We start from the raw sequence: 57,671 nt of genomic DNA, 5'->3' as shown, positions 1-57,671 counted from the left end.
GAACCCCCCTAGGGAATGTATCTTACACTATTTATTATTGCATTCGTCACAACTGAATGAAATGATCGATAATAAAGATTATGAACTTTGATTAGTCATTCCTACAATGAGAAAAGCTTTCCTTTAGCCGCTGGGCTTTGGAAAGCTTTATTACTCATAGAGACCTTGCTCTTCGTTATAGTTTACTCGTAAATTCAGCCCTACCAATTGCCGGAGAGTAATAGGTCAGGTCGTTCTTAAATACGATCTTTAAGTACTTGGTGCCTCCAGGTAATTGTTGATCATAGCTAACCTTATGATAATTCGTTCCTACACCTGGCACTACTGTTCTGTTCGGAGTCACTAAGGTATAGGTAACATTGTCAGGCGATGAATACATATCAAAATCATTTATCGGTTCATTGTAGGCAAACCAAGTGTCTAGCGCGAATGAATCCATATTCATGCTGCCAAATGCTTTATAAACCACATTTTCTTGTAAAGTGTTAAGTCTTGACAATCTAGAAGTATCTCCGCCATATTTCGCCGCATTGGAACCACTTAAAATCAATTTAGAGGTACGAGAGAAAATTTTCGTATAATCATTAAGATCATCAACGATAGTGACACTGCTGGTAGGTGGAATCGGGGCATTGGTATCATATTGAATGGACAATTTATGCGATCTGCCGTCCTTGGCCTCCGTATTCACTTCAAATTTAATTGTAGGGCTTAATTGCAAAATCGTAATACTTGCGTCTTTTTGAATTAATGTAGCTCCTGTTTTTGTGATTTCATACGTTATCTTGTTCTGAAGATGTGTAGGGTCTGATGCAGCAATATCCAATACTCCCGCCTGATCCCTTACCATAATGGAGGAAGGATTGTAGGCAATAATACCAGCAGCAATATCCGGTGACCAGAAATTAGCGCCTGTGAGGCCAAGGCCATTTTCTTTGACCATTTGAACACTCGGATTGTTAGCAATAATCGATATATCTGGGTTGTTGCTGTACGCAGCGGTTTGTTGTGCCGTCTTGCCTGGCAGCATCACATAAGCGTAGTCTTTATTAACAGGGTTAGTACCGTGATCATACCAGAGCGTAAGGTATTTTTTGTTGATCACATCTGTCGAGCCTCCTGAAAACATTTGTCCCCAGGTGCCTTGTCGAGATTCACGAATGCCTTTAATCGCTGCGGGTTGCGGGAAGTAATATCCTCCTGTGCCTTCCATATACACAGTGGATACATTACTCATGTTATCTGTCCATCCCATTCCTGAAGGCTTCGTTACGCCATTTACAACAAGCTGCTCATCACCTTTGTAAGTTGTAATTGAGTGAACAGGGGTTAATACTGTCCCTAGAGCATTTGGCGCATAGAATTGAATCTCTGAAAGCCGATTGCCTAGATCAACATTATTCCCATGGAAAATGATTTTCGCGTATCTGGCAGTCGAATCGATTAAATCATACGCTTTTACTTCAGATGTCAACGCACTTTGACCGCCATATACGGTTGTCCACACTGTATTATCCAATGAGGTCTGAATTTCAAATGAATATTGTCGGATACTGCCGATAAAGAAGGCAATTCCTGCGTATCCAACCGTAACATTACTACCAAAATCATATTTCATCGAATAGCCATCGCCTACAGATGACCAACGTGTAAAGATATCATTGTCATTGGTTTCAAGATTGTTCGTTGTTGACAATGCTTGCAAAGGGACGACCGAAGGTGAAATAATTAAATTTTGTGGATTTGGGGCATAGATTTGCACCTCTTGGATGTGGTTATATGCGTTAGTGGTATTACCATGACCAACAATCTTAACGTACCGTGCATATACATCTGGAAAATCAAACACTTGAATGGCCGATGCGTTAACCCCTACTGTTGAGCTGCCGCTGTATACTGTCGTCCACACCGTATTATTGCTGGACACTTGGATATCGAACATGCTGGCTCTGGCTGCCTGACTTAAGAAATTAATACCAACATACCCAACAGGCTGTACTTTGCTTAGATCATATTGAATCCACTGACCATCACCTACGGAAGTCCATCTACTACTTAAGTTATTGTCTAACGTATTCTCTGGTATGTTGCCATCATTGCCGCTATCGGTGACCTGGCTTACCATCAATCGCATGGGTTCGCCGCCCGTTGGCGTTGCTACCGGAGAACTTGTATCGATCCCATGGGGAATCGTCTCTTTATTAAGACTTCTATTCTCAATGGTTGTTTCGATAACTCTGCCATCTGTACTATTAATTCCACTCCCAAGGGCGACGATTTCATCATCGAAAGTGAACCAAGACTTCTTGGCTTTCAGCGTGCTTCCAGCAGCTTGCAAATCCATGCCAACCGCTGCGTATTGATTAAGCAGCTCTGTTCCTCCTGTCCATGTACTAGGACTTAGGTAGTTTGCATTGGATCCGTCCGCTCTTACCCTCGTATCAACCGTTGTACCTGGCAATCGGTACTTGTTGACCGTAGGCCAATAGTCGATATATTGGCGCAGATCATTATTGTATAAATACGTCATCCCTTCGCCTGTATACCAGCCCTTTACATTTTGATTAATGCCATTTTCATAATTGGCGATACGATTCGAAGACATACTGACACCAAATCCATATCCGGATTCTGGCTTCAAACTGATTGCTCTGTCCATACCAGCAAATACTTTCGTTAATGCAAGTTCTCCTCTTGGGACAATGTTGGTGTCATTCATCACAGCCTTTGCCAGCTGAAGAATGCTCAAATTTGCATCCTTAAAGATACTGGCTGTAGGATCTTGTTGAATCCAATATTTGACCATGGCCTTCATTCTCTGCGCATCCGTAGGGGGGGCGATCTGCGCCAATCGTAAAATGCCTCCCATTACCTTATTACCGATAACTCGGCCTTGCGTGGAACTACTTGCAATTTCTCTGCCCCTCACCATGTCCATCACAAAGCCTTTATAGACGACTGGCTCATAGCTGTCATAGATCCACTTAAATACATTAGAATAGTTCGCATAGGTATATTCCCATTGCGAACCGTTCAGCAAATAGAGAAGATTTGACAGATCCGGCAAGAGATTGGCCCCGTAACCGCCCGTGTAGGCGATAGTACCATGCTGCAAGAATGAACCATCTTCGTAAAATCCATCGCCTTTAACAACGTAGTCCATGACTTGATTTAATGCATCTCTTGAAGCCTCCAGCTTGGCACTTGATTTCATAATGATACCTTGCCCTGCAACAATCAGGGCTTTCCAAACACGATTAGCACCATAGGCTGGATTAGGTGCAGCATATTGAATTGCAGTTGGATCCGTGTTGTAATAAGAAATCACATTCATATAGTTGGTGAGTATTCCTGGATTTGTCGTAATCAAATCATCATACATTAAAATTAAGATATCTTTGATCTGAATCGGTGATTGAATCTCCAAATCAAACCATGTCCCCGTTATCTCTGGCCCAAAAAGCGTTTCGTTGTACCGATTGGTATATAACCAATCAAGCGCACCAATGATATCAGCTTTTAACGCCGTATTGCCGTAAAGACTGGATCCAATTGTTTTATAAGCAACTGCCATATCTTTGAGTAGAACAAACATAGCTGTCGTGTATGTTACAAAATTTTGCGAGTTTACTGGATCAGAAGTGTTGTAGGCGGACCACAAGTACGTTCTGTTAGCCGCTTTATTCATTGTGCTCCAACTGGTCTGGGCGATCATGCTGAGTTTTTTGGCTACATCTGGATCAGCCGTATTGTTTCCAGTGCCTCCAGTAAGTGTATCCGCCCATTTTACTCTCAAATCATCATACGTATCACTTGCATTTACATGGCTAATTCCAATTTGTGAGAAACAGGAACATAACAGACTCAAAATCATGAGCAAACCTAGTTTTTGCTTTAGCCTTTTCAACATCGCAAAACCACCTTCACTTTCGTATGAATTAATTACTAGATCTTCAATTTTCTACCTATTCACTCCCCTTTCGGGACTACTATAGCATCCATAACTAGGTGAATAATATGAACGTTTCTAAAGAACATGAACTTTAATTAACCATGTTCCTTTTAAAATGATTATCTCTCAAAATGAAAACAAATAACGACCTGCAATCGCTTCAATCGCAAGTCGTTATTTGTTTGTGTGGTACGAATACTTTACGGCCTTACAGACATCGAGTAAGGCAGATGCTTATGCTCTACCTGCGTCTCTTTCGGTGTGTCCGACATACCAAATTTGATTACAGCACCGTTCATAAGCTGATAATGAGCAAAAAATAAAGGCAGATGCGACTCATTGTTAACCTGTACACTTTGCACATAAGGATGATCGGCTGCGTTATGCTCGGCTTCAATTACAATCTGTTTGCCGCTCTCCAAATGGATTGTCATACGCCCGAACATTGGACTCCCTATCACATATTCAGGCACACCAGGACATAATGGATACATCCCCATGCAGGCAAAAATATACCAAGCACACAGGCTCCCATTGTCTTCATCACCTGGCAATCCATCGGGTGCAGAGCTAAACAGTTCCTCTGCCGTTTTCCTAACCCAGAATTGCGTCCCAGCTGGTGACCCAGCCGCCGCAAACAAATAAGGAATATGAAAACTAGGCTGATTGCTAATCGCAAATTGTCCGAAGTTAATCGAAGCCATTTCCGACATTTCATGGATTTCAAAACCGTAGCTGCCCACCTTAAATTTAGGTGAAGTTGTCATTAACTCGTTCATGCGAGCTAAGAAAACGTCTTTCCCTCCCATGACCTCGGCTAATCCAACGATATCGTGTTGAACAGCCCAGCTGCACTGCCAGGCCCCGCCTTCACAATAAGCTCCTCCCCACTCAATGGGATCAAATTCTTCAACCCAGCTGCCATCCGTCTTCCTCCCCCTCATAAAACCTACCGAAGGGTCTAGTAATTTGGCATAGTTGGTTGCCCTATCCATGAACAGCGTGTAATCCTCAGGTTTCCCGATACTCTTCGCAAGTTGAGCAATGCAAAAATCGCCATAGACATAATCCAACGTATTGCTGACACTTTCGTGAAATTGATCCGCTGGCAAATAACCATATTCTTGGTAAGCACGAAAGCCTTTCCTGCCAAGATGAGGATCCTCCGCTGCTCGACAGGCATGCTTTAGCAAGCCTTCATAAGCCGACTGTGCGTCAAAGCCTTCTATCCCTTTTACAAAAGCATCTGCAAAAACCGCATCAATTAAAGTCCCCGGCATGACACTGCGTTCGCCAGGTGAAGACCACTTCGGCATCCAACCGCCTTCCTTATAGGCGTTAACGTAAGATTCTAAGATTTCACCTAAACGGGTTGGAAACAGCATGCTAAACAACGGATATGAGGTACGATACGTATCCCAAAATCCATTATCACAATACATCGGTCCGCTCACAATTTGACCGTTATAGGGACTGTAATGAACCTTTTCCCCCTGTTCGTTAAATTCATGCCACACCCGGGGAAACAAGCAAACGCGGTACAAACAAGTATAAAAAGTGCTTAATTTGTCCTCATCTTGATCCTCCACCTGTATGCGATTTAGCGTCTCTTCCCACGCCTGCGCTGCTTCCACTCTAACCAAGTCAAAGGACTTAGAACCAATTTCCTGTGTAAGGTTGGTTATCGCTTGCTCGATACTTATAAATGAAGTGCCAATACGAAGATTAACTTCGCCTGATTGCGGTACGTTCAATCCAATAAAAGCGCCTATCCGATTCCCTGTTTCTTGTAAGCTTATGGACGGCCTACCATCCTGATCCCAGATTCCACACGCCTGCACATCCAAATCACAATCAAAATCCATCACGACATACATCGCATAATTCTCAGGAACGCCGCCCGAATTAGCACGGGTATAGCCTGTTAACCTTCTTCTTTCAGGGTCAATGGATACAGACGATTCGCCAGCAAACGGCGCTACAATCACTCGCGCGTCTTGCCGATCATCGAAAGTCATTCGCATACTTGCACAACGTTCTGTTGGGCTCAATTCCAATAACGTGTTGTAGCGTTGCAGCCTTATACGAAAATAATCGGGCTTGATAGACATATCCTCACTACGGAATGAGGATGATCGTTTAGCGACGGATAAGGCAAGCGGACCTGTTTGCGGCAGAATGGTCAGATGCCCGTAATCTTCAATCCATGGGCTTGGCTGGTGAGTCAGCCGTATCCCTTCAAAATGACGATGGGAAGGATGGAAGTACCAGCCTTTACCCGCTTCATCCGTCTGGGGGCTCCATGCTGCCATTCCGAAAGGTCGTGCAATGAAAGGAAGTGTATTCCCATTGGAAAAATGAAAGGTAGAAGCTGTCCCCTGTAAGGGATTCACATATTGCAAAACATTCATAATCGTAACAACCTTCCTTTCGGATATTTTCTTCATTGTAATCAGTACGTCATCTCACTACTTATCAAAATTATGAAAAATATCTCATTTTTTAAGGTTTTAGATTATGATAGCAATATCCGATTCTTATTTAAGGGCGTGATTACATGATTCCTTTTAACTTACCTGGAGACCCCGAACTGCACAATTCCTTTCCTTATACATTTAAAATTCACAAGCTAACCGCTGATATCCCGCCACATACACATAATTTCCTTGAATACACCTATTGCTTCTACGGCAGTGGAACAGAAATTATCAATGGGATTGAGCGACCTATTAAGCCGGGTACGTTCACCCTCTTACTTCCGCATCAGGTGCATCAAATCAGAATAACGCGAGGTCAAGAGCTGCATCTCTATATTGGGGCCATTGGACTGCAAGCCATATATGGTTCCGATGATGTTGCTGCCTCTTTCAGCGACATCCTACTTCGTGCGGGTACGGAAGGAGATCCTTCCTACCAATTGGAGAATGAACTTTCCAGGCAGCTTCTTCCTATATTCGAGAGGATGCATCAGGAAATCCTTAGCAGTAAACCCTTGAGTCAGCTCATGTTCAAGACAAAATTAACCGAAGCCTTGATCTTATTGGAGCGCAGCTGTTTTACGAAGAGAGACAACGATACCTATAAACCGCCTAATAAAAAGGGGAAAATGTGGGAGATCATTCTCTATGTCTACCAACATTTCCGCGATGATATTAAGCTGGAAACGTTGGCAGAGCGCTTCTATTTAAGCGTTCCGCATATCAGCACTTCATTCAAATCTAGCATCGGAGAAAATTTTCATATTTTCCTAGAGAAAATAAGAATATCGCACGCATGCAGCCTGCTCATTTCCGGCAATGAGCCCGTCACCTCCGTCTGCTTCGAAGTAGGCTTTACATCCTATGCCACCTTTTCACGCGTATTTAAAGAGCGGCTTAACATGACTCCATCAGCTTATAKGAAGCTTAATAGTGGTTCGTAGATTAAGAATTATTAAAGAAGTATTAAAAAAAGAATAACCCCATACTAATGCGGACACATACCAAAAACCTGCTGATAATGCTTATCAGCAGGTCCTGCACACTTTTCATTTCTATTCCTTTTATTCCAGTTGAAATCCGATTCGATACTGACCAACTACAGCCCCTAAGCTATTGCGAATTTCATCTGGACACAACTTACGGAGACGCGCAATTGTAGTCTCATCCTGGTATCCGATTTGAGTAAGAATGTTGGCCACGACATACGCCCACTTATCTTCACTTCCATCTGCAACCTTTAAAGCAAAAGCCAATCTCTCTCGTTTCAGAGCAAAACAGTAGATGCCTTTGGCTCCGCCTTTCGCAACAATATTAGCATCATTCAACAACGCTGGACAGATGAGCCCTGTTCCGGATACCCAATCCGGACAGCCATTCATGGCTGCGGTCAAGTCGCGCACAGCAGCGGAAGTGGCCACATCCTCAATCAGCTCGGGATGTGCGAGCTTCAGAAACGCTTGCGCCGCATGGTACAAGGGCATCGCATAGACAGGAAGTCCGCAGCCGTCTATACCAAGCTGTATGCGATCCCCCTGGAGGCCCGCCATATCACCTATGATCGCTCGCAGCTCCTGCTGCAGCGGATGGTCATCCTTTTCATATCCATGAAGCGCGTATTCTTCTGCCTGACATACGGCAAGCATGCCAATGTGCTTCCCTGAACAGTTATGATAGAGCTTCCTCTCCAGATGACCATCATGAAGCATTCGATAATGGCTTGCCGTATGCAAGGGAAAGGATGCCCCGCAAACCAATAGCCCTTCATGTAAACCAAGCTTAACAAGCAACTTTTCTAACGTATTCACATGAAACGACTGACCTCGATGCGAAGCTGTCAGAATAGCCTGTTCCTCCAAGGTTAGATCATATTTCAAATGAAGCTGTCTACGAAAAAAGGGAATCGCCTGGAAAGGCTTTGCCGCCGATCGTAAATACGTGACATGATGGGGATCGCCTACCTGATATCGGATATTACCTTGCAGGTCGATCCCAACCACATGTCCCCAACATTCGCATTCCACTAATTGTCCACGCCATTCTTCCACAAGCAATGCTGCCTTCGTCATCCGTAGCTTCGTACCTCCCTACGCCTCATGCCACAACCGCCTTGCATTGTCCATCGCGATCTTCGAAGCTGCCCTGCATTCCTCCATACCTTCAAATTCAATGGTAAGATAACCGTTGTATCCCGAATCCTTAATGAGCTTCATGATTCGCCGCATGTCGATATCTCCTTGACCGACGATCGCGCCTCTTAGATAGTTGCCATTCGCGGTTGTAAACCAAGCGCCTTCGCCGGGATGCTCATCGTACGGTCTGAAATAAAAATCCTTCACATGGATCAGTGAAGCATAGGGCAAATTTTTACGTACACCAATAAGCGGCTGCTCATCGACACACATGAAATTGCCGATATCCAGTGTCGTCTTAAAGTTAGGGCGATTAACCTCCGTTAAAACGCGCTGTACACGATCACTTGCCTGTACGCTGAAGCCGTGGTTTTCAATGGTCGTGGTGATCCCGTACTGCGCCGCATAATCAGCAATGAGACGACTTCCTCTTACCATCGCGTGTAAATTCGCTTCGAACCATTGAATCGTCATCTTGTCAGTCGGTAAGGCAAAAGCTGTTACATCATGCCGTATATGTGTCATACCTAGCCTATTCACCAAATCAACATGCTGCTTGACTCGTACGATCTCCGCTTCGAAAGCTTCTTCCGTCTCCTGGACGAAGTTGGCCGGCATCGAATAATTGGATAGTTCGATGCCAACTTCCTTAGCTTTAGATCGGACTGCGGCTGCTAGTTCAGGCTGGTCAATTAGTGTAAAACCGTAGGGGACGATTTCCATATGTTCGCCGCCATGATCTGAAATCCACTGAATAACGTCTAGGACTGTCATTTCCCCTGTTTTTAATGCACCCAGTAAGCTATATGTGCTAAGACCGATTTTCAACGCTTATTCACCTCTGCCACTTATTCGATTTCCAGCGCGATCACTGTATCCATATCATCTGGTAGTTCGGCGCCGGTCAAATGAATGAATGCCCCGCTTTCAGTATCCGAATAATGTTCTGCCATCCATGGTGTAGAAACCTTCAGTTCTGAGCCGTCTGCGAGGAGCCTCGCCTTCTTGATTTTCCCCTTAAGCCCCTGGAAATAAATAGGTCCGATGCCTCGATCAAATACATGGGCATATAACATATTCCCGTTCTGTGTATAGCGTCCCCATTCAGGCTTTGGTAGCGAGGAAGCTCCGCAGCCATAAATGCTTTCGCCATTACGCCGCATCCATTCACCAACCGAGGTCAAAATTCGAGTGGACTCCGTTGGAATTTCTCCTCTTGCATCTGGTCCGACATTTAGAAGCATATTGCCATTCTTACTGATGCATTCGACTAAAGCTCGAACGACCTGTTTCGGTGATTTGTAGGCATAATCCTTCGCATGATAGCCCCAATTGTCGTTGAGAGTAATACAGGCCTCMCATGGTACATTTAATCCGTTTTCGTCAACAATCCCGCCGGGAGGAACGATTTGCTCAGGAGAATAGAAGTCTCCGGCGTATACTTCCGGTTCTGACTTTTTAATATCTCCACCAAGCCGATTGTCAATAATAATGTCTGGTTGCAGCGAGCGAATCAGGTTAACCAGCTCCGTTGCCCTCCACTTCTCACCTGTCATATCATCGTAGGAGAAATCGAACCACATGATATCTATTTTTCCATAATTTGTAAGTAATTCTTTCACTTGTGCATGCAAATAATCCACATAACGCTCGAATTGGATGGATCGGTTTGCATAAGCTTCATTGTCTCTCATCGGATGAATGCGATCCCMATAGGCCGGATAATCATCGTGATGCCAATCAATCAGTGAATAATAAAAGCCAACCTTCAATCCTTCATCGCGAAAGGCTTCTACATATTCCTTGATCAAATCTCGCTGCGCAGGTGTGTTCGTCGCTTTATAGTCCGTAAACTCGCTGTCAAATAAACAGAAGCCATCATGATGCTTCGTCGTTAGGACAGCGTATTGCTGTCCCGCCGCTTTCGCTGCCTTAGCCCAAGCCCGCGGGTCATAGCGGTCCGGTCGAAACTCTCGGAAGTACGGTTCGTACGCCTCATTACTCAGTTTCTCGACACTTCGGACCCACTCCCCCCTAGCAGGGATTGCATACAATCCCCAGTGAATAAACATGCCGAACCTTGCTTCCCGGAACCAATCTGTTCGCTCCCAACGCTTGTTCATGTTTTCCCTCCATTTTCGCGAATCGTTTCCTGCCATCACTTTTTATACACTTTATCGTAAGCATCCTGATAGATTTTGATGAATTGATCCATGCCGGAATCTTTAAGACCTTTCACATAAGCATCCCAATCTTTGTCAATGCTTTTGGCTCCCATGATGAACTGCAGCATAGACTGTTTAACGTAATCCGTAATAATCGGCTTCAATTGCTTCACTTGATTAGCCTGATCGTTCGTTAAGAAAATATCCGTCGGAAACTCTTCTTTCGGTTGGTGTCCCTCATACAATTCTTTGGTAGCCTTGTACAGACGGGTTTCCAAACCATCCATCGTATAGATGTCTTGGCTCGCTGCATAGGCAGTTTCTCGATATTCAGAGGAACGAAGTCCTGGTCCCATTTGATTCCAATGGTCGTTCTGCACCTGACCTACACCATAGGTCGTTTCTTTCACCTTGAACTTAGCAGCGGTTCCGCGTGTGTTCTTATCATTCGGATCCGCTTTCACCCAGTTGCGGCCTTCTTCCCCGAAGTTGGACAATGTCGTGCCCTCATCCGAGTAGAGATAATCGGCTAGACGAATTGCGGCTTCCGGATTTTTATTTTTATTCGTCACGGCAAACACCGAGTTTCCAATGCCAATGTAGTGAGCCGCGAACGACGCTCCATCTGGACCCGTAAGTGGCGCAATCGGATCATAGTCTTTGTGGCGCGTTGCCGTTGGCGAGGCATCTGTGAATTCGCCGAACCAGCCTGCAGGAATCGCACCAGCTATCGCAACACCAGGACTATTCCCTTTTTGGGAAAGAGCATCCGATTTCTGAGTAAAGGCTTCCTTATCAATCAAACCTTCCGCATACAGTTTGTTTAAGAATTGCAGACCTTTTTTGAACCCTGGTTGGTCGACTGAGGTTGCCAGCTTGCCGCCGTTCATCATGAAATAATTGTTGTCCGCATTGAAATATACGAACGCATTCATGACGAATGACTCAATATCCGTATGCCAACCCGTTGGTGAGCCCGTGAATGCAATTTCGTCTGCTTTGCCATTCCCATTCGGATCCTTTTCCTTAAATGCTTTTAACATGTTATAGAAATCGTCGGTCGTCTTCGGTGCGCTAAGGCCCAGTTTTTGCAACCATTTCGTATTCACCCACATTTTGGCAGAAAACTGACAGTGGTAGCACTCATTCACGGAAGGTATCGCATAAATGTTGCCGTCCGGCGCTGTAATCGCCTTCTGTAAGTACGGAATATCTGTGAACGCTTTCTTAATATTCGGCGCGTATTGATCAATCAACTTGTTTAATGGGAGAAGGACGCCTTGTTGACCATACAACAGCTGCTCCTCTTTCGTTAAATTACCTTGCATGAAAATATCGGGATAGTCGCCACTTGCTAGCAGTAACTGCTTTTTCTCATTCAATGCCGCTGTTTCTCCCGGCACTAGCTGCCAGTTCAAATGAATATTCGTCTTACCTTCCAAATATTTGGTGAACCAATTCGTATTCAAATCGGCAATATTCGCAGATTGCGGCGCGAAAGCACTCATTGTAATTTTATTTTTGGCAATCGGAAAGCCAGTTGCATTAACGCCTTTTCCGCCATCGGAGCTTGCAGCCCCTGTTGGACTAGCGCTACCTTGTGGATCATCATTGGACGTGCAGCCCACTACAGGCAACGTTATAAATAAAATCAGGACCGCCGATAACCAAGTTTTTCTGGTTCCTTTATTTACCATGCGTAAACCCTCCTTGTTATTCATAGCTATTCAATTTCCATGTGGACACAGCCTTAACAAGCTTCCGGGCATCCCTCCCCTCATTGTGTACCTAGTTTCAACCTTTCAGTGAACCAATCAAAAGCCCTTTCACAAAATGCCTTTGTACAAACGGATATAACATGAGAACAGGGGCGCTCGCCACGACGATCAGTGAATATTTAAGAAGTTCTTTTAACCCTTGCCGATCCGCAAGTTCTTTGACATCCTTAATCATCGTTGGATCAATAGAGTTCAAGATCAGTATATTTCGTAAAATAAGCTGCAACGGATACAATTTAGCCGATTTCAAGAAAATCAACGCTTCAAAATAAGAGTTCCAATAGCCAATGGCATACATTAGCACGAGAACGGCAATGATCGGTTTGGACAACGGGATGACAATGCGGAGTAGAAACTTAAAATCGCTGCATCCATCTAAATGTGCGGCCTCCGTTAATTCCGAAGGAATTGAGGTTTGAAAAAACGTCCTTGCAAGAATAACCTGCCATACCGAAATGGCACCTGGAATAATCATTGCCCATCTCGTGTCGAGCAACCCCATTCCTTTAACAGTTAAATAATAGGGAATCAAGCCCCCGTTGAACAGCATTGTAAAAATAAACAGTGCGGTGATGACGTTGCGTCCATAAAAATTTTTGCGCGAAAGCGGGTAAGCCGCTGTTATCGTCAACGTCACGCTAAGCAGTGTCCCAAAGAATAGATAGAACAAAGAATTCCCATAGCCCGTCAGGATTTGCGGATTCTGAAATACGGCTTTGTACCCTCGAAGGGTTGGCTCAACAGGGAACAACCACACCTTGCCTGAGATCACAGCTGACGAGGAGCTGAATGATGAACTAACGATATAAATGAGCGGGTAGGCCACAATGATTAAGCAAATAATCAGAAACACATAGACAAAGAACAAATACATTCTGTCGACACTATTTTCAAGAATGCGTGTAGGTGCCTTACTCGCTTTGAGCAGCACGGTTTGCTCGGAATTCACCATCTCATTTACCTCCTACCACAAGCTTGTCTCCGAATTTTTCCTTGCCACATAGTTGACCACAATGAGCAGTAATAAATTGACAACCGAATTAAAAAGTCCAACAGCTGCAGAGAAACTGAAGTTCGCTCCGACCAAGCCCATTTTGTAAACATACGTAGATATGACCTCCGACGCTCCAACATTAATCGCATTTTGCATCAGGTACACCTTTTCGAATCCAACGTTCATAATTTGACCAGCATTCAGAATAAGTAAGATAACCGCCGTCGGCATGAGGCTCGGCAAGTCGATATTTATCATCCGTTGAAACCGTGATGCACCGTCTACTTTCGCCGCCTCATACAAATGAGGGTCTACCCCTGCCAGAGCGGCAATGTAAATGACCGAGGCATAACCTGTAAACTGCCAGACATCGGAAAGTACATAAACAGTTTTGAAATAAGCCGGCTTAGACATGATATTTTCCGCTGGAAATCCAAACTTATCCGCTAAGAGGTGAACGAAGCCAAGTTGTGGAGAAAGGAACAGCATAATGATCGAAACCATGATAACCGTAGAAATGAAGTAAGGCGCGAAGGTGACTAGTTGTACGGTTCTTTTAAAAATGCCATTTTTCAGTTCATTCAACGCCAAAGCAAGTATGATTGGTGCCGGAAAGCCGACAAGGAGAGAGTAAAGGCTGAGCAGCGCTGTATTTTTGATCACCCTCCAAAAAATGGGCAGATGGAAAAAGTCCACAAAATGCTTGAAACCGATCCAATCACTTCCCCATATTCCTTTCGTGACCATAAAGTTTTTAAACGCGATTTGTACGCCGACCATCGGTATGTATTTAAAAATGATCAAATAAACAAGTGACGGCAGAATAATCAGATAGAGTTGCCAGTTTTTCTTTACCATTTTAAGTGCTATACTCATGGTACTCCTCCTCGATGCAATGACGATTCACTTTGTATTAAGCGCTTACAAATCCAATAATAACGGAGTACAGCTCATAATTATAGTGATCATTTTTAAGCAGGTAGTGTCCGTTTATAAGGTGGTGTGCTCCGTGAAACTGAAGCCTGCTTTCAGTTATCAGAATTTGTCGATTGTTAAAAAAATGGCAATAGGCTACATCTTTATCATCTTCATTCCGATTATTTCATTCGGCCTGTTTCTTTATAATCAGAACTACAATAGCTTTCTCGAAGAATATGCGCAAGGCAGACAAAAAATTGTGAATCAAGTTCTTAATAACGTCAATTTAAGTACGGTACAGATCGAATCTGCGTATCAGTTATTCCAAAACAATTCGAACACGATTGCCTATTTAAGTGGGAACTACCGGAGCGATTTTGAGCAAGTTTCCAATTTTTTGACCTATATCAGACCCTTGTTTTCGTATATTTTGTCATCTAATCAAATGATTGATGGAATGACCATCTACATGGAGCAGCAAAACGGTATGATTTTCAGACCCGAAATGGCAAGGATGGACGAGTTCAAGTTGGACGAGAGCATTAAGAAGCTTCCGCTAGGTATCGGTAAATGGATAACGTTTACGAATGGCTCCAATCCAGACATCAATCTTCATTATTTTCATAAAATTGGAAATCGGAATTTTGAGCAAGATATCGGACTTCTCGATATCAAGGTAACTTCTAATTTCATAAAACCTTTATTGGAATCGCTTAATTTAAACAGCAAAAGTAATTTTTATGTACTTGATCAAGATAATAAGGTCATTTCCCATATTCAAAAAATTCCCTTATCCAAAGATTCAGAGATGTCCTTATTGAACCAAGCCTTTCAACTTAATGCCAAATACGCGTATCACACGTTTAATGGTAATAAAATGCTGATTGAATCCTTTTATTCTGACAGCTTGAAACTGCAGTTTGTGATGATGGAGCAAGTAGACACCGTCTTTATTGGGATCAAAAAAAACAAGTATATTCTCGTAGTGATTGTCGCTCTCCTGTTACTACTTCTCTCCGGCATCTACTATCTGATCGCCAGTTCGATAACGAAACGCATTCTGAAGCTTTCCAAGCATATGCGGCAAGTTGACGAAAACCATTTCCCTATCTATCGCGGGGAAATTAATAAAGACGAAGTCGGACATCTGACTTCCTCTTATAATGCGATGATCAGGCGCATGGATGAGTTGGTTAATACCGTCCATCGTTCGGAAATGCTGCGAAAGGAATCGGCCTATCTCATGATGCAGGCACAAATCAAGCCTCATTTTCTATACAATACACTCGAATCGATTCGCATGATCGCAGAAGCCAACGATGACCCCGAAGCAGCTGAGATGTCTTATACACTAGGTAAGCTTTTCCGCTACAGTCTATCTGGAACGAAAAATGAGACTTCGCTCCGAGAAGAAGTGGACAATGTCAAAGACTATATTAAAATTCAACAAATTAGATTAGCTGACCGTCTGAAAGTGACGTTTGAGATCGACGCGGCTATCGATAACTTCCAATGTCCCCACTATATGCTGCAGCCGATCATTGAAAATAGTATTGTTCACGGGATTGCGAATGTAAGAAAACAAGGATCACTTTCGATCCGGATTTGGGAAGATTCTGCGTTCATGTTCATTAGCGTTGTTGATACGGGTATTGGGATTGAGGAAGAACGGCTTGTACTCCTCCAAGGCGTGTTAAACGGCACCATGGATGTCCATCGTTTGCAGAAAAGTGGCGGAGGTCTCGGGATTATGAATGTAAACGAACGAGTGAAAATGTTTTTTGGCGAACGTTCCGGTATTCAACTGGAGAGTAAGTTTCATGAAGGGACGACATGTATACTCAAGTTAGCTAAGGGGGCAACACCATGAAGCTGATGGTAGTCGATGATGAACCTATCATCTTAAATGGTATTATCCGTATGATTGAGAAAGCGCATACACCTTTTATCGAGATCATCGGCGCTGCTGACGGCATTGATGCCATGCATAAACTAGCGACTTTTCAACCTGATTTGATCCTTACAGATATTCATATGCCTGAAATGGATGGACTCACTCTGATAAAGGAAATACAATCTTTGAACCTTTGCAGCCGGTTTGTTATCTTAACTGGCTATGACGATTTTGCTTATGCCAGACAAGCACTTCGCTACCAAGTCATCGACTATTTGTTGAAACCGATTAACAAGGAAGAACTCATCAACGTTCTAGATCGAATCGGGAGTAGCATTCAGGATGAACAAAAGCAGATCAGCGAGTATGACCTACTTCTGCTCAAAGAACATATCCTATTCGATACGCAGTTTGATGATTTGCCGTTTAAACCTGAACAGTTGCAATCCCTGTTTCCCCATCCTTATACGACGATAATCGTGATCCAAACAATCAATCATATACCGCTTTTGACAACCGAAAGCCTCTCAGGTATGGGTACAGCACATATTTTCCAGAAATTGTACACATTCCAATCTCGCTTCTTGCAGCAAATTATCATAATTACGAATAGTGTGCATGTCCCAACAAATGAAGATTTACAGCTTGCATGTGGCGAGTTGTTCGGTACCGAGAGAAAGCAAGGCAGCGGAATTTGCATTGGGGTTAGCATACGGAAGAATGATAATGAGCGTATACGTGATCTGTATATTGAGGCTATGGCTGCGATGTTATTCAATCGATATTTTTCCTCGAGCACCATAACCATCTATAAACCGGAGTCGGAATACATACACCAAAACTTTGATAAACTTGTACAATACATTGAACGTTCAATTGACGAACAGCTTTCAATAGAGCAGATCGAGAAGGATGTACAATCCATACTTCCTCATTTCCCAGGCAATACAGTAAGTACTAACAAGCTTCGCAAGCAGATTCTTATCTGTATTAGTGTTTACTTGCAAAGTGTTGGCCTAACACCTGAAGCCATCTGGGGTGAACATGCAGCATCTATGCTTTTTTCTTCGAACAACACGTCACATGCAGATATCCATATCTCGGAGATCATTGCGCAGCTCATTCAATATATTCGCACCTCCAACCACCACCAGCCGAACATTCATACAATTGATAAAATCGTCGCTTTCGTGGAACAAAATTACAAGATGGATTTATCGCTCGATGCGGTTGCCGATCATGTGCAAATGCACCCTAATTACATCAGTATGTTGTTCCGGAAAGAGATGGGACTGACCTTCCTTCACTACTTGCATACCTTTCGACTTACCAAAGCGAAACAAATTATGCAAGATAATCCAGAATTGCCGATCAACACGATTGCAGAGCAAGTTGGTTACGAAAATCCACGGCATTTTTTCAAAGTATTTAAAAAATTCGAGAACATTACGCCTGGACAATTCAGGCTTGAAAATCCCTCTTTTTGAAGTTCCATACAACGAAAAAAGCCAGAAACTCTAAGGTTACTGGCTTTTAACGTGAAACTAGGAATCCAATTCCTCATAATCAAAGAAGTCAAAGTCTGCATGCAGTAGAGTACCACGTAAATCCTGTGCGCAAAGCCCAACGAAAGCGCCAGTAAAAGATAATTTACGCTGGTAGCTGTCAGCAAGATTGCCGGCGTACAACGTCGGACCAATAGGTTGCCACGACTGACCGTCTAAACGATAAGAGAATTGAATCTTATCAAAATTCATCGCTGCTTTGAGATAAACGTGCTCCCCTTGAGGAATCGGCACATAAGCATCCAGTTCATCATATTGACCCTGATCGCTTACGATAATTGCCAAATGTTTGCCAAACTGTTCATCATGGGAAATGCGCAAATAGTAATGATCGGATTCATCATAATAAAGAACCAGACCCGCCATTTGTGTAAAAGCTTCAGGCTCATACGCTACGCATGTCACCATTTCACATTGGAAGCTTTGAATTCTTCTTGCCACGAGGCTTTGGTTATGCAAGGAGGTTAGCGACTCTCTTCCCTTCAGTCGTAAGAAGCCCGGGCGCTCCGTTAAGCTTAGCCATGACTCGTCAGCCGGGACGCGCAATGTGTGCCAATGCACACTGAGCTTCGTTGCGTCAAAATCATCGCGAATCGGGTCCGATGCAAACGGATGCGGCGTAAGCTCTGTCTCAGGAATATGCAGCTGTGGCTGCTTTMCGCCTGCGGCCAGCCGAAGCCATCCATCTGGCGTCCACGCGACTTTTTGCAACGACGTTTCTCGCCCTAATGGACTGAGCTTGTTGCCGTCTTGAAGAGGACGCGAACAAATGAATACCATGTACCAGTCACCCAACTGCGTTTCCACCAAAGAACCGTGACCCGCATTCTGTAATGGATGCTCGGGGGTATTCATTGTAGTAATAATCGGGTAGTCCGGATCAACTTCATAAGGACCGTCTATGGAAGTCGCTCGCATGAGAGTTGCGGCGTGCATCGGCCCCGTTCCCCCTTCAGCCACTAGCAAATAGTAGTAGCCATCCTTTATGTACACCATCGGCCCTTCCGTAACACCCAAATCTGTCCCTTGAGTAATCAGCTTAATCTCGCCAATCAGTTTGCCTTCAGCCGGACAGAATTCCTGCATGATGATACCGGCGAATCTACTTTTGTTTTTACGAAAATCCCATTGCATATTAAACAGATACTTGCGACCATCCGTGTCGTGGAACAAAAAGTGATCGAAACCGCTGGAGTTCAGATAGATCGGTTCAGACCAAGGTCCTTCAATCGAGGGTGCCGTCACGATATAATTGTGCAGATCTTTATAAACGCCTTTTCGACCAACCACATTCGTAAAGCACAAGTAAAACGTACCCTCGTAGTAGCTTAAGGAAGGTGCCCAAATACCACCCGAACTTGGCACCCCGCGCAGATCAAGCTGGCTCACCCGATCCAACGGGCGCGTTAAGGGTCTCCAGTTCATCAAATCTTTGGAATGATGAATGAGAACGCCAGGGAACCATTCAAACGTAGATGTGGCGATATAGTAATCATCCTCAACCCGAATGATCGATGCATCCGGATTGAAGCCGCGTAGAATCGGATTTTGAATCATGCGATAGTACTCCCTTCATTTTAACACTTTACCAGAGATACAAATCGTTCCCTTTAAGCTTGAAAATCGCTTCCATGAAATAGTAATCCCCATAAATAATTGCGTGATGATGGTTTGCCGTATGATAGGAACCTGAACCGTATTGAACAAGACTATCACTACCCTTTGTCCAATCGATTCGTGGATCTAGGGATTTAAGCAGCTTCAACGCAGCCCCCAGATACAGATCCTTTTCGTGCTCACCCACTACTTTAGCAATTTCGAGTAGACCGCACGCCGCAATAGCCGCAGCTGTATCATCTTCACGCTTCGGTTCTTTCGGCTGACGGAAATCAACCGGAATCACACCATCAGCAGGAATGTTTGCGATAAAATAGTTCGCAATCCGTTTCGCGGTTTGCAGATATTCATCCTTTTGCGTATGAATATAGCTCATCATATATCCATACAGTGCCCAAGTTTGTCCTCTTGTCCAAGAGGAACCTTCCTCATATCCTTGACCGCCATACGTCCTTACCACTCCGCCTTCAAAAGGATCGAATTCCACGATATGATTCACAGAACCATCCGGGCGAACGAATGCTGTCATCCCCGTATCGGCATGCTTCATCGCGATTTGCTTAAACCGTGGATCACCTGTTTCTTCTGAAGCCCAGTACAACAACGGAATATTGAACATGCAGTCGATAATGGCCCAACCTCTTGTATCGGAGCCCTCTAAATCATTCCAAGCGCGGATGAAACCGCCTGCCAAATTAAAACGACCTGCAAGAAGATTAGCTGCGTGCAGCGCTCTTTTGCGCGATTCTTGATTCTGCGTCACTTTATAGTTCGCAACACTGGTTGGCAGCCACATGAATCCAACATCATGATGCAAGCCATAAAATTCATCAAAACAACGATCTAATTCTTTTTCGGAAAATTCCGCGATTTCTTTATATTTCTCGTTACCGGTTTCATGATACATCAACCACATCATGCCGCCCCAGAAACCATTCGTCCACCAATTAATCTCATCCGTGACAGTGCCTGTTGGATTATCTACAATACGATTATCATGTGTTCCATTAATGGTTGTGAACGGAATTTTGAGTCTGGACTTCTCGCTGACCCAGCCCATTTTTGTTGTAATTTTATCAATGACTTCGTTCAACCATGCTTGATCTTGGCCTGTAAACATGTGTTTCTGCCCACTTTCCTTCATTTAATATCAACCCTTTGTCGCTCCTGCTGCGACTCCTTTGATGAAATACTTTTGCAAGGCGATAAATGCAATTAGAACAGGCACGATCGACATGGCCGTACCCGCAAATACCATATCCCACCGGGAAGCATACTCACCTACAAAACCAAATATCTCAACAATCATGGTTTTGGGCTTATCCGATGGAAGAACTAGACTTGGCATTAAGAAATCATTCCAAATACCGAGCCCTTGAAGCACTACCATACTAGCTGTACATGGTCCTAACAGAGGGAATACAATGCGCCAAAATATCCCGTATTTGGAACAGCCGTCGATCTCTGCTGCTTCTTCAATCTCACGAGGAATTCCTTTTAAGAAACTGGTGTATAACAGACATCCGAAACCAACTGAACCAGATATATAGATGAGAATAGGGGACCCCATACTTCCATATAGACCTAGTAATTTCATCTCCTTAAACAAAGGAATCATGTACACTTGGAAAGGAATCATCATACCCGCTAAAAAGTAAACATAAACAAGATAAGTCCACATCTTATTCGCTCTCTCGATCGCATATGCTGCCATTGGGATGATACCAATCATCCCGATTATGGAAAAAAAAGTTAATAGAATACTATTCAACATGGCACGAGGAAAATCAGTCTTTGTTAATAAATACTTAAAGCTCTCTACGTAGATGCTGGTTGGAAATGCGATCGCGTCCCGCAATATCTCGCCATTGCTTTTGAACGCTGAGATCAGTGTAAAATAAATAGGAAAAAAGAAAATGACTGCGATGATGAACGTTACTGCAAAGAGGAGCACATCTAAGCCTTTTATTTTTTTGTCTGCTTGCATGTTACATCTGAACCTCCCTATTGCGAAGTACTTTAATTTGAATAACCGATACAATAAGGATCAGTATGAATAGAACAAGTGAAAGTGCCGTTCCGTAACCCTGTCTCAGTTCACCAAAGCCTACTTTATAAATGATGTAAGTCAATGTCTCTGTCGAGAATCCAGGACCACCATCGGTCATAACGGCAATTTGATCAAATATTTTCAAAGATCCAATCATCGATAACATCATACAAACCGTAAAGGCACCTGCAAGAAGTGGGAACGTGATATGTCTAAATTGCTGCCAGCGGTTTGCACCATCAATGCCTGCCGCTTCCGTTAACTCAGACGGGATCCCTTGCAGACCAGCTAAATAGATGATCATATAGTAGCCAGATGCCTTCCAAATCGTAAATATGATGATAGAAATGAGTGCATAATCTGGATTTCCAAGCCAATCAAGCTTTAGAGATGATAATTTTAACTTATCAAGAATTTGTGTAAGCACACCGAAGTTATAATTCAAAATAATGGTCCAAACGAAGCCCAACACGATACCACTAAGCAAAACTGGTAAATAGAACACGCTTCTAAATAGGTTTCGAAACCATTTCACTTGATCAACCAGCATGGCAAGTGCTAAAGCAACGACATTCTCTAAAACGACTAATACGAGGGAAAGAATGAGCGTATTTTTGAGCGCGTTATGTACGCGATCACTATGCCACATTTCCACAAAATTATCGAAACCGATGTAGCGGATCTCATTACTTATGCCATCCCAAGAGGTAAAACTTAAATACAAACTGCCGAAAGTAGGTACAATAACGAACATCGTGTATAAAATAAAAGCTGGTAACAAAAATAGTACCGTATAGGAAAGCCACGACTTCTTTTTCTTTACTTGTTGTATGGTGGTTGCCATTCTCTCACGCTCCGTTCGACTTAGAGAAGGAGAACCTCCGCTGTGGGCAGAGGTTCCTCCAACTGAAGCCGAGTTTTATTTTTTCATTGCTTTAATCGCAGCATCCCATTCCGCATCCGCTTTTTTCATATAATCTACGCTAAAGTCACCTTTAACTAACCAGTCTTGCGCCAGTTTGTAGAACCAGTTACGCCAAGTTGGCGGCATTTGGTCTTCACCCCAGAAACTATTAATTTGTAGCGTTTTAACGACTTTCGGATCTGCCATCATCGTAAGAACTTCTTGAAGCTGAGGACTTGCATCATACGTAATTTTCTCTTTGGTAGATGGAATTGCACTTGCAATTTTCAAATAGTTTGCATATTGATTTTTGCTGAAGAAGAATTTGATATACTCACTGATTGCAGCCGTTTTGTCAGGATCCTTGATGGCATTCGCTGAGAATGACCAACCGGAAGGCTGTGCAAGTCCGACAACATTAACGACACCTTTTTGATCAGGAACTGGGTACCAGCCGAAATCAAACTTCGGATCTGCTTGAGCGATCGTCGGGAACATCCAAGGTCCGGAATAAAGACTTGCTGCTTTACCCGTTACGAGCATCGATGCAGTTTGGTTATCTGCCGTACTCATAAATCCTTTGTCTACATAGCCCTTAGTGAAAAGTTCCGTAAACAATGTCATTGCTTTCATCGGACCTTCGTCTGTAAAGCTTGCTTTTCCTTGTGAACGCTTGGAATTCCAGTGAGGATCTTGCGCGAGCATTTCGTCCATAAAGAATTTATTGATCCAGAAGCCCCAGTGGAAAATATCTTTACCGCCAACAACGATTGGTGAAATACCTTTCGCTTTCAGCTTCTCTTGTGCGGCAATAAAATCAGCATACGTTTTTGGCTCTTCGGTGATACCCGCATCCGCATAAGCTTTTTTGCTATAAATAATACCTTGTGGCGCAGGCAAAGAAATCGGTGCATTGTAAACTTTGCCGTTTACTTGAGGTACAGTGTCGAACAAGCTTTGCAAATCTTTAGGTAATTCGGCAATTTTACCGCTATCTGCGAACAATTGGGTATCACGCATTTCAATTAAATCCGGGAACTCCCCAACAGCATCCTTCGTTTTGATGAAATCTAAATACGAAGCCGTTGTCGTCTCACTTAAATCTTTAATTTTGATATGAGGATTAGCTTTGGTAAACGCCGAAATGGAATCGGCAACCGCTTGTTTCGTTGCTGGATCGCCAGTCGCATAAATGACACTGAATGTAACATCCTTCTTCGGAGCCGCAGTTGCTGCTGCTGTGCCGGCCGGTGCTGCGCTTGATGTTGACGTTGTGGAATCATTGTTATTGCCGCAGCCTGCCACAATGAGTGCTAAAGCTGTCGATCCTAAGAGTACTTTGGAAAATGTTTTAACCATGTTGAAAGTAACCTCCCTTTAGTATGTAGCTTCTTGTGAACAACGCCAGCTTTGTTTGTACTTTCGACGCATCAGGTGTTGTTCTGTTCCTTGATTTAAGACTAACATACGCCCAAATCGTTTAGAATGAAGTTTTTTAAGCTCGTTATGCATGAATTTAAGAAGGTGACAATGAATGCTAGTGCTTTTATCTATATGGAAAAGCAGCTTCCACCCATGCTTCGAATCGAAGCATGAGTGGAAGCTGCCTACAGGAATAACAGAAATTACGACAATTCATCCTTTGATTTGGMTCTTGTATTCATGGGGCAGCTTGCCATAACTTTTCTTGAACATATCGCTGAATTGCCGTGGATTTTGATAACCAACCTTCTCAGCAATTTCGTAAACGAGCAGATCCGTTTGCAAAAGCAGCCTAACCGCATTCTTCATTCGGATGTTCGTAACGTACTGCTTAAAATTCTCTTGCATGTGCTTCTTAAAGAAACTGCTAAAATAATACGGATTCATAAACACTTGGGAAGCTATGCTTTCTAGTGTTATATTTTCGCTATAGTGCTCCTCAATATATTCCTTAACAATCTTCATCTGCTGCGCTTCGCGGCTGCCACCTGCGGTGCTTACTTGTTCCAGTATGTCCAAAATACGAACCGTTATAAAATCAGTAAGATCATGAAAACGGTAAAATTGATGCATCTGCTGTTGCCAGTCATTCCGTTGCTCCGGCGAAACCTGAAGGTCAATCCCAACAGCCGACATCTCCTCCATTAAATCTGTCAATAAGGCATATACGATTAATACCGCCGATTCTTTGCGACCATTCGCATTGGTTGCTGCCTGCTCAAAGAAACTGCCCAAAAGCTCATGTACCTGCTGCTTTTCCTTGGCAATGACCGCTTTAATTACAGCCTGCTTGGCACTTGCCAAGTGCTCCTCTGAGCCAACACGCCGTTCATTCACTGACCAGGATAGAATCATCCCTTGCTTTTCAAAATAGCTGTAGTTCATCGTCTCAAGGGCTGACAGATAGGATTGCCTCATGTCACGAAGGCTGTTAACCGGCAAACCGATACAGATTGTCACATAAACTTTAAGATAAAATAAAATCTTATCCCGCATTTCGTTAGCTAGCCGCTGCAAATCATCCTCTACCTGCATGTGGTTCACAATGACGCATAAATTCTCGCCTTTTCGAATGACGAGACCACTGCCATAATGTTGGATCATCTCATCCACCAGATTGGATACCGCAAACATTAATAAACGCTTCTCATGCTCTCCCCATCTGCCATCTTGTAACTGAACATGAGCTAGCTCCACATACAGGACGCTGAAACAAAGGCCACTAAACTGCGCATTCAAAGCTTGAAGTTTACGCTCCGCTTCCTCCCACCGGATATCCCCTTGCGTAAGCCTGTCGAACAGCTCCTCGAGCTGCGTCTTCTTATCTTTTTGTTCATAAACGGCCAGCTTACCTTTGGAGGATTGATCTTCATCTGCTTCCTGCAACTGCATCATTGCTTTGCCAACTGCCTCGAGCAACAGGCTCTTCTCAATCGGTTTTACCAAGTAATCGACTGCACCGAAGGCTAAAGCATCCTTAGCATAGGAGAACTCTTGATAGGCGCTGATGAAAATAATTTTGGTCCGCAGCTGCCGCCTTTGCACTTCCTTTATGACATCAATTCCTGTGCCATCTGGCATGCTAATGTCCGTGATGACAAGTTCAGGCTGCTTGAGTTCAATCTGTTCCATCAAACTTCTGCCTGTCATCGCTTCACCTACGATTGCAATGCCGAGCTCTTCCCACGGGATGAGCTTTTTTAACCCTTTGATAATAATCGGTTCATCATCAGCTAGAATGGCGTTCAACACGGACGCTCACCTCTTTCGTTAAAGGAATGACAAGACGGACGGTAGTCCCAATATGTTGGCTGCTATTGATCTCTACGCCAAAACCTTGCCCATACAATGCAATAATGCGTTCATGGACATTAATGAGCCCAATGCTACTTCCCGTATCCAGCGAACTGCCATTAGCCAACTTTTTACGAACAATTTCTAACGTATCCTCGCTCATCCCTACTCCGTCGTCATCTACAGTGACACTAAGCAGGTTATCTGGCAGCTTCTCAATCGAAATACGGATCGTGCCTTTCCCTGATCTGGGCATAATGCCATGATAAATAGCGTTTTCAACAATCGGTTGCAGAGATAGCTTCGGAATCGCACAGTCCATCAAGTCMGAATCGAAGCGGAAGTCAAGTCCTAGCCTATGCTCGCCGTACCTGATGACCATCAAGTGAAAGTATTGCTCCAGGTTTGCTTTCTCAGCCCGGATTGTAACCGTTTCCTCACCGTAATCGAGTACATACTTAAGCTGATGTGATAACGACAAAATCATATCGCCCACCTCATTTGCATCTTCGGCAACAGCGCTCATCCGAATCACTTCCAGCGTATTATACAAATAATGCGGTCTGATTTGGCTTTTCAACGCGTTCAGCTCCGCTTGCTTCTGTTTAATCTGTGCAACATACACAACGTCAATGTATTCCTTCAGCCGCCATACCATCTTATTAAAGCCATGGGATAGGAGCCCTAGCTCATCCTCTGTCTTAACGGTCACCTGCGTATCGAAATTACCGGACTCCACTTTCGCCATTTCTCGCGTAATACTGCGAATCGGGTTAGAGAAGCGATTAGAGAACCAGACTGCGACCACAATCAAAGAAACCATACATAAGCCGATGACGATCGTAATCGTCTGAATGAGCTGCTCTACTTTGAGAAACAGTTCTTTTTTATAAAACTCACCAATAATTTGGATACTATTCTCAGCTGTTTCCTGTTGTAGATGCAAGAAATCATCCGAAGCATTCGCCTGAAATACAGTACCGATGTGCTCCTTTTTATTGCTATATAGGATAATCCCCTGTTTATCAACCACATAAACGGTATCCCGATTATTCAGAACCATCTGCTGGAAAATTTCATTAAATACGCCTAGCCCTACGTCCATGTAAAAGGTCCCGACAATTTCGCCTTCAACCTTAGATGACCCCAAGACGTCAGTGAGATTGCGACCAAACGTCATGACTTGATCCGTTGCCCCAATATAATAATCCTGCTTATGCGTCGGAAAAAAGCCAAGACCATTACGATTGACCTGCATCTGCTCTTTCCAATCAACCCTTGGGTATTGATATTGGTAATCTAGAGCCACGTTTTTCTTCGTCAAACTTTGAAAAGTCCCGTCCGGCTGAACAAAAAAGACATTTTGCAAGTTACGTTCAGTATATAAAATCGTTTGCAAAAAATCGTTGATCGTCGTCGTTAATCGGTAATCTTTTTCCTTATTTTGTGCTGCAATCGCTTGTCCCAATTGCCCGTACTGCCCACCAACCCCGTAAGAGTACATGAGTTTGGAAATACTGTTGTATTTAACAAACATATCATCTACATTTCGGCTCGCAAACAGCAGCATTTGCTCATAATTGTTCGTCGCATAACGCTCCATAAAGCCGCTGAACGTCTGCAGTGAAATATAACTGAGAATGAGCAGTGGGATGAGACCTACTGAGATGAAAGAGAGTGTGAATTTGGCAAAAATGCTTTTGTGCAGCCGGAAAGGGTTCGATGCCATCAGAGAGCGCCTCATTCTTTCGATTTAGAATAAGTCTATTTTAACAGAAATCTCACGCGATACTACCGTTGTAATTTAATGTGGAAGTGCGCTTTTTTAAGACATATATGAAAAACGCCACCCTTGTGGGTAGCGCTGCGCTGTCGGACGAACCTGTTATTCAACCATGACACTTTAAAACAGTCGATCCCCAGCATGAACATCCGTACTAGAGATAGATGCACTCTTCCTGACCTTAAGTTGTTTCATGCGCTTCTTGGCATAGCATCAACAAGGCAATTCCTTGTCCCCATGGCATGATAGACTGACGGGGAATAGCATTATACGCCAGAATACTTTTTTGAATGCCCGTTCCTGCCGAAACATCCTGCACCGTACCCTCTTCCGAAATATGCCGAAGTACAGCCTTATACCCTTTCTCCGCGCAGTGTAAGTATTTTTTATCCAAATAGCCCATACGCACGCTTTTATTAATTCCATATACAAAGCCCGCCGTCGCAGAGGTTTCCTCATAGGAGGAGGCGTCATTGAGAATGGTAGGCCACATGCCATTGTCATTTTGAACAGCCGCCAGTCCCTCGACCTGTAGGTGGATTCTTTCAAAAAACCATTCTTTTTCCTTTTCATAACCACGCAAGGTTGTGAATATTTCCGGTATGCTGATCGTTACCCAGCTGTTTCCTCTTGCCCAGAGACAGCCGCTGAGATGATAATTACCCGACAGACAGTATCCATGGTAAAGCAGCCCATTTTCCCTGGTTTGAAGGGCTTCGATATGAAGCCTTGCCTGCAGCAGTCCTTCCTCGATATAAGCTGCTTTATTCAGGATCTGTCCCAATTCCGTTAAGAACACTCCGGCCATAAATACGGTATCTACCCACATCTCTCCGGCAAACTTATCGTTAATAACCGTATGCTCAAGAGCTCCATTAGATAAACGTGGAGCTTCCTTCATGAGCCAACTGGCAAATTTTTCGGCAAAATCAAGATAATGAAGTTCTTCCGTTTCTCGATAGAGCAGCAAAACCGAGAGCAGCGGTGCGGTAGTATTGATGTTATACGAAATCTTCTGGCTGTTCGCCATGTTAGAGTCGATAAACGTTTTGATAAAGTTATAAATCTCCTGGCTTCCGGTTGTCTCATACACTTTCCGCAATCCGTATAAAGCGACACCTGCTCCCCAGTCCCAATCGCCTTTCTTGTCTACATTAAAATCCATCCCCATGGTTGTTCGTGCTACTTTTTCCAGAATTCCATTCACTTTTCACACCCCCGTTTACTCTTGCCTTACTGTTATCTGATTAAAATCGTAGGTTACCTTTTTTCGGTTAGACTTTACTTCAACAATTCCACTGTTAAAAGCTGAAAACATATAGGGCCCGTTATAGGTAGGATAAGGAAAGATCACCTTTTCTCCATTTATGGTTCGCTTAGATTTGTCCATCGATAGTTCCCCCTCCGAGGAGGAATGGTACGATAACTGCATATTTACAGGGTCAAATGCAACACGGTTCTGTAAAATCGTCCTGCGAAACGTTGCAAAATCCGGGAAGTTCATGTTATCTCCCACTTCGCAAATGACCGCATTGCACCTACCCTTACTTCTAATTTCCCTTCTGGCAAAGTCTCCATCTTCTGTCCAGTTATACCCATTATGGATAAATAAAGAGATATAAACCCAGGACTTTCTTAGAAAAAGGTAATTCCCCTCTTCCTTCACCTCATCGAAGGCATCCCTCGGAACATGGACATGAATCCAATGCAGCGCTTGCTCCTGAGKGATCTGATACATTGCCATCACCACATTTTTTTCGCCAAAAAAGTGCCCGCAACCACAACCCAAATCTCCCGTCCAGTAGCCATGCTCGCTTCCCTCCGTGCCATGATGCCCAGGATGATGACTGAATATTTTCAAATTGGTCTCCTCCACAAGGCTCAGATCCCATTGGTGCTGCTGATGATGGGCATACCAACCCGCTTCACTACCTAGACGGTATGAATCTTGGAAATTCACAGCTCCCATGATATACCGGGGCGTGTAATAGGTATATTTATTGATGCTTCCCTCCTCCTGCGGCAGCTTTTTGTGAGGAGTTTCAAAAGTTATGCAGTGTAAATGCTTGCTTTCCTCGTGAACATAGGGCTGCGTTCTCCCTAGTGCAATCTCGTAAATCTGTTGATGGGGCTGATAGCCCGAACAAATGGCAGCAATGAGACAGGGACCCTGGATCTCCTCCCTATAGCCATGCCCGAAATACAGATAGTAGAGAGGAAAGGTACCGCTTCGGGCATGATCCAACGCAACAGGAGCATAGATGCGGCCATGGGCCCCTCCGTACATACCGTCGAGGCTATCGCATACCATGTCCAGCATTAGCAAATCCAGCATCATCTCTGCAAGTTTAACCAGTTCCGAATCGCAAGCAAAATCATAGAGACACAGCAGACACTCCACGACCTCTGGTAGATAGCTGGAGGAATCAAACTCTGCCCAGCCCCGCTTGGCGCGAAAAACAAGGTATTCCCGGAGAATGTTTCCTTCCTCCTCCAGAAGCTCCTTTCCTTTCTTTCCATACGCCTTAAAGCACTCTTTCGGATATTTCTGTGCAGCCAGATACCGGGAAGTATGAAAAAGCAACATATGATTCTCTGACTTGTACTTGCTTTCAAAACCATGATTCAGATAAAAATTTCGTATGGAGTTGGTAGTCAACTCCTGCAAAAGTCCAATTGGTTCAAACTGGTAAAGGGCACGTATCAGCTTTATGGCCGTAAAATCCGATTCTCCTTGCGGATCGCGGCCATAAGGATGGGGATGCTCAAACCACTCAGATGATCTCACCAAACTCTGATTACTTTCCTCCATATACATGGCTTTACTCAGGTTCGCAACGGCCATACCTCCATATAGATCCTTGGACAAATCCCTCTGAATTTGCTTATCGAGCAAATAGGAGCTTCTTTCTTCAAGGCTAACTATCGCATTCCTTGCCAGAAACTCCGCATCGTCGGACAATCTAATGAAATCCATTTCCATCTCACCTTATTATTTTTTAGCTAGGAACTGGTAAATGTCCTTAGTAAAGAAAGCATTCTTTTTATTCTGCTCATACCACTTCGCGTACCAATCGAAAGTCTGATTTTGTCCAATCTTCTGCTTCAAACTCTTAAGATCATTCATCGCTTGATCAACGGAATAGCCGTTCCCACTTACTACTGTCTTGGCAATAAGATCCTTGCTTTGCTGGGTCCAATCATTGTTGATTTTTAACAAATCAGCTGGAAGTGTAGGCATATGCTCACCATGTGTTAACGTGTACAGCGGCACTGTGGGGTTTTCGTACAGATCACGTGTTTCTTTTCTGATTCCAGCCCATTCCTCAGCATTTGGAATATTCTTATCAAGAACTGGAACGTTACATATCTCTTTGGAATCAATCGTTGTCGCTGTCATATACATATCGGTGTTGTAGCCTATTTCAATTTTACGTAAATCCGGATTAGTCGCTCTCGGGCATCCGAGCTCATCATTTTTCCAATGAACGTTTTCCGTGCCGAATTTGAGCAATTTCCATGTCGTTTCAGCTAGCATGAAATCAATCTCTTTCACTGCGGAGACCGGGTCCTTTGAGCCCGCATAAACAACCGTTGTCATCTGAAGCGGATTTAACATTCTGATCGTGTATTGTCCAAACTCTGTCTTAGGCATCAGCATGGGGGATATCGTTGCTTCTTTATTTGTGCTGCGGAGCGTCGTTAGTAAATCAACGTTCGCGTTATCAGCCACATAGATTCCCAGCTTGCCAGATAAAAAGTCTTTCTTCGCTTTCTCGCCGTTCTTATCCGTCAAATAATCACGATCAACAACACCTTCGTCAAACAGTCGTTTCTTGAAGGAAACGGCCGCTTTCATTCTCGCATCCTCTTCGACCAGCTTGTCATCTTTAATGAACATCGAATTGCCATGCATAGCATCAATAGCTTCATCCCCTAAATAAGCGAGTGAATAGCCGTACGTGTCCTTCTTCCCATTGCCGTCCGGGTCTTGTTCGGTGAACGCTTTCGCTACTTTAAGCAGATCGTCCGGCGTTTGTGGTATGGGCAGCGAGAGCTTTTTTAGCCAGTCGGTGCGGATGAATACAGCTATTTGTACGGTGCTAGGAATAACTCGCCCAATTTCGTACAATTTACCATCAGGCTTTGTACCGATCTTGCGCAGAATGGGATACTTTTCCAGCATCTTGCTGTAATTCGGCGCATATTGTTTGACCAGATCATCCAGCGGCAGCAGCTGCTTCTGGGTATACAGTTGATCCCGATAGCCCGTTTCAAACTCGTTGATCACGTCGGGAGCTTCTCCGGAAGCAAACAACGTATTAAATTTCTGCTTCGATTCAAACCTCGGAATGGCAACAAATTCAACATCCGCTGGCCCGTTTTCGTTAATCCATTTCGTCCAGCGATTGTTCGTAATTGATCCTTCCGCTGGTGGTGTGTTGCCACGGTCGTAGAGGGACATTTTGATCTTGCCCCGTTTCTCCGGTGCTGTTGACGATGATCCCGCTTTTGTTGGTGAGACGGAAGCTCCACTACCCTCTTCTTTTGGTTTGCTACAAGCCGCTAGTACCGTCCCTGCCGCCAACAAAGTCACCACTGCTGTTAACGTACTTTTCTTCATTTTGACTTCCACTTCGTTCATCCCMTTTTGTATTTATAGACTGAATTCGAATCCGTTCATCCTATCGCCATTTTACGACTTATCCTTTGATAGCGCCAAGCATCACACCCTTTACAAAATACTTTTGCAGAATCGGATATACAATCAGCATGGGCAGTGTCATGATCGCAATGCCCCCAGCTTTCACAGCCTCAGGTGACATATTCTCCAAATCTTCCGGCTGCAAGGCGATCGTCTGCATCAGCATGCTCTGACTCTGCACCATCTGCTGAACGAATACGGTCAAATTCATCTTTTCCGCATCATTGATGAATATGAGGACGCTCAGGAAGGAGTTCCAGTAACCAACCGCTAAAAATAGACAAACCGTCGCGATAACAGGTAATGATAACGGAAGAAATATTTGTACAAGAAGCCGCCATTCCMCACAACCATCGATGCGTGCAGACTCCTCAATCTCTGCAGGAATACCTTCGAAATAGGTACGCATGAGCAGCAGATTATAGGCGCCAACCAACCCAGGGAGCCATAGGGACCAGTAAGTATTAATGAGGCCAAGGCTTTTCATCAGAAGAAAGAAGGGAATCAGCCCACCGCTGAACATCATCGTAAACACCATGGCCAGCGTAATAAATTTGCGCCCAAAGCAGTATGTACGAGACAACGCATAAGCGGCAAGAGTCGTGCAGAGCAAGCTCAACCCCGTTCCTACTATCGTGATGTTCAAGCTGTTCAGAAAAGAGGGAATGACTCTTGAACCGATAAATAGGGTTTTATAAGATTCCACATTAAAATGAATCGGCCAAAGCCAGACGAAACCGGAATCGATGGCCGCTGAGTCGCTGAACGAGACAGCGATAATATTAATTAGCGGAATAAGGCAGCTGACGGCAGCCAGCAGCAGAATTGTATGAACAGAAGCATTAAACCATTTCCCTGCGTAATTTTCTCTCACGTTCTCACTTCCTTTCAAGCCCGATTACCATAGGCTCTGGTTGAATTTACGGGCAATACGGTTTGCTGTTAACACAAGTGTGAAGCCAACTAATGATTCAAATAACCCCATTGCAGCCGGAACGCCGAATTCGCCCCCCTGAATTCCCGTCTTGAATGTATACGTACTGATGACTTCCGAAATATCGGCGACAACCCGATTCTGCATCACATAGATGTGATCGAAACCAACCTCCATGACACGTCCTACACCAAGGATTAGCATCAAAATAATCGTAGGTCGAATGCCAGGAAGTGACACATGCCACATCTGCCGCCATTTGCCAGCGCCGTCCATTGCAGTCGACTCGTACAAGCTCGGATCGATCGTCGTAAGCGCCGCTAAATAAATGATCGCCGAAAAGCCAGCCTCTTTCCAAATACCTGCACTCAAAAAAACGGCAATCCATGAAAACGGTTGATAAAGGAAGGCATACCGTTCAACGCCCAGCTTTTCCAGTATGTCGTTCACCATCCCGGAATCCTGAGAAAACAAGGTGATAAAGATGCCGCCGACAATAACCCAGGAAAGGAAATGGGGCAAATACAACAGTGTTTGTACGATTTTCTTGAACCACATTTTTCGAACCTCATTCAGCAGCAGAGCAACCAATATCGGAAATGGAAACCCAATAAAGCTTAATAAGCTCAGCATGAATGTATTGCGGATGATCTTCCATCCAAGTGGATTATTAAACAAATAATCAAAATGCTTTAATCCAACCCATGGACTCCCCCAGATTCCATCCCAAAAGTTATAATCMTTGAATGCAAGGACGATCCCGCCCATCGGCGCATACTTGAATAGGAGAAAACAAATAATGGCTGGAGTCAGCATGATATACAGCGGAATATTTTGCTTCAGATATTTGCTGCCACGCTTTTTAATATCTCTGGTTCGAACTGATTTATCCATGTCCAAAGCTGTGTGCTGCGAAGATACTTGCATGTGACTTTACCTCCTATGTCGCCCTGCCGAGCGTGTATCGCTTGGTTGTGATCGTTGCTATTCCGTTCACAACTCAACACTACACGGAAGTCCCTTAGCAAGGCAATTCACACATTTAGACGCGATGCACTACTTCAATAATCAGCAGGAGTTCAGGGTTTAAACGGCATGCCCCACGCTTTGTGGCATGCCATGCACAGTTTTCACACAAGACTCTGTTTCCACAATACCCTGCACTATTGGGGACAAACGGCTTGTCGGCTAAACAAAAAACGACCCATTCAGGGACTTTGTTGATCTTTCCCTGAATCGATCGTTTTCGATACTTCCTGATTATAATTGTTGGAACTCTTTGCGGTATTCGCCAGGTGTCCGGCTCACGAGTTTCTTAAATACACGAATAAACGAAAAGGTATGTGTATACCCGACCTTCACTGCGATTTCCTGGATCGTAATAGATGTTGTGACCAGCAAATATTTAGACTGTTCGATTCGTAGGCCAGCCAAATAATCAATGAATTTCTCACCGAATTCTTCTTTAAACAAGCGGCTTAAATAATTCGGTGTCAACTTAAATTTCTCACTCAGCATGACGAGTGAGAAATCTGGATTGTTATACTCGTTTTCGATATACACTTTCACTTGGTCAATCAGATCATGCTGACTTCGCTGCGCGCGAAGGTTATCCAGCCTCCTGCAGGCATCCTCCAGAATACGATGTAATTCTTCCTCCAATTCATCCACCGTGTCGAAAGACACAATCCATTCGTTAATTGGATTCATGGCATATTCTCGCCAACATTCCAGATAATCTGCGGATAACCCCGACATTTCCTTGTAAAAGTGAAATAATAAATAATTCATCAGATTGACAACTTGTTCCCRTGAAAATAACTGTAAGCGAATTTCCACAAACAGGGCGTTATAATGGCGTTCCCATTCGGCTTCACCGAGCCTGTAGAAATGGACCAATTCACGAATATATGGAAGGGATCGGAATATTTCTTCGCCCGACTTGTTAGTGATATCCTTGAATTCAATAACGCTGCTGACTCCGACCGTGGTCTTATAGCTGAGTGCTTCTAACGCTTCTTCATAGGAACTAGATACCCCATGAATGCCTGACACTTTCGTTCCAAGTCCACAGGTGATCGTAATCGCTACATTTTCGTGGATCCAATCCACTGTTTTGCGCATAATCTCTCGAAACGGATCACCTGCTGCAATCTCATTCGGCAGTTGACAGACAACGCACAATCGATGCTTTTCAATCCATTCTGGACAGATCAGAATACCCTCATTCTGGTTCAGTTCTTGAACAACGTTATCAATAATAAATTTAATCAAATATTGATCCTTATTATTGTAAGTTGAGGTGAAATTCGAATACTTGTCGATCTCGATAATGGCCACCACATATTGATCGTATGTCTCATGAAATCCGAAACGAGATAACTCCTTTTCCCACCCTTCCAGCTGAAGCTGCGTCCCGGTCAGCAATTCTTCGAACAGATATCGCCGACGGTAGCTAAAATTCTCGTCGTTCTCTAGCCGATACTTGCCGAATTGCTCGAGCAGATGATCAAGTAGATTGTCAATAATTTTGAATTCATCAAACTTGACTTGTCCTAGTATATTGGGTCTCTGCAGCGGAACGGATGAGAGCCGCTCCAGAAGAGACTGAATCGGCTTATAGTTCTGCCGACTAGCGTATATAATCCATAGTGCACCCGCAAGAACCGTGATGATGCCGATCACCAGCCAGAAGGCATTGAGGTTCGAGAGAAAGCGAAAAAATACGCCGTCGATAAATCCGCTTCTAATCGTCCAACCTGTGTACTCCGATTTCATAACGGTAAAATCTTCCCGATCTAGGCTAGCTCCTCCGTCTATCGCGTCGTCACCGATGATATAATCTCCATTGGCATCAAGTAGGTGAAGATAACTGAATTTAGAACTGGACACATTGTTGACGAGCTTAGCGATCGTATGTAATTTTATATTTGCAACAAGAACCCCCTCTGTTCCCAACGGCAACGGCATCCGCATGACTAGAGATACGACGGGCGTTGTCACTCCGGCGTTGTCGATATACTGACGACTTATACTCCAGCGATTAGCAGGGGGGGCGGCAATTAGCGTATTCAAATATTGGCTATTGGAAAATTGATCGAGCCCCATCATCGACGTGTCACTTAAGACGATTTGGTCACGTGTACGATACAAATACACCGATTMGATCTCGCTGAAGCTGTCTCGCAGCAAAATTAATTTCTTATATACGTCACGGTCGTTAAGATATCGGTTCTGAGAAAACGGAGATGTACTGTAAAAATCGATGACAGATTGGTCATCGAGAAATGTCTGCACGATATATTGTTCGACAGTTCGCAGCTTGGAATCGATGTATTGCATGGTATTTTCTGCATAGATCTCGTTCGCCTTCAGCGCTTGCTGCTTGGACAATTCACTCATGGTGACGAAAAATATCCATAGCAACACTATAATAACGAGAATGAAAACTGGCAGATAAGCAAATACAAGGCGATTTCTCCACTTCTTCCTCATGTCAACATCCCCTTTATTCGTACAAAGTACAACGAGTCGGATAGACAAGTCAATACTCAATTAGGAGAATCATGCACATTTAGAAGAATGAAGGCAATGAATGAACAAAGAAACCCCTTCCAACCAATCAGGCTGGAGGGGAATAGCATCCTTCAATCATTTATTCACTTCGTTGTTTTAACCTCTAGTTGCAGCCTGCGCACCCTCATTTTTACATTAGCAACGATCCATCGTGCCATCCATGAAATGAACTCTCGCTAACTTACTCTTTTATCTGATTAACAGGAAAATAAATCGTGTACACTTCATCCTTAATTTCATAGAGAGGAATAAAACGTATCCCCCTATCCTGTCCCTTCGTTCGATAATAGCCCACATTCCACCAACTGTGGTTCCTCTCACTATCCGCAATGAGCATGGTGTCTGGCAATGTAGGGTTGCCAATCAATCTGTGTTCACGTTCAATCAACCCCGCCAATACAATTGGCCCGTCCATAAAAGCAACCATCTCCTCTGACCCAGAAAGTGGCTCCGATGTCAAAGACTTAGGAAATTCAATTTGCACGTTGTCCCCGTTGCTCCACGTTTTACGAATTTCAATGAGTGATTGAGGTTTACCAGCATCAGCAAGTAGGACGCCATTCACATACATGGTCGGCTCGTCTTTCACCCAACTCGGTACTCTAAGTTTTAATGTAAATTCAGCATCCTTGTCACAAGTAATTGTCAAACGATACGTAAATCGATCAGGTCGATGTACAGGAATTGGCGGCATATCAATTTTCGTTATCGTCGTCATGCCTGTAACATTCCAATTATTCAATGGATGAACACCATGTTGCCCATCTTGCTTAAGACTAATGTTAATTGTAGTATCATCTATCTTCAAATTAACTTCAGCTGGAATCCACTGGCACACAACTACGCCATCCTTCTCCTCCATGAAAATCTGCTGCTCATAAGAGGCATTCGCTTGAACTAGCGTACCATGGCAGCACCAAAAGTGCTGCGTAGCTGATCCCCACTTCTTATGACTCCCTGCGCCGATTCCTAGAAAATACGAGATCATGCCTGTCTCTCCATGCTGATGAGCAAGGACTCCGTTATAAAACCTTCTCTCCCAGTAGTCGGCGTATTGTGGTTCTCCCGTCCATCTGAGCAGTACGTGAGCTAGTCGCATCATATTGTAATTCACACAGTGCTCCTGTCCTACGCCCATTCTCTCAGCAAATTGACCGGCGGGAACCCATAATTCACCATCATCTCCAGCACCCGTACAATAGTACCCTCTATCGGTAACCGCACACTTCCAGAACGCTTCTACGACTTCTCTAAATCGCACTTCGCCCGTTACCTCCCACGCTCTAGCGGCTCCCAAAATTTCAGGAATCTGCGTATTCGCATGCTTATTCGTCAACACATCTTGTCCCGTCAATAAAGCGTCAAAAAAACGACGGCGATCGTACCGATGGATTAATGCAAGATGTGTATCATCGCGAGTTACACCATACAGATCTGCCCATACTTCCAACATCCCGCCTGTTTCTAAATCAAGTAAATCATCCATTTGTTCTCGGCTAAACTGTCCAGTCCAGCGGTAGAACCAGGAAGCTAAGCCACGCATAAGTTCGAGTGCCTGTTTATTTTGACCAATCTTATACATATCGTATAAACCCATCAAAAGCTTGTGAATCGTATAATGCGGTGCCCATACATATTTTCCTTTGGCAATTCTAGTCATGTAGGTCTCTGGAAAAGCGGCAAGCCATTCTCCACCATTCGCTTCCTGACAGCGAGCCAACTCTTGGACAATGAAGTCCGCTTTTGCCTTAACTAACCTATCTTCCGTTTGTGCATATATGCGAGCTGCTGCAGATAACCAATGCCCCATCATGTGACCACGCAACTCACAAGTTGGAGATTCCCATCCCCAATGCCAATGTTCTGGGCCATCCATACTCGTCGTGGTTGCACTAGTAGTTCCGCCATTTCCACTGTAACTCCATAATCCAGCTTCCAAATAGAAATTACGAAGTAAATTTTCATTTGTTAAGCTTACTACATACTTTTTATTGAGCTCATAGCGTGCTGTAAGAGGTCCTGCTGACAATTTTACCTGACCTGCCTGATAGTCTTCCATACTAGTTGATTCCAACTGAATACCTCCATTATTTTGTGTTTTTAATAATTATAGAACTTTGCTATCATTGATAGAAATACACAAATCATCTAATTACATATACTTTTTTTGGGATAAAATAGTATCGGTATACGAAAGGAGGTCTGCAAGATCGATTCGTTCGTTTATTTAACAGGTGACCGGTTCCCCATGGTACGAGATATCGGCTGGAATCAAGTAGATACAGTTTATACACATCACGATCGCATATTGGACTTCGATGTTTTTGTATTTGTTACGAATGGCCGCATGCAGGTCGTTGAGGGGAACACGGAATATATCATTCAGGAGAAGGAGCATCTATTTTTAAAAAAAGGGCTTCATCATTGGGGACGCCCTGAAACATTACCAGGAACATCTTGGTTCTGGGTRCATTTTAATTCACCTGAATATGACTGCGCTTCCTATAAAGAGCACGCCCCCTTACCCGAAATCGATTTCTTTTATCCGGATCATTATGCCTACAGATTCCCAATGCCAAAGCATGGAACTTCACCTTTCCATCGAACTCTAGAAAATAAATTACATAGGCTAGTGGAGGACTTTGGTAAGCCAACCGAACATGGTATGGTTCAACTCAGCATTCACGTGTATCAGTTGTTTATACAGCTTCATCAATCGATGAAAGAACAGAGCAATTCAACAAGAAACTCAGGAAAAGGGGAAACTGTTGCTGGGCGGGTGATGACTTTTCTGAAGCAGCATACAGACGAGGACTTTGATTCTGAGAAACTAAGCAACCATTTGAATTTAAACTATAGTTACATATCCGCAACTTTTAAAACACAAACAGGGCTTAGCATAATTGAAACGCATACGAAATTAAGAATAAACAAAGCGATGGATTGGATGCGAAACACATCTCTCAATGTATCTGAGATTAGTGAGAAACTAGGATATAAGAATCCTTATTATTTCAGCCGAGTGTTTAAAAAAGTAGTAGKGGCATCTCCCTCAGCTTATATGAGCAATTTCTATAAGACTTTTTGATGATTTTGCACGAGAAGTCCTCAAGTAAATAAGAAAAGGCGGCATGCGCCGCCATTTTGATATTTGTGCGCTAGCGTGCGATGCCTGACCAGGATACTTCTCTTGCGCACAATATTTGTGCGCTAGCGTGCGTTGACTGACCAGGATACTTCACTAGCGCACAATATTTGTGCGCTAGCGTGCGATGACTGACCAGGATACTTCTCTTGCGCACAATATTTGTGCGCTAGCGTGCGTTGATCGACGGGATACTTCTCTTGCGCACAATATTTGTGCGCTAGCGTACGATGAGCGACCGTGTTACTTCACTAGCGCACAATATTTGTGCGCTAGCGTGCGATGACCGACGGGATACTTCTCTTGCGCACAATATTTGTGCTCTAGCGCACGATGACCGACAGGATACTTCACTAGCGCACAATATTTGTGCGTGAGCGTGCGATGAGCGACCGGGTTACTTTCAATTATTTTTAAAAAATGCCTAGTTCTGATTAGACTCAGACTAGGCATTTCCCATCCGTTTCAACATCAAACCGAAACTTTTCCTATATTTTACAGTATAATGTTTTGATTTCAATTATTATCCATTTATACCAAAGAAATGAGGATGAACAATGAAAACGAGCTTTCATACTTTGCATCTTAAGAAGCTTTTGCTAGCTTTTACTGCTGTAGGACTCCTGAATACAAGTCCTATTATTTTTTCTTCCGCACAAGCTGCCGCGGACTMTTCCTCTGCTTCACCACAACCGGTAAAGGTGTCAGCAGGTTTGGAATCGTATAGCCTTCTCGATGATGAGGGACATGTCTGGATAATCGGTAAACGCGTCCMAACTAGAGTAAAGGGCTTAGAAAATGTTTCTGACTTTGCTTTCAATGGCCGAGGGTTGGCTGCTCGAGAAGATGGGACGGTGTGGGAATGGTCTTATCAATATAATTCACCTGAGGATACAACCTGGTACTTTCCTGTCACTTCTCCGGTTCAAATTCCACAATTAAAAAATATTGTTAAAGTAGCTGAAAATGCTCAGCAATTAAACGCAGCTTTGGATAAAGAGGGGACTGTTTGGGTGTGGAATTCCAAACACAGTCTGGAGAAAAGAGAAGAAAAAGCCCCTGTGCCGATTCCTGCGCTGAAAAAAGTAAAAGATATTACCCTTTTTAAAGATCAGGTTATTGCCTTACAAGAAGACGGGACTGTATTTAGTTCCACTGGATTCGATGATTATACCTACAATTTATCTGCAAATTGGAATTTACAGATCAATGAAAATACATCCTATAACATTAAAACAAAACAAGTTCCGGGTTTATCTGACATTGTTGAACTAGGAAAAGGAACGAATACAAGACATCTGCTAGCTTTGAAAAAAGATGGCACCGTCATGGCATGGGGCGAAAACCATTATGGTCAACTGATAGGCAAACTCGGGGATGCTGAACCGATAGAAGCCGTACAGGTGCCAGGGCTAACTGATATTATTTCGCTAACATCCGGAAATACACATAGTCTTGCACTTAAAAAAGATGCGACGGTCTGGGAGTGGGGATATCTTACTATGAATGGAAGCCATGATTTTGAACAGATTACCACACCTGTGCAAGTTAAGGGGTTGGACCACATCACCGCGATTAGTTCAGGCTTTGGCTTCAATACGGCCATTCGGCAAGATGGAACACTTTGGGCATGGGGAGATAATAATTTTGGACAGTTAAGCGACGACACCAATACCCCCAAATTTAGTCCGGTCCATGTTTCATTTCCGAAACCAAGATGGATGCTTGATCTTCCAAAAAATTGAATTACAATCGTGGAATTCCGCCAATCAATGCATGTTAAGCATCATTTTAAAAGGAGTTCCTCCAAGCTGTGCAGAATTCCCCCATCTAGAGCAGACCGACAATGATCGGCATTCAAAATGGGGGATGAAGATGACTATTTCAAGCATGTTCAACAAACAAGATTTAAAGCAAGAATCACATCTTTCTCTTCGTGACCAAGACGTTATTCGCCGGAACTTTATTGTTTTCCTTGCCATTTCTGCTACCGCTTTACTCATTTATATGAGTGTGCTTACCTTAGGCGCGGGAGAGATGGACTTTAGTCTTACGTTTACGCTCATATTTGAAACAATCATTTGGTTGACGTTTGCCTACTTGCACTTCACCAAGAAGTTTATTCATTATTTATGTTATTTCGCGGTCATTACCAGCGGCATTTCAACTACCGTGCAGCTGATTGGAAAATCGGATGTCACCAACATCTTTTCCGTCTATTATATGATGATCATGGCGCTTATTTTCATGAAAATGCTGCCTTGGCTCATCTCTGCTGTATGGGGACTTGCTCTGGTCCTCTACCAATTCGTCGGCCAAAAAGATGCGCTGCAAATCGATCCGCAAACAGCTCCTACCTATCTCATTTATTTTTTCTTAATTAGCGTTCTGATGTTCGCCGTTTTGAAGGTTACTGGCTATATGCACAAAAGTATGGAAGAAGCCCGGACGCAAGCGGAGCAGTTCCTTGCCCTTCAGCAGGAACAACGAGAAATCGCCACTAAGCAAGTTACGCTGGTCACGGAGCATCTGCGTTCCATCACACAATCAGCCGAGGAAGATAGCTCTTCCTTTGATGAAATGAACAACGCCTTCCAGGATATTGCAACAGGCGCAGGTGATCAAGTCGATTCAACACTATCGATTACGGAGTCCGTGAATCACATGAATGAGCTGATTAAAGAGATGTCCGACTCAATCTACAACTTGCACGGAAAAACATCCGAAGCAGCTACACTCTCCGACCAAGGCCTCKGACGTATGGAGCAGCTTTCGGATACTTTCTTAGCTTTTACCAAAGATATTGAGGCTGTTTCTCATGACACAACTTCCCTGATCGCGCGTTTAGATGAAACAAGCCAATTCAGTCACACGATTCAGGATATCGCGAATCAAACGAACCTCCTCTCGCTCAATGCCAGCATTGAGGCGGCAAGAGCCGGCGAACATGGCAAAGGCTTTGCCGTCGTCGCGAATGAAATCCGTAAGCTGGCCGATATGACAGCCAAATCTGCGATTCGCATTTCCGAGCAGTTGCAGGAATTCACAACACTGTCTAGCCAAACTCGCTCCCGAATGGATCAAGTCTCTCTGCGTATGCAGCAGAGCACGGAGATTACAGGCCAAACGAAGCAAGCGTTCGAGTCCATCACTGATTCCGTCACGATGCTTAAGGTGCTTTCTACGAGTTATGGCGAGCTCATGGATCGAATCAGCAACTCGTCCGTCACAATCAGCGATTCCACGAACAACTTGGCGGCGATCTCTGAGGAAGCATCGGCGACACTCGAAGAGTTGTCCGCAACCTTGCAATCTCTGCTCCTCAACAATCGCAAGAACTTAGTTCGTATCAAGGAAGCGGAGCAAAACTTGCGTGTGGTTACTCAATAGGGCTGTAAATCATGGTTAATTAAAAAAACGGAGCCCGCATACCCGCGGCGCTCCGTTTTTTTAATTTCAGAATTTACTCTACAAATCCTCCGTATTAAGTGTAAATCCTTCGATAATGACGTCTTCATCAATCTCGATCAAAATACATCGTTTTCCGTGATAATTCACCTGTTTCACGTATTTCAAATCTTGTGGACTGACTGTAATCGTGGCGATCTTCGTATCAATCTTAATCGATTTTGAAGTGAACTTCGGCATGACGCTGCTCGCTTTGATTTCATAGTTTTTGTCGTCGACAACGTTTTGGAATGCTCGTTCCACCTTTTCTGTCGTCACATTCTCCACGCCACTCGCCGACAGCATGCGTTCCACATCTTTATAATCCAACTTTGGAGGCTCTTCCTCCTCGTTGGATTCGATGACTCGATGAATTTCCTCGTACACATGAGCAATCGTAGCGGCATCAAGCTGATCCCCTGCCAATTCATTCACGATATCTTCAAAAATGGCTCTCTCTTCTAATGCTGTCACGGTCTTCTCGGCATTTAAGACTTGCTCGATGTATTGCCAATTCGGTTCATGCGCTCTGCCCGAACAATACAGAATGCGATTCACGTCGGAGTAGTTGTCCGTTACACTAGGATAGAAAAAACCTTGCTCCGGCGTGTTCAATTTGATGATCGGATCTACGAAGACATTATACTTATATTCCCTCTCCACATAGTCAAACATGAGCGTTTTCTTTTGTTGTTCCGTAGAATTCACACTGCACAGAATGAATAGATTCGCGAACATCTCGTTCTTCTCGCTCTCCATGGCATCTTCGTTCCTACTCTTGGTCGGCCGTGAATATTGCCCTCGAACGAAAGTACACACAGTATCTTGCTCGTATACGGTATCAACCAACATTTTCTCCACCAACAAAAGCATCAGATCTTGCCATTCTTCCGCATTACCGGTCACCAAACCTTGATGCAGAAGCACCTGTGTAGGCTGTTCCGCTTCGTCCTGAAACTTTAACTCATACATCTTCTGATCTAATTCGCCGGTCAGCAGTTTTTTGAAATTAAGCATATATAGTTCCTGCTTCTCCCTGTCGACTAAGGCGAACGGTTGGCGCTCAAAATGGTAGATCTCGTTGGTTTCCTTCATGATATACACGTTTAAAATATCGTGAATTTTAAGCATTTCGTTATCCAATTTAAAATGCTTGCGAATATGTGCGATTTCTTTCTTTATCATGGTCCTGTAGACGCTCCTATGAAGTAAAATGGCCTTCCTAAATGCTCAAATCATAACAAAAGCCCTTCATGAGAAGGGCTTCCACCGTTGCTTCCCTTTATTTCAGATCCAAACTAAAAATGAACAGCACTTCATATATCTCGTAATTGAACATATAGCGATAATTGACACTACTTATGAACTACTTCCTGTATGTTAATTCATAATTATAGATTTCTCAACAATTTTGAGTAACTATCTTCAAAATAAATAATAATTGTGATGTTCAGGCGTACATTTACATTATGAATACGGATCCCGCGACCGAATTGTTCTCATTGTGTACTCTGCCTAATGATGAGATTAGGCTCTAACACCGTCAGTTTCGTCACTTTTTCTTTCTGAATCAATTTGGATAAAATCAACATCGCCTGCTTGCCGAGTTGTTCACTTTGCTGCGAAACCGTCGTAAGCTCTGGATTCATCGCTGAGGACAATTGCGTATCATCAAAACCAGCAATCGCAATATCTTCAGGAATCCGTATCCCTTGTGATAGGGCAGTTTTCATCGCACCGATGGCCACATAATCATTTATACATAAAATCGCTGTAGGGCGATTGGACATGGCAAGGAATGCTTCCATTAGTTGTCGACCGCAGGACATAGAGAAACTCCCCATGCGTACCCATTCCTTGCGGTAAGAGAGATGATTCGCCTCTAGCGTACGCCGGTAAGCTTGCAGCTTCTCCACCGTGGTTGTCGTAGCTGCGCTTCCGCCTAAGAAACCGATCTGCCGATGGCCTTGATCAATCAAATGCTGAACAATTAGCTTTGTGCCTAAATATTCGTCTGTTTTCACACGATGACAGGGATGTCCTGGCAGTGAGCCATTAATCATAACAATGGGGATTTTCCTCTGAATATCCACCACTTCCTGCACGAGTGAATCTGGACAATGCCGGTCATTAATACGGCCACCCATGAGAATAAGTCCATCCACTTGCCGTTCACATAGTAAATTTAAATACTCAGATTCTCTGCTGTAATCACTAAAAGTGTTGCATAAAAAAAGGGTATATCCCAGCTTTTGTGCAGCTCTCTCGGCCCCTCCGAACACCTCTGGGAAAAACATATTACTGCTATCCGGAAACAAAACACCGATCATGCCGGTTTTCTTATTAACCAGACTGCGTGCCAGGGCGTTGGGTTGAAACTTATATTTTTCAATAATCGCTATAATTTTCTCCCTCGTGGAAGCTCGTACAGGTGCCGTATCATTGAGAACCCGGGAAACCGTCGCGACGGAAACGTTCGCTTCCCTAGCAATATCGTAGACTGTGATCGTGTCCAGGAGCTCACTCTCCGTTACATCGAAATGAAAAGCGAAAGATCGAAGGCCTGTTCTGAACAGACCTTCGATGTGTGAATCCTCTTATTTCGTGCTTTCTACCATTTTTTTGAATTCATCCAATTGCTTCTGAACTTCCGTCATCACTTTGTCGAAACCGGCAGCTTTCAACTTCGCTCGGAAATCATCTACCGCTTTCACAGGGTCACCCGCTTTACCGTAGAGAATAGCAGGGCCCATGGATCCCACAACTTGTGTAATCGCTGTCAACTCATTCGTGACGTTAGCTTTATCGAAGACAAATCGGCCATATGGATACGGCTTCTTGATCTTATCGTAAGAAGCATACAAAGCGCCTTTCCCAACCCAGTCTTCGCCATTAGGAATTTCGTTCTTGTCTATACGTCCGCCCCAGAAATCGGAGTAGAAATCGTCTCTTTGCACATCATACCCGTCCGGACGGTAGCGTTTGCCGTCTTTCACGACATACTGCACACCTTCGAGGCCATAGTTCATCAGACGATATACTTCAGGGTCTTGGCGAATGAGTTCATACACCATCAGCGCGCGCTCTGGATGCTTACTTTTCGCACCAATGGATGTACCGCCATGCGTGATCGACATGGAAACGAGGTTATTTTTAGTCGCTGAGAATGGGAAGAATTGCAGATCTGAGCCTGGCTGAAGTTTATCCATTTTGATGCGCTCGCCAAGGTAGGTTTGTGTATGATGTTGATCGACAGAGGTTTTACCTGCTTCCATCTCCGCACGGTTGTCGCCTTTATAGTTCAAAACATCCTCGCGCCAGAATCCCTTGTCGCCCCAGCTTTTCATCATCTTAGCAAAATCAACAAACGTATCATCAAGGAATGGACTATAGGCTTTGTATTTATCATTAAAAGATTTGCCGTAAATTAATGCGAATAATCCTGTATTTATCGGAAGTTCAATCGCATCCGTGTAAGAATTGATATAGCCGCCAATGTTGCCTCCTGAAGTACCATTCGTATCCCACGGAACAACGCCCGGCTTTTTATCCTTGACACCTTGCAAGTATTTCTCTAAAGTCTTCCAATCCGTAATTGGTGACGTGATGCCGAATTCCTTGGCCCAATCCCCACGATACTGGAAGCCGTGATTTACCCATTGCGTATAATGATCTTCGGGAATCAGCATGATCTGATTCTTGTATTTCGTCTCAGCCCAGTTCTCTGGCGGTACTTCCTTCCATGTAATTGGCGCATAGGTTGGCAGGAGCTTATCTAATGGCTGGAAGGCGCCTTTTTGCGCATTTTGCCATGTATCCAACCAGTCTGTTGCTACGGTAATTAAATCAACAGGCTCCCCAGATGCGAGTAATAAATTGTATTTTGTTTGCCAATCAGCCCACTCCACCCATTTAATTTCCAGTTTTGCATTGACCTTTTGTTTTAAAATGGCATTAATCTTATCCATGACTTTCTCGAACTGTCCATTCTTCGGCTTGTCGCCCAACATGACATAAGAAATCGTTTGAAACTCAGACGTATCGATTTTCCCGCCAGCAGCTGTTGCAGGTGCTGGCGAATCTGAAGAAGTGCTGTTAGATGACGTACAAGCCGTCAAACTTACTGCGAGCGTCGCAGCGAGTGCAATACTAAGCGCTTTCTTTTTCTTGAACATGGAATTGCCTCCCCATTATCATTTTGGTCTATGCCTAACGTTAGCCTTTAACAGCACCAACGGTGATACCTTTGATGAAATATTTCTGCACCAAGGGATAAAACAGGATGACAGGTCCTGTTGCAACAACCGCTGTGGCCATTTTCATGGACTCGAGCGGCATATCTCTGGGTTGAACATTGGATGAAACGGACGAATTCTTTATAAAGTCAGCGCTGGTGACCACATTATAGAGAAACAATTGAAGTGGTCGATATTTCAAATCCGGCGAAAGGAAGAGCATGGCATTGTACCATTCATTCCAGTAGCCTAGTGCAATAAACAGTCCTATCGTAGCCAAAGCAGGTGTCGTCATCGGCAAGATTAAATTTGTAAATATTCGAAAATCGCCTGCTCCATCCATTTTGGCCGACTCTGTAATGGCATGAGGAATCGAGGTGACGAAGCTTTTCATCATAATAATGAGAAAAGGGCTCATGAGTCCTGGCAACAGAACCGCTAAGTAGTTATCTTTGAGGTGCAGCCACTGCGTCATGATTAAGTAAAAAGGGACGACGCCMCCTTGAAACAACGTTGTAAAGTAAATGAAGAAGGATATCCGGTTCCGATACGGAAAGTCTGGACGTTGCAAGGAATATCCCGTCATGGCGACGACGAATAGTCCAATCGCTGTTCCCGCGACCGTAATCCCCAGCGTCACACCATAGGATCCTAGAATCACGCCCGGATTTTCAAACACGATTTTATAAGCAAACGTACTGAATTCGGCAGGCCATAAATTATATCCATGCAGCGTAATTGATTTCTCTGAGGTGAACGAAGTGCCTAGGACGAGAAGAAATGGGATTAGGCAGCATACTGCGAATAAACCAATAAAGATATAGCCGAATTGTCRTATAAGCACGGATGATAAATCCGTCCCCCTCTGTCGAGCGATGACTTGCTCCATGGGATGTCCCTCCTCTGCTATTCATCATTGAATAAATCAGATAACTTTTAAAATAAGGTGTTCTCAGGTGAAGCCTTTTTAACTAACCAGTTTGCTGTGATGACGATAAAGAAGCCAAAAACGGACTGATATAAGCTGACAGCGCTTCCTAAAGAGAAATTAAAATTGTTCATTAAGGAACGGAACACGAATGTCTCAATAATATCTGTAGCATCGAACAACGCTGTATTATTAGCTCCAACTAAGTTGTAGAATAAGCCGAAATTGCCTCGGAGGATGCCTCCMAATGAGAACAGAAACAAAATAATAAAGGTTGGCTTCAGCCATGGGAGCACAATATAACGAATCCGCTGTAAGGCATTGGCGCCGTCAATTTCTGACGCTTCCACAATCTCAGAGTCTAAGCCCATAATGGCGGCGAAATACACAATGGAGCCATATCCTGTGGACTGCCACAAATACGTGATGACAATGATAAAAGGCCAAATACTTGGATTTGAGTATGTTTTGACAGGATCCCAACCGATCGATTTCAGAATGCCGTTCAGCAATCCGAAATCATAGCTGAGAATGTTATAAGCAATGAGTCCAACAAGCACGAAAGAGATGAAATAAGGCAGAAACATCAGCGATTGCGAGACTTTCTTAAACCACTTTTTACGAAGCTCATTGAGTAGAATCGCAATGCTGATCTGCAGAATATTGCCGAATACGATAAACGCGAGATTATAGAGAATGGTATTGGACGTTAACTTCCACAGCGCGCCTGAAGTCACTAGAAATTTGAAGTTATCGAACCCAACGAAGTCACTGCCAAAGATACCGGCCGAGTAGTTATAGTTGATAAATGCAAGATACAGCCCAGGCATAGGAAGATACGACATCACTAGGAAAAAAAGAATAGCAGGTACGCACATCAGCAATAACGTGCGATGCGACCAAAATCTTCGCAACGGTGTCGTTCGCTTTCTGACAACGGGTGAAACGACATCTATGGTCTTGGTTGTGGTGGCAGTTTTCATACGTTAGCTCCTTTCATATTAACTATCGGAGACGGGTACGAAACGAAATGGTTCCAATATAGCATCGTTTTCTAACCCTACAGCCTCCAACATAACAGCTAGTTCGTTCCCCTCTTCCCGCTTATGGAACCATGCCCCAGGCAAGTAAAAGGATTCGTCACTCCCGCCACGGAATATCGGCCGATTCGCACCGCCTTGCGTCCATAGACGCCCAACCAGATGTCCGTTAAAGAACACCGTCAGTTTCATATCTCGGCCACTGGCATATACACGCCAACCTAAGTCCTGATTGCTGTCTTCGAGCTCGCCATAGAGCCATGCGACGGCACCAGGCTTCAGCGCTATCGCTTCTGTGACAGGTTGCGCATCTATGCGCGAGGCTTTAGCATGTTGCAATAAGCCTTGTTCCTTACAACCCACTACGCTCCATTCATTCGCCGACGTACCTTCGTACAATGTAATTTGTCCACTCAAGGCAATGAACGTTTTATCCAAAAATAGCGTAATGACCGCAGTTTCTCCCGCATGTACGAAAGGCGTAAGATCTAGAAAAGGATCATGCGGATTCACTTGTCCTAGTGAATGTCCATTTACATAAGCATAAGCTTGGCTGAAGTTGCCAGGCGTATGAAGAATCCAACGATTGGCTTGGTCTGCCAGCTTAACGTGCTTACGATAGCAGTGATATGCAGGCAAATCTGCTGATAACCAGCCTCCTATGCTGACGATCGGCCATTGCCCGTCATCTACATCCGTAGCTGCATATTCGTCTTTGATACCACCGGCTTGCATGAGCTTGAATCGCCAATTTTGATTTAGATCTCTTGTCGACGTGATGCCAACAATACCAGTAAGTCCCTTCAGACTGTTCAAATGAAGCCCGGGAAGCGTCGTATCGTGGAAATTGGTATGTCCCCAAATTTCCACACGGGCTGTTAGATCAGGTACGACGTGTATGCCTTCAGGAATCGGCACATAGCGGCTTGTTCCGCCTGGTGTTACGGTACCCATATACTCTTCCCCCGTATAAAGAGAAACCACATCACTAGCTCGCTGTAGGATGAAGCCTTGATAGTTGTCATCAGTCYGCGGCAATTGGGCTTGATACCAAGCGAATCCACGATATATCCCGTGTTTTTCTAAGTGATCGGCATCGTCTCCAAGGTATAGGGTTTCTTCTGAAAGGGAAAGCACGTGGTCAACCTTGCTTAGCCGCCATGTCGTCTCCACTTCCCTGCTTTCCCTCGCTTGCACAGCAAATGCTTCAATTCTCAACTTKCCATCCTCATCGATGCCTTCCAAACGAAGCGCACGAGCTCGGCTCATTCCGATGATTTCAAGAATATGCCCATCTGATAGATGAATCGTAGCTCTAGCTTCATTGTCCGAAGATTGAAAGGATAACGTTACCCTTCCTTTTGATTGCGAATCATGAACGGTCATTTCGATATTCTTTACCTCGATCTCCGACTCAAAGGTGAATTGCACTTCCCCTTCACCCTCCGTATGGAAAATGAACAGTGTTCGTTGCTCCTGCGGTAGATGCTTTACTTGCATCAGTTCAGCTGTTGCATAATCGAGCCCACCGCCATCAGCAATCCCCCAAGTTTGTAAAGGCACATGAAGTGGCAAAATCGGGCATTCTAATGCCGAGACATTCAATTGGAATACAAGCTCGCCGCCCTGCTTCAAAGCTAGATGATTCAGCTCACTTGGCGTTGCCTCAGCTAGCGAAGCACCATAGGTTTGAATGACGCGATGCAACAACCTGCCCTCGTACGCTTCTTCCCGGATATGCCCTTCTGGCGTAATCATGCCATGGAAATCATAATCCGATGTCAGGAAGGAAAGCGGATCTCCCCAATTGTTGGCGGCATTCGTAAAGCCAAAGTTTGTCCCTGATGCTTGCAAATAAGGACCTAACAATTTGGCTCCAGCTGAAAGAAGACGTCGGAGCAAGAAGTGCGAGCGGTTCGTTTCGGTTACCAGTAAGGGGTAACCCCTTCTTGCTAATTCTTCTCTGTAGTAGTGAACTCTCTCTTCAAAGGATGGATCACGATCATTCGGGTAAAAATTGCAGGTTGGCACAACATCTTCAGTGAACCCGGTTGCTTGTAACAAACCGCCTTGGCCAGCACATGCAAGTAAGGGAACCGTGATGCCATGCTCGTAGGCTAGATCTCTCAACGCTGAAATATAACCTTTGGGATCCGTACAAGGATAGAAATCAAGCTCATTCTCCAGTTGAACAGCAATTATGGAGCCTCCCTGGCCTTGTTCATATTGCTGTAGAATGGGTAGAATCTGTGCATACCATCTAGCCACATGCGTTAAGAATAGCGGATCATTGTCCCGAATACGTATGTTTTCTTCGATAAATAGATAGGCGGGTAATGCGCCCCCATCCCATTCGGAGCAAATGTACGGACCTGGCCTTGCGATAACCCATAAGCCAGTGTCCGAAGCCTCTTGAAGGAACTGCATAACATCTTTCTCTCCGCCGAAATCCCATACCCCTCTTTCGGTCTCATGATAATTCCAAGGAAAATACACATCAATTGCGTTATAACCAAAGGCTTTTATTTTACATAATCGTTCTTTCCAACAAGCACGAGGGAGTCTAAAGTAAAACAAAGAGGCACAGAGTATAACTTCTGATTTGCCATCTATGCGTAACGCCTCGGGCGATAATTGAATGATCTGATTTTGGCTGATGGATTGTCGCACGTGTGATTCCTCCCTCGGTTGGGCTCTCTACTTCTCGTATGAAACCCATTTCATTCGCCATGTAGGTTTCATGTTGTCCCTATTGCCAGTATAGTTAAAATATAAAGCGCTTTCATTCAAATAAACTTCTAAATACATAAGAAAACACCAGTGTTCACCGAATCTAAAAAAAGCAAAGAGTTGTGAATTATAATGCAATCCACAACTCTTTGCCTTCCAAATTTCACTGATTTGTTATATTATTCACTTCACTTTTAGGGCTCACATCTAAATTCTTTGACTGTTTTCCCTTCAAGTTCTTTAAACACTTTACAGAAATAGGAAGTTTCCTGAAAGCCTGTTTTTTCTGCGACTTCATATACTTTCCAGCTAGGATCCTGAAGCAATAACTTAGCCTTACGAATTCGATATCGATTTAAATATTCAACGAATCGTATCCCTGTCTCACTTTTAAACAAATTAGAGACATAATTAGAACTAAGGTGAAGATTATCAGCCACCTTGGTAACCGTGATATCGTCCGCATAATGCTCCTCGATATAAGCAATGGCGGCTTGAATCTCTTTACGAAACGGCGTATTCCCCATTGATTCATAACTTAATTCTTTTTGCCATTTCTGAAATAGTTGCTTCAGTTGCGATAAAGCGGGGAAAGCTTCGAGTAAACGATTTATTTGTCGATAGGTTGCCTCCGCACTTGAAGAAAACTTCCCTCTACCAATCGCAGCTGCTTTCGTTATTATGGTGGCTTCATGAATGACAACTTTCAATTCCTCCAACGAGAGTCTTCTTGCCAAGAGCAAGTCAAAGAATAGCTCAGTTTCCCTGACTACTGCTTCGAATTGGCCGCTTTGTATGGCAGCGGCGTAGGCTTTTATCGAGACCTCTCCCCCTTCTGTTACTCGAGGCTTACTAGCCGAATAGGAATAAACTAGACCGACACCATCATAGATTGCTTGTTCGAGGGCTGTTTCTGCTTGACGATACAGCATCGCCCAATCCGTTAAACCATGTCCGATTGAACTGATGCTTACAGTCAAGGTAATAGGTTCACCCTTATTTTCCAAGAACACAGCAGCTTGCCGCAACAATACATCTCTACATGTTTGTTCGCTATGTTCATTTGGAAAATGCCTCATAAGCACGTTGCGATGATCTGAAATAGAAACTTGTATAGGGGCTTCCCCTAGTTCAGATAGCAAGGCACGCGTGAAATTAGCGTCAAATTCGCCCTCGATAAGCATAATGGCAATGGGACCAGAGGGGATCGGGAATCGTATCGCTCTCGCTTGCTCCTCCATCTCATCACCCGTCTTCAATTCCCCGAATATGAGCTTACGTCCTAGTAAATGCCACATTTCCTGCAAATTCTCATTTCGGATTGCTGCTTGTCTCTTCTGATGAAGCCCCGCTTCAATTTTCATTTTCATTTGCCGGAGTAATTGCTGTAGGGATTCAGGTTCCAGATCATGCTTAAGCAAATAATCCTCAGCACCTAGCTTCAGAGCCTCCTTCACGAACCGAAAATCATCAAAGGAGCTAAGAGCAACAATTTTTATCGAATCATCTTGTTGTTTCACCTGCTGAATCAAATCAATCCCATTCATTTCGGGCATTGATATGTCTGTCAGAATTAAATCGACCTGTTGATGCTGCAATATGTCTAGGGCATGCACACCATTTAGAGCTTCGCTCACGATATGAAAGCCGTAATCTTCCCAACAAATGATCGATTTAATTGCATAGCGGTAGATTGCATTGTCCTCAACGATCATGGCGTTCAGCATACTGAGCCCCCTCCTTAACGTTTTATTTTATAAGGAATACGCGTGGTGGCCTTGGTACCTAGTCCTAAAGCACTCTCATAACTAAGCCCATATTGAGGCCCATAGTAGAGCTGAATTCGCTCATGAACATTGTGAATGCCGATACCTGTAACACCTGGCACTGATTCTTTTTGAGAGCCGACATGCAGGATATTCGCGACTTGTACCGTATCCATGCCTTTACCATTGTCTTCTACGGTAAGTAGTAAATCTCGCTCAACAACCTTCGCGGTTAATTGGATTTTGCCTATTCCCTTCGACATCTCAATTCCGTGTAGAATAGCATTTTCGACCAAAGGCTGCAGGATAAAATAGGGGACCTCACAGGCCAACAAGAGCTCATCTACCTCATAATCCATTTGAAATGCTTCCCCATAACCAATTTTCTGGATAAAAATATAGTTCTTTAGCTGTGTTATTTCTTGTTCCAAGCTATGAAATTCACCAACACGCCGTACCGAAGACTTCAATAAATCGATAACGGAGCTAATCATTCGCTCAATCTCAGGTTGTTTGTTCATACGAGCATACCATTTCACCGTTCCGAGGGTGTTATATAGAAAATGAGGATTAATTTGACTTCGTAACACAGTGAATTCGGCTTGCTGTTTCGCGATTTGCTCTTTGTATACGATATTAATAAGTTCATTGATCCGAGCTAACATGAAATTAAACCGAAGTGATAAACTGCCGATTTCATCTTTACCCAGTGGAACAATGCGTACATCAAGATTGCCGTCTTCTACGCGTCGCATCGTCTGTTCCAAAATTTTGATATTTCGTGTAGCTGAATTGGAAAGGATTGCGGCAATGCCTGTCGAGATGAGTACAGCCAACAACGATACAAGGACAATTACAAAAACGATGATTTGCGTACCCGACAGCAAAACAGACATAGGAATAAAGCATAGTACACGCCATCCCAAGGTCGGAGTTCGTTCTTGTACGAATAAATGGCTGTCCGCGCCTGCGTATTCCACGGTTGCCATGGCCACATCCCCCTCACTAAGCACATTTGATATACTGTTCCGAATAAGTTTGTCTGTTTCTGGACTTCCGCCGCCTACAAGTAATTCATTGAAAGGGTTGAGGATGGCGACATTACTCTGCTTAATAATGGAGCTTCCGCTGCCCAAAGAAAGAAAAAAGTTAGCATCCAGACTATAAATAATCGTTCCTAAGCTGCGATCAATCTGGTTCACATCGACGAAATTTCTGATGAGAAATACTTCATTTCGCTCACGTAGAGAAGGCGTCCAACTCATGCTAAGCTGATGAGATTGCAGATACTTCTCAGCACTCATCGTCATCGTCGATACGGCATCATGATTCAGTGTATGATCTAACCCCTTTTTATTCTCCCACCAATACAATTGCCCTGTGCTCGTTTGGATCATGATGGCATTCAGATAAGGATTACCATTTCCATACTGTGCAAGTAAAAATTCCATCCGACTACGAAAGGCAGGATAGTTCTCATTGGTAACTTCTTCCCCTTGTTCAGCCACAATTTGTCGAAGATTCGTATCACTGAGAAGATAAACAGAGGAGGTAAAGGCTTCCTTCGCTTTGTTCTCGATATTGTCTGATACTTGGTGTATAACTTGCATAGAGAGATCCTTGGTATTCGCTTCAATAAACTTGGTTGATGCGTAAATCGCAACCCCGCCAACACATGTCGAGATGAACAGAATGAGAATCATATTGGAAAGAAAAAGCTTTGTGCGAATTCGAAAATCCTTGATACGATTGGATAGCTGCTGAAAAGCTCTCATTCATCCATGCTCCTTACCCACTCTCATTTCGTTGCCCGACGTTGTTGATTAAATGCTTGATCCAGCTCTTGAATACAGGTGTCCACATTGTGTGAGGGGTCAATAATGAATTTCGTAATGGCATTAATGAACACCTTCTGTAGATCTTGGTTAACAAAATCAATGTAAAGGCTGGACCAATCGTACGTTTTACCCGTTTGTATATAAGTTGAATCTAATTCGATATAGGTCGGATCAAAATCTTTGGGTAATCCTTTTATAACAGATAGCGCTTTCTTATTTGTCTGAAAAATATTTCCCATTTGTTGCGTAGCAAACAGCTCCAACGCTTGTAAGGCCGCTTCCTTATGGGGAGATTTCGGATTCACAACGATACCGCCTGTCGATTTCAGACCGAATATTGCCTTCTGCGGATCTGTCGAATACGGAAATGCGAATAGCCCCAAATTGCTACCTGGATTTTTGGATTTTACCCCATCAACCGTCCATGTGCCGTTAATGATCATCCCTGCTTCCCCGTCCGCAAGGAGCATTTGCGCCTGATTCCAGTCTGTTTCAAATGGTTTTTTGTTGACGTATTTTAAGCGCTCACCGAATCGCTGCAAAATTTCTTTGAAATGGATTTGATCGTCCTTAAATGTTGTTTTTCCTGCTTCGATATCAGCAATCCATTTGGGATTGGCCGCATATTGATTTGCTAATAAATCTGCCGCGAGATCCCAACTAATCGTCCAAGCATCCTTATAACCTGCTGCGATCGGGACAATCCCTACCTTTTGCAGAGCTTCACAGGCTTCGATAAATTGTTGCCATGTTTTGGGCGGCTCCTTAATGTCAGCCTTGGCAAATGCGTCTTTATTGTAAATCACACCAACACCATTCACATCAATCGGCAGCGCCCATATACGCCCATCGCCTGTCTTCACGCCATTTAGGTAACGTTCATCGATATGAGCTAGACTTGGCTGATTGCTTAAATCCATCGCATAGCCTGAACGAATAAAATCGATAGCCGTATCCAAATTATCAATCATATACATATCCGGCATGTTGTCCGAAATCGCTCTAGTACGCAGCAAGCTCAGATAATTACCCCCATCAACACCTGTAAGTGCGAATGCATACGAAGGATGCTGCTTACTGAATAGCTGCGTCCCTATTTCTAGCCATTTCCTAGCCCCCTCCTCATCAAAATGGTGGAGCCAAGAGAGTGTTTCTACCTTTGGCTGGCTTCTGGGAATCTTGGTTACATGCTGTGACTGGCATGCTGTTAACACCATGACAAGCGATAGGCTTAGGGATACGAAACGAGATTTCATCCGATCACTCTTTCTATTGATAGCGTTTACATAAGTATTCGTAAGATAGGTTCAATTTCTGTTCTATATAACCCACACATCCACCCCTTCCATTATAATTCGCATTAACACATGAATCTCCTCTATAGTTTAATGAATCCAGGTATACTGATTCTAAAACCAATCACATTCAGCATTATTGGCAGTTGTCGTAGAATTAGAGCTGAACCCCATAATTGGATGGATATATCGATTGCTAATTGGATGGTTACATGCCGTGGATGAACTGATACTATGATTCTGAAAGTATCGTTTTCAATAACTTAAAGGAGTGATAATTTATGTCGTTATATCTTTACTATTTTATATTTGCTGCTATTTTAATTACTGGTGGAGTAGCAACAATAGCGATTGGACACTCTAATTCAAATAAAGAAGGCAATCCGGGATATGATCGCCAAACAAAAAGCATATTCGTTAATCTTACTCTTTATTATGCGGTTATTATCCCTCTAGGATTGATAGCTTTGATCGTTTATATTGTAAAATGACAAAGAACCTTAGTTCAGTAACTCACTGTACTAAGG

Annotated in this window: 38 protein-coding genes; 7 read left to right on the top strand and 31 right to left on the bottom strand. The window is 43.8% G+C overall.

What is annotated here, in order from left to right:
* Positions 1-175: 175 nt before the first annotated feature.
* Both AC1DLM_RS23170 and AC1DLM_RS23165 read right to left on the bottom strand, forming a co-directional pair.
* Positions 176-3,910, bottom strand: a complete 3,735-nt coding sequence (locus AC1DLM_RS23170) for a polysaccharide lyase family 8 super-sandwich domain-containing protein (RefSeq protein WP_477571309.1) — start codon at positions 3,908-3,910, stop codon at positions 176-178.
* Between the two features lie 242 nt (positions 3,911-4,152).
* The gene (locus tag AC1DLM_RS23165) at positions 4,153-6,399 is read right to left on the bottom strand and encodes a GH92 family glycosyl hydrolase (RefSeq protein ID WP_441989573.1); all 2,247 of its coding nucleotides are present in this window, start codon (positions 6,397-6,399) and stop codon (positions 4,153-4,155) included.
* A 110-nt stretch (positions 6,400-6,509) separates the two neighbouring features.
* Between AC1DLM_RS23165 and AC1DLM_RS23160 the strand changes: the two genes are divergently transcribed.
* Positions 6,510-7,373 carry an AraC family transcriptional regulator gene (locus AC1DLM_RS23160; protein ID WP_477571308.1) on the top strand — a complete coding sequence of 288 codons (864 nt, stop codon included), beginning with the start codon at positions 6,510-6,512 and terminating at the stop codon, positions 7,371-7,373.
* 120 nt (positions 7,374-7,493) lie between these two features.
* On the opposite strand, the gene AC1DLM_RS23155 is transcribed toward AC1DLM_RS23160, so the two are convergent.
* The 6 genes from AC1DLM_RS23155 to AC1DLM_RS23130 form a co-directional block, all read right to left on the bottom strand.
* A complete protein-coding gene (locus AC1DLM_RS23155; protein ID WP_441989571.1) occupies positions 7,494-8,498 on the bottom strand; it encodes an asparaginase in 1,005 nt (334 codons plus the stop codon).
* A gap of 18 nt (positions 8,499-8,516) precedes the next feature.
* The gene (locus AC1DLM_RS23150; protein ID WP_441989570.1) at positions 8,517-9,389 is read right to left on the bottom strand and encodes a sugar phosphate isomerase/epimerase family protein; all 873 of its coding nucleotides are present in this window, start codon (positions 9,387-9,389) and stop codon (positions 8,517-8,519) included.
* 20 nt (positions 9,390-9,409) lie between these two features.
* Positions 9,410-10,684, bottom strand: coding sequence for an alpha-L-fucosidase (locus AC1DLM_RS23145; protein WP_477571307.1), 1,275 nt, complete (start codon positions 10,682-10,684; stop codon positions 9,410-9,412).
* Between the two features lie 35 nt (positions 10,685-10,719).
* On the bottom strand, positions 10,720-12,423 hold the full coding sequence (locus tag AC1DLM_RS23140) for an ABC transporter substrate-binding protein (RefSeq protein ID WP_441989568.1): 1,704 nt from the start codon (positions 12,421-12,423) through the stop codon (positions 10,720-10,722).
* A gap of 97 nt (positions 12,424-12,520) precedes the next feature.
* Positions 12,521-13,456, bottom strand: coding sequence for a carbohydrate ABC transporter permease (locus AC1DLM_RS23135; protein ID WP_441989567.1), 936 nt, complete (start codon positions 13,454-13,456; stop codon positions 12,521-12,523).
* Between the two features lie 12 nt (positions 13,457-13,468).
* The gene (locus AC1DLM_RS23130; protein ID WP_056619564.1) at positions 13,469-14,374 is read right to left on the bottom strand and encodes an ABC transporter permease; all 906 of its coding nucleotides are present in this window, start codon (positions 14,372-14,374) and stop codon (positions 13,469-13,471) included.
* A 133-nt stretch (positions 14,375-14,507) separates the two neighbouring features.
* Here AC1DLM_RS23130 and AC1DLM_RS23125 point away from each other — a divergent pair, with 133 nt between their 5' ends.
* Positions 14,508-16,286 (top strand): sensor histidine kinase, encoded by a 1,779-nt coding sequence (locus AC1DLM_RS23125; RefSeq protein ID WP_441989565.1) that lies wholly within the window; start codon positions 14,508-14,510, stop codon positions 16,284-16,286.
* Positions 16,283-17,797, top strand: a complete 1,515-nt coding sequence (locus tag AC1DLM_RS23120; protein WP_441989564.1) for a response regulator transcription factor — start codon at positions 16,283-16,285, stop codon at positions 17,795-17,797. The genes AC1DLM_RS23125 and AC1DLM_RS23120 overlap by 4 nt, the downstream gene beginning before the upstream one ends.
* A gap of 57 nt (positions 17,798-17,854) precedes the next feature.
* On the opposite strand, the gene AC1DLM_RS23115 is transcribed toward AC1DLM_RS23120, so the two are convergent.
* From AC1DLM_RS23115 to AC1DLM_RS23050, 14 genes are all read right to left on the bottom strand, one after another.
* A complete protein-coding gene (locus AC1DLM_RS23115; RefSeq protein ID WP_477571306.1) occupies positions 17,855-19,432 on the bottom strand; it encodes a glycoside hydrolase family 43 protein in 1,578 nt (525 codons plus the stop codon).
* A gap of 28 nt (positions 19,433-19,460) precedes the next feature.
* Entirely contained in the window at positions 19,461-20,612 is a 1,152-nt protein-coding gene (locus AC1DLM_RS23110; RefSeq protein WP_477571305.1) for a glycoside hydrolase family protein, read from the bottom strand.
* 30 nt (positions 20,613-20,642) lie between these two features.
* Positions 20,643-21,479, bottom strand: coding sequence for a carbohydrate ABC transporter permease (locus AC1DLM_RS23105; protein WP_477571304.1), 837 nt, complete (start codon positions 21,477-21,479; stop codon positions 20,643-20,645).
* Position 21,480: 1 nt separating this feature from the next.
* On the bottom strand, positions 21,481-22,386 hold the full coding sequence (locus AC1DLM_RS23100) for a carbohydrate ABC transporter permease (RefSeq protein ID WP_441989560.1): 906 nt from the start codon (positions 22,384-22,386) through the stop codon (positions 21,481-21,483).
* Positions 22,387-22,461: 75 nt separating this feature from the next.
* Positions 22,462-23,805 carry an ABC transporter substrate-binding protein gene (locus AC1DLM_RS23095; protein ID WP_441989559.1) on the bottom strand — a complete coding sequence of 448 codons (1,344 nt, stop codon included), beginning with the start codon at positions 23,803-23,805 and terminating at the stop codon, positions 22,462-22,464.
* A gap of 276 nt (positions 23,806-24,081) precedes the next feature.
* Positions 24,082-25,680 carry a response regulator gene (locus tag AC1DLM_RS23090; protein ID WP_477571303.1) on the bottom strand — a complete coding sequence of 533 codons (1,599 nt, stop codon included), beginning with the start codon at positions 25,678-25,680 and terminating at the stop codon, positions 24,082-24,084.
* Entirely contained in the window at positions 25,658-27,451 is a 1,794-nt protein-coding gene (locus AC1DLM_RS23085; protein WP_441989557.1) for a cache domain-containing sensor histidine kinase, read from the bottom strand. Before AC1DLM_RS23085 ends, AC1DLM_RS23090 begins: the two co-directional genes overlap by 23 nt.
* 235 nt (positions 27,452-27,686) lie before the next feature.
* A complete protein-coding gene (locus tag AC1DLM_RS23080) occupies positions 27,687-28,712 on the bottom strand; it encodes a glycoside hydrolase family 88/105 protein (RefSeq protein ID WP_441989556.1) in 1,026 nt (341 codons plus the stop codon).
* A gap of 15 nt (positions 28,713-28,727) precedes the next feature.
* A complete protein-coding gene (locus AC1DLM_RS23075; protein ID WP_477571302.1) occupies positions 28,728-30,482 on the bottom strand; it encodes a hypothetical protein in 1,755 nt (584 codons plus the stop codon).
* A 15-nt stretch (positions 30,483-30,497) separates the two neighbouring features.
* Positions 30,498-32,129, bottom strand: a complete 1,632-nt coding sequence (locus tag AC1DLM_RS23070; protein ID WP_477571301.1) for an extracellular solute-binding protein — start codon at positions 32,127-32,129, stop codon at positions 30,498-30,500.
* A gap of 79 nt (positions 32,130-32,208) precedes the next feature.
* Entirely contained in the window at positions 32,209-33,084 is an 876-nt protein-coding gene (locus tag AC1DLM_RS23065; protein WP_477571300.1) for a carbohydrate ABC transporter permease, read from the bottom strand.
* A 24-nt stretch (positions 33,085-33,108) separates the two neighbouring features.
* Complete coding sequence (locus tag AC1DLM_RS23060) at positions 33,109-34,038, bottom strand: ABC transporter permease (protein WP_477571314.1); 930 nt, start codon at positions 34,036-34,038, stop codon at positions 33,109-33,111.
* A gap of 366 nt (positions 34,039-34,404) precedes the next feature.
* The gene (locus tag AC1DLM_RS23055) at positions 34,405-36,639 is read right to left on the bottom strand and encodes a helix-turn-helix domain-containing protein (RefSeq protein WP_477571299.1); all 2,235 of its coding nucleotides are present in this window, start codon (positions 36,637-36,639) and stop codon (positions 34,405-34,407) included.
* Positions 36,640-36,901: 262 nt separating this feature from the next.
* Complete coding sequence (locus tag AC1DLM_RS23050; protein WP_441989551.1) at positions 36,902-38,794, bottom strand: beta-L-arabinofuranosidase domain-containing protein; 1,893 nt, start codon at positions 38,792-38,794, stop codon at positions 36,902-36,904.
* A 174-nt stretch (positions 38,795-38,968) separates the two neighbouring features.
* On the opposite strand from AC1DLM_RS23050, the gene AC1DLM_RS23045 reads away from it, so the two are divergent.
* From AC1DLM_RS23045 to AC1DLM_RS23035, 3 genes are all read left to right on the top strand, one after another.
* Complete coding sequence (locus AC1DLM_RS23045) at positions 38,969-39,808, top strand: helix-turn-helix domain-containing protein (RefSeq protein WP_477571298.1); 840 nt, start codon at positions 38,969-38,971, stop codon at positions 39,806-39,808.
* Positions 39,809-40,422: 614 nt separating this feature from the next.
* The gene (locus AC1DLM_RS23040) at positions 40,423-41,610 is read left to right on the top strand and encodes an RCC1 domain-containing protein (protein ID WP_477571297.1); all 1,188 of its coding nucleotides are present in this window, start codon (positions 40,423-40,425) and stop codon (positions 41,608-41,610) included.
* 130 nt (positions 41,611-41,740) lie between these two features.
* Positions 41,741-43,255, top strand: coding sequence for a methyl-accepting chemotaxis protein (locus AC1DLM_RS23035; RefSeq protein ID WP_477571296.1), 1,515 nt, complete (start codon positions 41,741-41,743; stop codon positions 43,253-43,255).
* A gap of 78 nt (positions 43,256-43,333) precedes the next feature.
* Here AC1DLM_RS23035 and AC1DLM_RS23030 read toward each other — a convergent pair whose 3' ends face one another.
* From AC1DLM_RS23030 to AC1DLM_RS22990, 9 genes are all read right to left on the bottom strand, one after another.
* Complete coding sequence (locus AC1DLM_RS23030; RefSeq protein ID WP_477571295.1) at positions 43,334-44,497, bottom strand: DUF4317 domain-containing protein; 1,164 nt, start codon at positions 44,495-44,497, stop codon at positions 43,334-43,336.
* A 314-nt stretch (positions 44,498-44,811) separates the two neighbouring features.
* Positions 44,812-45,804: a LacI family DNA-binding transcriptional regulator gene (locus AC1DLM_RS23025; RefSeq protein WP_477571313.1), complete on the bottom strand. Its 993-nt coding sequence runs from the start codon at positions 45,802-45,804 to the stop codon at positions 44,812-44,814.
* 105 nt (positions 45,805-45,909) lie between these two features.
* Positions 45,910-47,487 carry an ABC transporter substrate-binding protein gene (locus AC1DLM_RS23020; RefSeq protein ID WP_477571294.1) on the bottom strand — a complete coding sequence of 526 codons (1,578 nt, stop codon included), beginning with the start codon at positions 47,485-47,487 and terminating at the stop codon, positions 45,910-45,912.
* 40 nt (positions 47,488-47,527) lie between these two features.
* Positions 47,528-48,436 (bottom strand): carbohydrate ABC transporter permease, encoded by a 909-nt coding sequence (locus AC1DLM_RS23015; RefSeq protein ID WP_477571293.1) that lies wholly within the window; start codon positions 48,434-48,436, stop codon positions 47,528-47,530.
* A 47-nt stretch (positions 48,437-48,483) separates the two neighbouring features.
* Entirely contained in the window at positions 48,484-49,353 is an 870-nt protein-coding gene (locus AC1DLM_RS23010) for an ABC transporter permease (protein WP_477571312.1), read from the bottom strand.
* 123 nt (positions 49,354-49,476) lie between these two features.
* Positions 49,477-52,185: a beta-galactosidase gene (locus AC1DLM_RS23005; protein WP_477571292.1), complete on the bottom strand. Its 2,709-nt coding sequence runs from the start codon at positions 52,183-52,185 to the stop codon at positions 49,477-49,479.
* Between the two features lie 254 nt (positions 52,186-52,439).
* Positions 52,440-53,972, bottom strand: a complete 1,533-nt coding sequence (locus AC1DLM_RS23000) for a response regulator (RefSeq protein ID WP_477571291.1) — start codon at positions 53,970-53,972, stop codon at positions 52,440-52,442.
* 14 nt (positions 53,973-53,986) lie between these two features.
* Complete coding sequence (locus tag AC1DLM_RS22995) at positions 53,987-55,786, bottom strand: sensor histidine kinase (RefSeq protein ID WP_477571290.1); 1,800 nt, start codon at positions 55,784-55,786, stop codon at positions 53,987-53,989.
* Between the two features lie 23 nt (positions 55,787-55,809).
* A complete protein-coding gene (locus tag AC1DLM_RS22990) occupies positions 55,810-57,105 on the bottom strand; it encodes an ABC transporter substrate-binding protein (protein ID WP_477571289.1) in 1,296 nt (431 codons plus the stop codon).
* 320 nt (positions 57,106-57,425) lie between these two features.
* Here AC1DLM_RS22990 and AC1DLM_RS22985 point away from each other — a divergent pair, with 320 nt between their 5' ends.
* Entirely contained in the window at positions 57,426-57,635 is a 210-nt protein-coding gene (locus AC1DLM_RS22985) for a hypothetical protein (RefSeq protein ID WP_171629715.1), read from the top strand.
* Positions 57,636-57,671: the final 36 nt, after the last annotated feature.

The organism is Paenibacillus sp. 01T442, assembly GCF_056398345.1.
This window is presented reverse-complemented; position numbering and strand designations above follow the sequence as displayed.

Excerpts from the sequence above, each read along its gene's own strand:
- AC1DLM_RS22990 (WP_477571289.1), bottom strand. The coding sequence starts at position 57,105 with ATGAAATCTCGTTTCGTATCCCTAAGCCTATCGCTTGTCATGGTGTTA.
- AC1DLM_RS22995 (WP_477571290.1), bottom strand. The coding sequence starts at position 55,786 with ATGAGAGCTTTTCAGCAGCTATCCAATCGTATCAAGGATTTTCGAATT.
- AC1DLM_RS23020 (WP_477571294.1), bottom strand. The coding sequence starts at position 47,487 with ATGTTCAAGAAAAAGAAAGCGCTTAGTATTGCACTCGCTGCGACGCTC.
- AC1DLM_RS23105 (WP_477571304.1), bottom strand. The coding sequence starts at position 21,479 with ATGCAAGCAGACAAAAAAATAAAAGGCTTAGATGTGCTCCTCTTTGCA.
- AC1DLM_RS23120 (WP_441989564.1), top strand. The coding sequence starts at position 16,283 with ATGAAGCTGATGGTAGTCGATGATGAACCTATCATCTTAAATGGTATT.
- AC1DLM_RS23030 (WP_477571295.1), bottom strand. The coding sequence starts at position 44,497 with ATGATAAAGAAAGAAATCGCACATATTCGCAAGCATTTTAAATTGGAT.
- AC1DLM_RS23165 (WP_441989573.1), bottom strand. The coding sequence starts at position 6,399 with ATGAAGAAAATATCCGAAAGGAAGGTTGTTACGATTATGAATGTTTTG.
- AC1DLM_RS23095 (WP_441989559.1), bottom strand. The coding sequence starts at position 23,805 with ATGGTTAAAACATTTTCCAAAGTACTCTTAGGATCGACAGCTTTAGCA.
- AC1DLM_RS23135 (WP_441989567.1), bottom strand. The coding sequence starts at position 13,456 with ATGGTGAATTCCGAGCAAACCGTGCTGCTCAAAGCGAGTAAGGCACCT.
- AC1DLM_RS23155 (WP_441989571.1), bottom strand. The coding sequence starts at position 8,498 with ATGACGAAGGCAGCATTGCTTGTGGAAGAATGGCGTGGACAATTAGTG.
- AC1DLM_RS23000 (WP_477571291.1), bottom strand. The coding sequence starts at position 53,972 with ATGCTGAACGCCATGATCGTTGAGGACAATGCAATCTACCGCTATGCA.
- AC1DLM_RS23140 (WP_441989568.1), bottom strand. The coding sequence starts at position 12,423 with ATGGTAAATAAAGGAACCAGAAAAACTTGGTTATCGGCGGTCCTGATT.
- AC1DLM_RS23100 (WP_441989560.1), bottom strand. The coding sequence starts at position 22,386 with ATGGCAACCACCATACAACAAGTAAAGAAAAAGAAGTCGTGGCTTTCC.
- AC1DLM_RS23170 (WP_477571309.1), bottom strand. The coding sequence starts at position 3,910 with ATGTTGAAAAGGCTAAAGCAAAAACTAGGTTTGCTCATGATTTTGAGT.
- AC1DLM_RS22985 (WP_171629715.1), top strand. The coding sequence starts at position 57,426 with ATGTCGTTATATCTTTACTATTTTATATTTGCTGCTATTTTAATTACT.
- AC1DLM_RS23070 (WP_477571301.1), bottom strand. The coding sequence starts at position 32,129 with ATGAAGAAAAGTACGTTAACAGCAGTGGTGACTTTGTTGGCGGCAGGG.
- AC1DLM_RS23110 (WP_477571305.1), bottom strand. The coding sequence starts at position 20,612 with ATGTTTACAGGCCAAGATCAAGCATGGTTGAACGAAGTCATTGATAAA.
- AC1DLM_RS23130 (WP_056619564.1), bottom strand. The coding sequence starts at position 14,374 with ATGAGTATAGCACTTAAAATGGTAAAGAAAAACTGGCAACTCTATCTG.